Here is a 57,671-nt window from a genome sequence, read left to right as displayed (position 1 = left end):
TCCTAGAGAGTGGCTAGGGAAACAGTTTATATTAGAAGCTGAACATCTTAAGAAAGTAAATCATCTTAAATATGAACATGATTATTTAGGAGCAGTTACTGGAACTGGTGGAGAGGTATTTACTAATGTAACTATACGAAAAATAACTGATGAAGAAATAGCAAGCTTTGATAGAGTACATAGAGGTTTAGACTTTGGTTATGCTAGTGACCCATTACACTATACAGTAAATCATTATGATAAAACTAGAAGAAGATTATATATATTCTATGAAATTCATAAGGCTGGAATGAGTAATAGTTCAGCAGTAGAAACTATAAAACAAGAAAATAAAAGTAATAACAGAATTGTAGCAGATAGTGCTGAACCTAGAACAATAGCAGAATTTAAAAAATTAGGATTAAAGATTATTGGAGCAAAGAAGGGTCCAGATAGTGTAGAGCATGGTGTTAAGTTTTTACAGGACTTAGAAGAGATAATTATTGATAAAGAAAGATGCCCTAATACTGCTAGAGAGTTCTTAGGTTATGAACTAGAAAAAGATAAAGAAGGAAACTTTAAAGCAGAGTTCCCAGATAAAAATAACCATAGTATAGATTCTATTAGGTATTCATTAGAAGATGAAATGAAAGCTAAGAAATGGCTAGTGTAGGAGGTGATAAGCTTGAATGGTTCAGAAATTAAAAAACTAATAGATAGAGATAGAGTATCTCAAAGTAAAGCAAAGGCTAGAGAAGGACTACAATACTATAAAGGACAACATGAGATATTAAATTATAGATTATTTTATTATGATAATAATGGTATTTTAAAAGAAGATAAATATAGGAGCAATATAAAAATACCTCATTTATTTCACACTGAACTTGTGGACCAGAAGGTACAATATTTATTATCTAACCCTATAGAAGTTATAACAGAAGACCAGGAGCTACAAGAGAAATTAAAGGAATACATCAATGAGGACTTTCAAGAGGTGCTACAAAATGCTATTGAAGGAGCATCTAATAAAGGACTTGAATATGTTTATGCTTATGTAGATTCTAGTAATAAAATTAACTTCCAGGTAGCAAATAGCTTAAGTGTTATTCCTGTATATGATGAACTAGATCATTATAAATTAAAATCTATAGTGAGATATTACGATACTAAAATACAAGACCAGGACAAGGAAGTAATAATTACTAAAGCGGAGGTATGGACAGATAAGGATGTAACTTATTATATCCAGGATAAAGATAGCAAAGAATTTAAATTAGACAATGGTATAAAACCAAATCCAAGACCACATATAACTCTTGAAGATGAAAAAGCTTATTATGATGGTGGAAGTTTTGGTTATATACCATTTTTTAAGTTGCAGAATAATAAATATGAAAAGACGGACTTAGAACCTATTAAGGCACTTATAGATGATTATGACCTTATGGCTTGTAGTTTATCTAATAACTTACAAGACTTTCAAGAAGCGATATATGTAGTTAGAGGTTATCCAGGAGATAATTTAGATGAATTAACTACTAATTTAAAAACTAAAAAGACTATAGGAGTAGATGAAAGTGGAGGATTAGATGTTAAGACTATAGATATTCCACATGAAGCTAGAAGGGTTAAACTAGAGTTAGATAAAGATAGTATCTATAAGTTTGGTATGGGGTTTGATAGTAGCCAAATAGGAGATGGAAATGTTACTAATGTAGTTATTAAATCTAGATATGCTTTATTGGATTTAAAATGTAATAAGGCAGAAATAAGACTTAGAAAGCTTATAAGACAGTTATTAAAAGTTATAGTAGAAAACATTAATAAGAGGTTTAATAAAGCTTATAACTATATGGATATTGATATTAACATAGTAAGAGAAACTATGGTTAATGAAAATGATATTGCTAATAATGAAAAAATAGAAGCAGAGAAACAAGGACAATTAATAAATAATGTTCTTACTGCTGCAACAAGACTTGATGATGATACAGTATTAAAATTACTATGTGATATTCTTGAACTCGATTATGAAGAAGTTAAAGAAAAAATAGACATGCAACCTTATGCACCTATTAATTTAGATGCAATAACAGAAAAAGAAATAAATGAGGATCAAGACAATGGAGAAGCTTAGTAAATATTATTTAGAGATATTAAAGCTTCTTGAAGAAGGAGAAAAGGATACAAATAAGTTATTGCTTGCTAATTATAAATCGTCACTTATAGAAATGAAAAAGCTTTTAAACTCTTATTTAAATAGATATGGAGATTTAAGTTTTCAAGAATGGTTAAAAGTAGATAGGTTAAAGTCATTGCTCAATCAAATAAATAATGTATTAGATAATACTTATAAAAATAATGAAACGTTGATAAGCAATCATGCTAAAGAAGCTTATTCTAAAACATATAATGGTTTATTCTATCAATTAGAAGTAGAGAATGGATTAACATTAGATTTTACAATGATTGATACTAAAACAGTAGAAAAAGCTATTCAGATGCCTATAGATGGATTAAGGTTAAGTGAAAGATTATATGATAAGCATTTACATAATCTTAAGCTTAAAACTAAAGGAGCTTTAACAAGAGGTCTTATAAATGGTTCTGGGTATAGAGATATAGCCGTTGATATAAGCAATATAGGGGTAGCTGATTATAAACAAGCTTTAAGGATAGCGATAACAGAAGGAAACAGACTTAGAAGTTTAGCAAGAGAAGATAGTTATCAAGAAGCAAGTAAATTAGGAATAGGATTAAAGAAAAGATGGATTTCAACATTAGATCATAAAACAAGAGATACACATAGAGCATTAGATGGTGTAACTATAGGTATAGATGAAGAATTTGAAATAAGAGGATATAAAGCCTTGCAACCTAGATTGTTTGGTGTAGCAAGTGAAGATATTCATTGTAGATGTGACACTATATCTATAGTTGAAGATATAGCGTCGAATTTAAGGAGAGATAATACTACTGGAGATATTATAGAATATGAGAATTATAATGAATGGTACAGTAAAAGATTTGGAAATGATGTTTATAAAGGTGGATACTGGTACACCAAAGATGGTATAATAAAAATAACAGAGGATCATAAGGGAGAACATTATAGTCCTCCAAGAAAACATAAACCTTATTCAGTAATAGAGAGTGATAAAGTTAGTAAAAATGGCTTTAATCAAGTTGATAGGACTTTATATGATAAATATGGAATGATGGTTAAACAAATTCATTCGGGACATCATAATAGACCTAAACAGCATCCTTATGGTAAGCATGGAGAACATAGCCACATTTATAAGTGGGATAAAGAAGAAAAAATGATTTCAAGAGAAGTTAAAGAACTGACTAAAAAGGAAAGAAGACAGCATAGGGATATATTGAAGGAGTGATACTATGAATCTTAAAGATTTACAATATCAAAGTGAAACTGATGATATTACTTTTTATTATAAAGATAAAGAGTATGTAATATGTTTGCTTAATGATAAATATTACACAGGTGAAGCCGGTAATGATGAAGATGAAAATGAATTTAATTCATTTATGGATATGGCTGATAACTGGATAATACAAGGCGAAAAGTTAAAAGATATTGTCAAATATATAAAGTTAATATAAAAGTACTTACTAAGTTAAATAGTAGGTACTTTTTATTTTGACCTCTAAAAGTGGTATAATGTAATAAATTATGGCATTGGGGGGCGACTATATGGAAATTCAAGTAAAAGGTATACTAAAGAAACTTAGTGTTACAGATGATAAAGTCAATGTAGGAAGACTTGAAATTGCAAATAATAAAATAACAGAGATTAAGTATCAAATGGCAACTACATGGACACAAGGCTTTATAACATTTTGTACTAATAACAGTGGACAAAACGTAGAAAAGTTAGAAGATGCTAGTTTAAATAAAAATAGTATTATGTTTTACAAAGGTAATAATGAAAAGGTTGAAGAAGTTTTAAAATTCTTTTCTGAAAAAGTAACTTTAACAGATGTTACAGGAATTAAAAAAGCAGAGAAGGTAAAACCAAAATCAAAAGATGAAGATGTGGTGTGTTGCCCTAAATGTGGCTCTACACAAATAACAGCTAATAAAAGAGGGTTTAGTATTGGCAAAGCATTACTTTTAGGCGGTGTAGGAGGATTTATAGGAAAAGATAAAATAGAAATAACCTGTTTAAAATGCGGTTACAGATGGAAAGCAGGTAAGAAATAACACTCTAGAAGTAGGGTGTTTTTATTTTGCTCTTTTTTAAGTGTTGCAGAGCATAAAGAACAACGGTACTCCTAACTGGGAGCAACCAGTATAAATATGCTATTGGAGGTAATGAAAATGGAATGGTTAAAAAAATTATTAGAAGGCGCAACAATTAAAGATGGAAAGTTAGATATTGATGGATTAATGAAGTTAATTAATACTGAATTTCCTAAAAATGCAGTACCAAAAGAAAAGTATAATGAGGTTTCAAATGACCTTAAAACTGCAAATAAAACTTTAGATGATTTAAAGAAAAATCATAAAGATATTGAAGAATTGCAAACAGAAATTGAGAATTACAAAAATAAAGCAGCAGAATCAGAAGCGGCTAGAGCAAAAGAACAGAAGGAATTTACTATTAAGAGTAAGTTAAAAGATTTAGGTTGTACAGACGTAGATTATATGCTTTATAAACTAGGTGATATTGATAAGTTAGACTTAGAAAAAGATTGGGAAAATAAAGCTAAGGAATTAAAAGAGAAAAATGCTACATTCTTCCCAGTAGAAGATAAGAAAGAGCCAGGAAAACAAGATCCTAAGATAATAGTAAATAAATTACCTGGAACAGATAATCCACCACAAAGTTTTACTATGAATCAGTTAAGAAATATGACAGCAGATGAAATAAATAAGAATTGGGATACAATAAAAGACTTAAAATTTGATGAATAAGAAAGGAAGATGTTAAATGTCAGTAAAGAATTTTATACCACAAATATGGAGTGCAAGATTACTTGCTAACTTAGATAAGAAACTAGTATATGCTAATGCAGTAAATAGAGATTATGAAGGAGAAATTAAGAAGTATGGTGATACTGTTAAGATAAATCAAATGGGTGATGTAACAGTTAAGGACTATAAAGGAGGAACTATAGAGGATCCAGAAGAATTAAAGTCAAACCAAACTATTTTAACTATAGATCAAGCCAAATATTTCAACTTTAAAGTGGATGATGTGGACAAGGCACAATCAAATATATTACTAGTAGATAAAGGAATGGGTAGGGCATCATATGCAGTACAAGATGTTATAGACAAGTTTATAGCGGCACTTGTTAAAGATGCAAAAATAAAAATTGGTAGCACATCTAAACCAATTGAAATAACAGTAGCAAATGCTTATGATACTTTAGTTGATTTAGGAGTTGAACTAGATAATAAGAATGTACCAAGAGTAGGGAGATTTGCTATTCTACCACCTTTTTATTTAGGATTATTATCTAAAGACCCTCGTTTTACTAAAGACTTTAAAATCTTAGAAAATGGAGTTGTAGAGGGTGCTACAGTTAGTGGATTTAAACTAATGATGTCTAATAATGTTCCTTTTTCAGCTAACAATTATTCTATTATGGCGGGAACTGATATGGCTATTTCATATGCTGGACAAGTAACAGAAATAGAAGCATATAGACCAGAAAAAAGTTTTTCAGATGCAATGAAAGGGTTATATGTATTCGGTGCTAAAGTAGTTCAACCAGATTGTTTAGCATGTTTAACTGTAAAGCAAAAAGTAGCAGAAGTATAGACTAAGGATTAATTTTCTTAGTCTTATTTTATAGGTGGTGATAAATTGATTTTATATTTAGAAGAAGCTAAGAAACTTTTAAAAATCAAAGATGATAGCCAGGACTTTGAATTAGAGCTTAAACTTAAAGCTTTAGAAACTATGATAAGAAATAAAACTAATAATAAGTTTTTAGATACTAGGGTTAGAGCAAGTAAGAAATTACTATTTAATGATGGTAATACAATAACAGGTGCTAATTTTAATGATTTAGGGTTTAGAGTAGGAAATACTATTGATATAGATGATAGTATTCAAAACAATGGAGTATATGAAGTATTAGAAGTATCTGAAACATATATGAAAGTCAAAGAAGATATACAGGAAGAAGAATGTAATTGCCTTATAACTAAAGTTAATTATCCAAGTGATATAAAGCTAGGGGTTATTAAATTATTGCAATATGATAATAAAATGGCAGATAAGATAGGGATTAAAAAAGAAACAATAGCTAGAATGTCAACTGAATACTTTGATATGGGTAATGATGAAAGTGTGGAAGGTTATCCGGCGGCATTATTAAAGTTTTTGGATAAGTATAAAAAACTGAGGTGGTCATAATGGATACTTCAAGAGCACCAAGTTTTTCAGTTATGGGTATTATTAAAAAAGATAATGGTATAGGTGGACATATAGAGAAAGAAGAAGAATTGTTTAAGATACAAGGATATTTAGATTTACTAACTGGAGATGAAACAAATACAAATAATGCTTTTATTCAAGAAAGTTCACATATTCTTATAAGTGATTATAGGGAAGATATATCTAATAAGAATTGGATTATAGATAGTAAAAATAATAGATACAATATAGTCTTAGTAGATGATCCAGTATCAATGCATAACCACTTAGAAATATATTTAAAATTTATAGGTGAGCATAATGTTTAGAGATAATAGTAGAGCGTGTAAAGAAGCTATAAAAAGAGCAGAGTTAAGATGGTTACAAGCTGCCGCATTAGTCATCCAAAGTCAAGCTAAAGCATTAGCTCCAGTTGATACAAGTAATTTAAAAACAAGTATTAACCATAAGATAGTAGTTGATAAATTAGAAGCATATATAGGAACGAATGCTGACTATGCAGTTTATGTTGAATTTGGTACTGGAGAATTTGCAGAGAATGGACAAGGAAGAAAAGGTGGGTGGGTTTATACTAACAGTGAAGGTAAAACTATATTTACTAGAGGTTCTAAACCACAACCATATTTAAGACCAGCTTATACGCAAAATAAACAAGCATTAATTCAACTACTAAACAGATATTTAAGAGAAATAAGGTGATAACATGATACCTTTTTTAATAGAACTAACTAAAGAGTTTAAAAAAGTATGTAAAGAAAGCTACTTAGAAATTAATACATCTGAAAAAGTTATATATCCATATTTGACCTTCTCTTATTCTAGTGAAATTCTAGAGAACAAAAGAGAAGGTTTTTATATTGAAGTAGATATATTTGATAGTTGTGGAGCTGATACATTAAAGCTAGAACAACTTACAGAAGATATAAGACAACACTTTTTAAAATCAAGTATATTAACAGAGAAGGTTCTATTACAGTTTAAAGTTGGAAGTAGAAGAATGATACCTACTACAAATAAGCATATAAAAAGAAGATGGCTGCAACTATATTGTAAAGTAGATTGGAGGGAATAAAATGAGTGTCCAAAGAACAGGATATACAAAATCAACACCACAACATTATTGGGTAGATGCTGGAGCAATATATGATAATCTTACATTCAATAAAGAAACTAAAACATGGGAAGGTGGAAAACCTATAGGTGCTACGGCAGATGGAAACAAAATTACTTTTGAACAAGAATATAGACAGATAGAAGTAGACGGGGTATTTGTACCAGCAGTAGGACAGAAAGTTTTAAAAAGTGCTAGTGCAAAATTAGAAGTAAATGTAAAGGAGATTACACCGGAAAATATAAGAAAATCCATAAATGGTATTATACGAAAAGATGAAAATTATGAAGGGTATTCTATTATAGAATCAAAAGCTCAATTAGAAGATAGTGACTATATACCTCATTTATATTTAGTAGGAACTATAACAGGCTCAAAACAACCTATTATAGTTGAATTTGATAATTGTTTATGTATAAGTGGACTCAATGTAGAAACAAAGGATGATGATGAAGCAGTTATAAAAATGGAATTTGAAGCACATGCAAGTGCAGAACAAGTTGCTAATAGAAAAATACCAGCAAGGTTTTATGCTCCTGACACTGGAGAAGAAATAAGTATTCAAAAACTTACTGGTAAAAAGGAAGAATAATTTAGAACTCATATAGTGGGTTCTTTTCTATTTTTAAGGAGGAACGATTGTGAATAATGAACAATTAAGAGCTGCATTAATACACAAATTTCCTATGAAGCTAGAACATGCAGACATATTAATAAAAGAATATGGCTGCATAGCTTTTACAATAGCTTATCAATTATATAATCAAGGATTTATTTTTACAGATTTAAGTTATATGAATTTAGATAAAGCATTAGATCAAAACAAACGGTTTAAAAAAGTAGTATCAAAAGTTATAAAAACACACCAAAATAATTTGAAAAATTATAAAGATTATTAATAAGGAGGATTATATTATGGAAAATAAATTAGAAATGAGAAAATTAGGTGGACAAGATACTTTTTTAATGTTAAAGATTATGTCTAAAACAGGAGCTAAGAATGCAATAAAAGAGTTCCTAAAGAAGCAAGGAAGCTTTGGAAAGGATAAAAAAACAGAAGAAGATTACAAAGCTATAGGTATAGAAGTAATGCTTGATGTTGCTGATACAGTAATGTGCAATTTAGATAATGCACAATCAGATATTAATAAACTACTAGCTAATTTATGTGATGTTAAAGTAAAAGAAATAGAACAATTAGATTTTATGGAATATAATACTTTGATTATGGATTTCTTTAAGAAGGAAGAATTAAAAGTTTTTTTCAAACTTATATTCTCATCATTCAAATAGGTGAGAATAAGTTTATAGATATTTTATATAAAAGATATGGTAATCCGTTAGAACTCTTATCCAATATGGATTTTGAGGAACTAACGGATTTTATTTTGTACTTAATTAAAGAGCAAAGAGAAGAAGATTTGTGGCAAATATGGCTACACAAAGATATAGATAAAGATTTTGAGGAATGGAAAAAAGAAATTCAATTTAAGCAAAGTACAACTAATAAAAAAATGACTAAGGACCAGGAAAAAGAAAACATTTTAAAAGCTGAAAGAATTTTAGGAAGGATAAAAGATAAGTAAGGGGGTGAATAGATGGAGCTATTTGCCCTAATGGGTAAAATTGCAGTAAACGGAAAGGATGCAAACAAAGAAATAGATAGTGTAACTGGTCACGCCCAAAATGCAGAAGGAAAAATCTCTAGTGCTTTTTCAAAAATAGGCAAGGCAGTGGCTGGTGCTTTTACTGTTGCAGCAGTAGCAGGATTTGAAAAGAAAATAGTAAGTACTTATGCTACATATGACGACCAAATGAGAAAAGTTCAAGCAGTTAGTGGTGCAACAGGTAAGCAATTTGAAATGCTTAGAGGTAAAGCAGAAGAACTTGGGGCAAAAACTAGATTTAGTGCAACAGAAGCAGGACAAGGAATGGAGAACCTTGCTAGAGCTGGTTGGAAAACTGGAGAGATCATGAGTGGTATAGGTCCAGTACTTTCCTTTGCAACTGCAAACGCTATAGATTTAGGAAGTGCTGCTGGAATAGTATCTGATGGACTTTCACAATTTGGACTAAAGGCTAAAGATACTGGAATGTTTACAGATGTTTTAAGTGCTACTGCAGCATCAGCCAATACAGATATTAGTTTATTAGGGGAAACTTTTAAGTATTGTGGGGGACCTGCGGGTGCTTTAGGGTATAAACTTAAAGATGTTGCTGTAGCTATTGGACTTATGGCTAATAAAGGAATAAAGGGTTCGCAAGCTGGAACAACATTAAGAAGTGCTATGACAAGACTTGCAAATCCAACTGGTAAAAGTGCTAAAGCTATGAAAAAACTTGGTATTTCAATTACAGATAGTTCGGGTAAGGTTAAGCCATTTGCTATACTTATGCAAGAATTAAGAGGGAAGTTTAGTAAATTAAATGAAGCTCAAAAAGCTCAGATGGCAAGTACTATATTTGGACAAGAAGCAATGTCTGGTATGCTTGCTGTTGTCAATTCTAGTGATGAAGATTTTAATAAAATGACTAAAGCTATAAGTAATTGTGATGGACAAACACAGAAAATGGCTGATACTATGGATGGTGGCCTTGGTGGAGCGATAGCTGGAGTTAAAAGTGCTTTTGAAGGATTGCTTATAAAGTTAGGTGGAATGCAAGAAGGAATTTTAGTTGATGGTTTTAGAAAGTTAGCAGAAGTACTTCAAAATTTACCTAGTAAAATACAGAGTGCAAGTAACAAAATAAATTCATTTAAAAATTTTTTAAAAGATAATGAAACAACAATAAAATCAGTTACAATTGCGTTAGGGGTCTTAGGTATTGGAATAGGCGTTTACAGTGGAAAACTTACAGTAGCTACACTAGCCACTAAAGCAATTAGTGCAGCTCAAACTATATATATAGCAGGCCTTTACGCAGCAGAATTTGCAACAAAAGCATTTGGAGCAGCTATAGGTTTTATTACAAGTCCAATAGGAATAGTAACTATAGCGGTCGCAGCCTTTGCAGCAGCAGCTTATCTTATTTATAAAAACTGGGATAAGATAGGACCTTGGTTATCTAATCTTTGGAATGGTATTAAAGAGGTTTCGGAAAATGTTTGGAATGGTTTAAAAGATTTTTTTTCAACTACATGGCAAGCTATAGTAGATATATTTATAACCATATGGGAAGGAATTAAATGGCTTTTTGAAATGCTATGGGAAATTATAAAAGCAATTGTATTATCCGCTATGTCAATATTAGAAGCTGTAATAGGAACTGGATTAAATGTAATAAAAGCTATATGGGAGCTTATATGGAATAATATAAAAGATTTCGTACTTCCTGTATGGAATGCTATCAAAACTACAATTCAAACAGTTATAAATGCAATAAAAAATATAGTAACAACCGTTTGGAATGCAATTAAAAGTGTTACTACAACTGTTTGGAATTCTATCAAAAGTGTAATAATTACAGTATGGAGTGGCATAAAAAGTGTAGTTACTTCTGCTATAAATGTAGTTAAGTCAGTAATAACAACAGTATGGAATGCTATTAAATCAGTTACTAGTTCCGTATGGAATGGAATAAAAGGTGTGATAAGCGGTGTATGGAATGGAATAAAAAGCGTAGTTACTGGAGCAGTAAATGGAGTTAAAAGTGTAATTACTAGTGTATGGAATAGTATTAAAAGTGTTACAAGTAGTGTATGGAATTCTATCAAAGGAATTATACAAAAACCTATTCAAGATGCAGCAGATTTTGTAGGTAAACAAGTGGAAAGAATCAAAGGGTTCTTTTCTAGACTTAGTATTAAATTTCCACATATTAAATTACCTCATTTTAAATTAGATGGAGAATTTTCTTTAATGCCACCTAAAGTACCACATATAGGTGTTGACTGGTATGCAGAAGGTGGTATTCTTACAAAACCAACTGTATTTGGCATGATGAATGGTAGACCACAAGTAGGTGGTGAAGCTGGACCCGAAGCGGTACTGCCTATAGAAAAGCTATCGGATATATTAATAGATACTTTTAAAAATATGGGTATGGAAAAGCCTATAATAATACAACTAGATGGAAGAACTATCGCAAGAGTTACAGCACCATACATGAGTGAAGAATTAAGTTTTAGGAATAAAAGGGGGTTTTAAATTTGTATGGATTTGAGTTTAATAATAAGTACTCTAAGGCTTTAGGAATATATATAGGTAAAAGACCTCCTATTCCTAAAGCTGAAAAAGTAATTAAGCATATTGAAGTACCAGGCAGAAGTGGAACTTTAACAGAAGATACAGGAGCTTATAAAGACATAGAGCTACCTTTTGAATGTACTATAAAAGACATTGATGTAGAAGAAAAGACAGTACTATTAAACAATTGGTTAGATGGTTCTGGAATTTTAAAACTAGACTATTTAGCCAACTTCTTTTTTAAGGTTAAAGAGGTTAAGTTTGATGGAACAGATGTTGATTATATAACAGGAGATTTTATAGTTACTTTTGTATGTGATCCATTTAAATATTATATAGATAATTCTGCTATAGAAACAAAAAAGCCTACCATTATATATGGTCCTGAGTTTACTTATAAATCCGAACCAGTAATTAAAGTTTATGGTAGTGGAGATATAAAGTTAAACATAAATAAGTATTCTATAAAATTATTAAATGTACAAGATTACGTTACTGTAAATTCTGTACTACAAGAGTGCTACAAAGATAATCATAATAACAAAATGCAAGGAGAATTTCCAATGTTTTTACAAGAAGAAAATAAAATAAGCTGGAATGGTGATGTACAAAAGATAGAAATTATACCGAATTGGAGGTGTTTATAATAGATAAGATATTTAATTTAAAGATAGATACTAAGAATAAAAGTATAACTACAGTTACAGGATTAAAGCAGTTTGATAATAATTCTATATTAAACATTACTTTACTACAAAATAGTTTAGCATTAGACTTATCTAACTGTACTGTAAGACTTAATTTTATTAGAGAAGATAAGAGGGTACTACTTTACATGACTGATATAGTTAGTGCTAGAGAAGGAAAAGTAAGTATCAAATTAAGTCCAGAAGTATTAGAAAAGCCAGGAAATATTCAAGCTGATATAAGTGTATTCGATAGTAATTTATTAAAAATAACTAGTGCTACATTTAATTTAAAAGTAGATAAAAGTATATATAGCAATGACTATTATTTTAATATGAAAGATTTTGATATAGTACAGAGAATGCATATAGAAGAAGAGGCAAGAATTAAAAATGAGAAAACTAGAATAGAAGCTGAAAGTAATAGAATTACAGATGAAAAGAAGAGAAGTGATGCTGAAGCTCTAAGAAATGAAAAGGAAACTGAAAGAATTAGTAATGAAGAAAAAAGAGTTCAAGCTGAAAATAAAAGAAATGAAGATGAACATATTAGAATAGAAGCTGAAAATAAAAGAAAAGAATATGAAAGTAATAGAATAGATCAAGAAAAAATAAGAGTTGAAAATGAAAAAGCCAGGAGTAAATCAGAGGATCAAAGAAAAATAGCAGATAATACTATGGCTGAAAATGAGTTAGCTAGAATAACATATGAGCAACAAAGACAAGCTAACGAAAAAGCTAGAACAGAAAAAGAAACTAAAAGAATTACAAATGAAAAATTAAGAACTGAAGCAGAAGAAAAAAGAGTAGAAGATGAAAAGCTTAGAGTAGAAAAAGAAATAGAAAGAGCTAATAGTGAAAATACTAGAGTTACAGCTGAACAGAAAAGAGAAACAAATGAAACTAATAGGGTTGAAGCAGAAAAAACAAGGGTAGAAGAATGGGATAAGATAAAGAATACTTTCAAAGATAATGCTCCAGGAGATATGAAGGCAGTTGTTTATGATAAAAACAATAATGGCAAAGTTGATATTGCTGAAGTAGCTGAAAGTATTGATTGGGGTAATGTAAAAAATAAACCTGACTTTTCGGAGATTGGAAAAGTTAAAAGTGTTAACTCTAAAACTGGAGAAGTTGTATTAAAAGCAGCAGATATCAAAGGAGAAGATGGTACTAATTTAGAAGAGCTTATTTCTAAAACAAAAGTAGTTCCATTAGAAGACAACGTAATTTATGTAAATGCCCTTAAAGGGAATGACAAAACCGGAGATGGTTCTTTTGATAATCCATTTGCTTCTTTAACAAGTGCAGTAGTTGAATCAAATAGACGCAATTTATTAACTAATTTAACACCTATTGTAATAAAATTACAATCAAATTTAAATGATGCTCAATTTATAAATAATTTTCATGGATGCTTAAACTTAAATAACCATGAAATCAATGGCACATTAACTATGCGTAATTGTACTGGAAATATAATTAATGGAGTGATTGAAGGTTTTAGAATAAGGCATTGTAATCTTATAATTCAACAAGTTATAATGAAAGATCTTAGCGACATTGAAGTTTCACATTGCAATATAACTGAGTGTTTGTTTAATCCAGAACAAAAACAAAATATAACTGCGATTAACTCGTTTGCAAGTTTATGTATTATTTTTGGTTGTAAAATATATAATTACACTAATCCGATTAAAAATGTTGGAGGACTTGTTATAAGTGATGGTACAAAATTTGAAAATTGTGCTTCAAAAGTTACAGATGTATATAATGCTAAATCATATGGTTTTTAGAGGTGATAGAATGTACTTATTAATAGAAAAAAAAAGGCTCAAAGATACATTAACAAAGAAAGATTTTCAATTTGATAAAATAGTTAAATATAAAAATAAAATAGAGTGTTATAAAGATAATAAAATCAATGTGAAAATACAAGGTATATCAAATATGGATATATTTGAAGTTGAAGGTGGGGATTTTACTAATGATAAACTAACAGAAGAAGAACAACAGTTAGAAATAAACTCAAAATTGTTAAAAGATAGTGCAAACTTACAAATACATCTTAAAAAGCAACAAGAATTAAATGCAAATTTATTAATTAAGCTTGCACAATTAGGAGGGAATATTAATGATTAAATTTATAAAAGAATATTTTTTAATGGGATTATATGTAGAAAAAGACTTAGACATTTTCGTAACAGCTAAGTGGATTACAAAACAAGAAAAGGAAGAAATAATTAAAAGTAAAGTTGATGCATACTAGAAAAATATGTAAGGTAAAATTAAATATTCAAAGGCAATAGATCATGACTTTTATAAGTCTTTTTTTATTGTCTTTTTTAGGTGGTGATAAAAATAATAAATATATATGATGCAAAGGAAACAGACTTTAACCATAACGGACTTGCAGTATTTAACAATGCTATAAGATGTGAAGTAGAAGAAGAACTTAATGGTTTTTACGGATTAGAACTAGAATATCCTATATTCGATAAAAAATCTAATTATTTAATTAAGGATAATATTGTGAAAGCTAACACTCCTAATGGTTATCAATTATTTCGTATATACAGACCAGTTAAAAATATGGGAGTTGTATGCGTATATGCAAAACATATTTTTTATGATCTAATAGATAATTTTATAGAAAGTTATAGAACTGGAAGTGTCAAAGGTGATACTGCTATAAAAGGAATTTTAAACAGTACACAATACCCTCATAATTTTAAAGGAAACAGTAATCTAAATGAGAAGTCAGATGCATTCTATGTTAGAAAAAATCCAATACAAGCTTTAATAGGAGATAATGAAAATAGCTTTTTAAGCAGATGGGGTGGAGAGATATTAAGAGATAAATTTAATATTTCTATATTAAATAGTATTGGAACTGATAAAGATGTGACTATAAGCTATGGGAAGAACCTTTTAGGACTAGAAGAAGATTTAGATAACAGTGAAGTCGTTACAAGGATTATGCCAACAGGATTAACAGAAAATGATTCAGTAATTATGTTAGAAGAAAAATATATAGATTCTCCTAATTTAGAAAAATATCCGTTTCCTAAAATCCGACATATGCATTTTGGAGATATAAAAGTAGATTCCGAAAAAGGTATAACAGAATCAGATGTAAAAAGAATGCTTAGAGAAAAAGTTCAAGAGTTATATCAAATTCAACATATAGACATTCCTAAAACTAATTATAAGGTAGATTTTATAGAGCTTAGTAAAACAGAAGAATATAAAAACTATAGTTGCTTAGAAGAAGTAGGATTGGGAGATATAGTAACTGTTAAACACTTAAAGATGGGTATAGATATAAGACAAAAAGTAATCAAGTATAAGTGGGATTCTATTTTAAATAAATATTTAGAAATAGAGCTTGGCAGTTTTAAAGAAAATTTATCTACAGATTTAAGTAATCTAAGTAATTCTATAGATGAAGTAAAAGAAAGTTTAGAAAATACTAAGAAACAATTTAATAGTAAGATAGAGCAACAAGATGACAGAATTACTCTTACTGTAGAAGAAATAAATAAGACCAATACAAAGATAGAGCAAACTGCAAACTCTATTACATTAGAAGTAAATAACAAAATAGATAAGTGCAATAGTAAAATAGAGCAGACAGAAAAAGGTATTATAGCAACCGTAAATGGACAAATAAGAGACGTTGATGGCAAGATTAAAGATTGCAATACTAAAATCGAACAAAACGCTGATAATATTGCATTAGTAGTTTATGGAGGAGAAATTAATGGCAATGCTTTGGTTAGTGCTATAAATATGAGTGATAAAAAAATAGGAATGAGGGCATTAAATATTGATTTAGATGGCTACGTAACTTTTAGAAATTTAGAAAGAGGAGAAACCAGAATTGATGGAAGTTGTATAAAGACTGGTACAATAGATGCGGATGAAATAGGTTCTAGGATGAGTAAAGTAAGTGACTATGTTGTAATAGATGGTGGAAGAACCAACTCTGTAAATGGTATCGGCACAAAGCAACGTGGCGATGGTAAGGGATACTTACAATTAATATCTAGTACAGGAATTATATTAGACGCCCACAATGTAGTAGATCAAGACATGAATGCTTTTGTAACAGAAGATTGGGTAAGACAATATGTTAGAGAGCAATTAGAAAACTGGAGATAAGCGTACAGTTATGAAGATTGTACGCTATTTTTATATTAAAAAACAGGAAGAAGGTAATTAAAAATGGCAGAATTAATACAAAGTTTTGGGTTTCCAGTAGCGTGTGTTATTGGATTAGGACTTTATCTTAAGCAACTTACAGAGCAACAACGACAAGATGCTAAAGAAGATAAAGAAAGACTTTATACAAACTTAGAAAAGTTAAATCAATCAAATACAGAAGTTGTAACTACAAACCGTATGCTTGTGGAACATATGCAAGGAGATATTAAAAACATAGAAGTCAAAGTAGATAGCATTGCAAATAAGATAGAGCAGCAGTAATTGTTGCTCTTTTATTTTATAAAAAAGGAGATTGCTATATGGATAAGCAAACAGAATTTATTCAAAAAATTAAGGATGCAGCAATAGAAACGCAAAAGAAATACGGAATTTTTGCTAGTGTAACAATAAGTCAGGCTATCCTGGAATCTGGTTGGGGTACAAGTACTCTTGCACAACAATACAACAATTTATTTGGTATTAAAGCTTTAAGAGATTGGACAGGGGAAACTGTTAATTTAGACACTAAAGAATACACAAATGATGGAATTATAACAGTTAAGCAGCCTTTTAGGATTTATAAAAGTTGGAGAGAAAGTATACTGGACCATGCTAAATTTTTAAAAGCTAAATGGTATACAGAATCTGGTGTTTTTAAAGCTACAAATTATCTAGAACAAATAAAAGCAATAGTAGTTGGAGGTTACTGCTCTGCTCCAGACTATATAGAAAAGGTTGAAAATATTATTAAAAAATACAATTTAAATGAGGTGGATAATAACATGGAGATTACAAGAAAAATATCAAACTATAATCATTCTAGTGGAAATAATATAAAATTTATTGTAATGCACGATACTGGAAATTATAAAGATACAGCTTTAGCAAACGCTAATTATTTTGGAGGAGGAAATAGAAATGCATCTGCACATTACTTTGTAGATGAAAATAATATTGTACAAGTTGTGGAAGATTCTAATGCGGCATGGCACTGTGGAGATGGACATGGTAATTATGGAATAACTAATCATAATTCTATAGGAATTGAAATGTGCAATAGTGGTGGATATATAGCAGATGCTACTATAAATAATGCTCTATGGTTAGTTAAAAAACTACAAGCTAAATACAACATTGATAATGACAATGTAGTCAGGCATTATGATGCTTCAAGAAAGAACTGTCCAGCTAATATGTCAACAAATAACTGGGCTAAGTGGTGGGTGTTTAAATCAAGACTAACAGATAATAAAGGAGTAACTTTACCTAGTATTTCTAATGTACCTCTATGGAAATTATGTATAAATGGAAAGATTGTTGAAAGATTACAGCATGAATTAAATACTCAATTTCACGCTAGAATAAAAGAAGATGGTTGGTTTGGAGATACAACATTGAATAAATGTTGCATAGTTACGCAAGGGGCAAAAGGAAACATAACTAAGATTATTCAAGAAAGATTAATAGATAAAGGTTATAGTGTAGGAAAATGGGGGGCAGATGGTAGCTTTGGAAGTGGAACCTATGATGCAGTAGTAAAACTACAAAAGGATAATAGTTTAAGTGCAGATGGTATTGTTGGTAAAGATACATGGAGGGCTTTATTTAAGAAGTAATTTTAAAGGGATGCTATTTTATATAGTGTCCCTTATTTGGGGGTTGGTGTATTTACATATTATATTAATTTATCACATTCGATTATTTTGATTAAATTATAATTGACCGTAGATTAGTATTTGTTATAGTATTAAAATAACAAAAATGAATACTAAAATAACAAAAACAATAAATTAAATAACAAAACATTGACTAAAAAAACATAAAGGAGTAATATATATTACAAGGAGAGATGAACTATGTATACGGAATTAATTAAGATAATTGAGGGTGGACTTAAGGGGGATAAGGAGAAAGTTTTAAACTATTCAAAAGTATTAGTTGAGAATTTAAAAAAAGAGGGCCAAGAGAATTTATCTAAAAGGATATTAAATATTATAGAACATAATAATACAAGAATGATATCACTTGACTCATTTGCTACTAAACCTGTAGATCAAGAAAGTAGGATGGATATAGTTGATATAAAGATGCCAACTTCTATAGGTGAAAATCTTATATTTGATAGGTTTATAGAAGAAGAGGTCAGAGATTTTATTGAAACTTTTGAATATAGAGATGTACTAAAAAGTAAGGGCATTGATGTAAGTAATACTTTATTACTTTATGGACCACCTGGGTGCGGTAAAACTTCATTAGCAAAGCATATAAGCAATAAAACACAGTTACCATTAGTAACAGCACGGTTTGATTCATTATTATCTTCACTTTTAGGGAACACAGCTAAAAATATAAGAAAAATATTTGATTACGCATCTAAAAGACCATGTATATTATTTTTAGATGAATTTGATGTAATTGCAAAAGTAAGAGATGATAAAAATGAGTTAGGAGAATTAAAAAGGGTAGTAAATAGTTTGCTTCAAAATATTGATGAATTTAATGAAGAAAGTATTTTGATAGCTGCTACAAATCATCATGAATTGCTAGATTCGGCTATTTGGAGAAGATTTTATAAAATTGTAGAGTTAGGTAAGCCATCAAAAAAGCAAATTGAGAAATTAGTTATTGGTTATTGTAAAAATTATCCGGTTGATTTTATTGAAAATGATAAGAAGATGGATAATGTAATAGATGCAGTAACCGAACTAAGTCCAGCGGATATAAAAAACATTATATATACATCAATTAAAAAATCAATAATTAGAAAAAATACTAGTTTAGAATTTATTCAAGTTATATATGAAACCTATTTATTTAAAAATCATAATGTTACAAATGAAGAAAATTTAATTAAATATTTAAATTCATATGGTGTAACACAAAAAGAAATTGTAGAATATTTTGATTTTTCTATAAGAAAAGTTAGAGAGATATTAAGTAAATAAGGAGGAATAATTATGGGGGATAATATACCAATAAAATTCTTTGCAAAAAGAGAAATTGATAATAGTAGAACAGAAGGTGGTGGAAACGGAAAGCTTCCAAGTTGGGTTTTAGAAGGTGAGGATCTAAGACTAAAAAGTAAACAACTTGAATATAGTTTAAATTTAATTAAAGATGTTTTAGATAAGAGACCTTCGGAGGAAGATTTTATACCTACTGTTGTAAAAACAAAGATAAATGACTTTGCAAAGGCTAAGAGTCATAGAAGTGAAGTAAGTGGTTTATTTAAAGTTAATTCTCAAAATAGTGTTATTGGTCTTAGTGGAGAAGATGAGTTATTAATCAAAATAGCGACTAAAGAGGATTTGAATAGAATAAGAGAAAAGATTTCTAATTATGATGAAAATGCATATGCGATTTCTTGTATCAATAAAATAGAAAAACTAGAACCAGAAGTTGTAAAGAAGGATAAAGAAAAAAATTATAAAGTTAAATTAATAAAATATCATGATTATGAAATAGATAGGTTAGTTAACGAGGTGTTTCAAAAAAAATGTGAAGAACTAAATATAGAGTTTAGTAAGACTATATATACAGATGAAATGATTGTATATAATATAAAAAATGTTACAACTGATGAAATAGATATTTTAGAAGATTACACAGCTCTTTTATTAATCGAACCTATGCCAAAGTACTCTATAGATTTAGATTTTTTCAATATAAATGAAAATCCAATAATAAAAATGCCTAAAGAAGGTAAAAACTATGTTACAGTAGGAGTTTTAGATAGTGGGATAAGTAAAATAAAAAGTCTTAAACCTTGGCTGGTAGGAGAAAGACAAACATTTTATCCTGAAAGTGTAATAGATCCATCACATGGTACATTTGTCGCAGGAGTAATTTTATATGGAGATGAATTAGAAAATAAGGAATATACAGGGTTAAAGGGATGTAAATTATTTGACGGCAACGTATTTCCTGATTTAAAAAAGGAGTCTATTTACGAAGATGAGTTAATTAATAATATTAGAGAAATAATAAAAAATCATTGTGAAGAAATTAAAATATGGAATCTTTCAGGGGGGTTAACAACAGAAATAGATGAAAATGAATTTTCTGATTTTGCTAAAGCGCTTGATGATATTCAAGATACTTATGGGGTAATAATATGTAAGTCAGCGGGTAATTGCAGTAATTTTATTCATGGAAAACCTAAAGGCCGTATAGTAAAATCAGCAGATTCAGTTAGATCAGTAGTAGTAGGATCTATTGCACAGGAAAAAAATTTAGAAAGTGGAGTGGATGTTGATTTCCCATCACCGTTTACAAGAGTAGGTAGAGGTCCAGCAAGTATAATTAAACCTGATGTTGTTCATTATGGAGGAAATGCAGGAATAGATAGTACAGGAAAACTTATCATAAATGGAGTTAAGTCTTTTGATTTGAATGGAAATATAAGTAGAAACATTGGTACAAGCTTTTCTACACCAAGAATAACATCTATATTGGCTGGACTGCAGGAGGAAATAACTGAAGAGTTTGATCCATTACTATTAAAAGCGTTATTAATTCATTCTGCTAATTATGGAAGCAATATTATGATGTCACCAAGTGAAAAATTAAATCAAATGGGATTTGGAAAGCCTAAAAGAATAAATGAAATATTATATAACAATCCTAATGAGATAACTTTGATTATGAGAGATACAATAAGAAAGGGACAGTACATAGACATTCTAGATTTCCCATATCCACAAGGATTAAAAAGAGATGACTTATATACTGGACAAGTCGTTGTAACTTTAGTTTATGATCCTATTCTTGAACCATCTCAAGGTTCTGAATATTGTCAATCAAATATTGACATTTATTTTGGAAGTTATGATAATAAAAAACAAAGAGATATAACAAAAAATAATATATTAAATCCTATAGGCAGAGAAAATTCAAAAAATATTTTATTGCCAAGTAACTATAGTAAAGCCGCTATAAAATCTTCTCAGGAGAAATTTGCACTCACTGAAAGAATGCTTATAAAATATGGTGATAAATTCTATCCAATAAAGAAGTATGCTGTAGACTTAGCGGAAATGACACCGTCAAATAAAGAAAAATATTTAAAAGGTGATAAGTTATGGTTTCTAAAAATAGATGGTCTTTATAGAGATTTTATAGAAAAAAAAGCATTAACTCAATCACTTGAATTAAGTCAAGAATTTTGTGTTATTATAACCATAAAGGATCCACTGAAACAATGTCAAGTTTATGATGAAGTAACAAGATTGTTGGATGCTAATAACTTTTGGCATAATAATATTAAGCTTCGTCAGGATGTAGATATTAGAATTAATGAAATGTTTAATCAATAAATAATAAAGAGTTTTAGTCATTATAAAAAACCCCTACATTATTGTATATATTTATATACAATAATGTAGGGGTTTCGTGGGTGAACACGTATAATTATTGAGGTGTAAACTATAAATACATTGAAAAACAGAATGGTGTCGAATCCATTCTGTTTTTGTTTTGTGAAATAGTTTCTACATTATTATATAGGTAAATATTTTAATGTGAATTTAAAATTCAAAAAGTTTCTTCATATTATATAGGCTTATTTTTTTATCAATATTTCTAAAAAAGTTTCAAGTTTTTTCAAATTTGAAACATTAGGCTTATTCTTATCTTTTTCCCAATCTATTAGTGTAGATTCTTGAACACTTAAAACATTCGCAAACTCTTTTTGTGTGTACCCATGCATAAGCCTACATTTAGTTATTTTTTCCCCAAGTGTTTTTTGTGGTAGTTTATCATATCCGCCTAACCACCAAAATGGTTTTTCTAAAACATCTCCTAATTTCTTTAAAGTACTAGGACTAGGATCATGTTTACCTAATTCTATTGCACTAATATGTGCTCTAGTAATGTTGTAACGTTTAGAAAATTCATTAATGGATATACTCTTTTCTAAACGTGTTTTTCTTATACGTTCACCGCATAGTGTTTTTGGATGAGGTTGTTTAGTGTTTAAATATTTGTGGTGAATGATCTCAAAGTTATTATGTTCATGGTTGTCCTTGTGGTTTTCATGGATATGAAACTATTAATAATCAGTGTACTTGTACTTCATATGAAATAAAAAGATATTTAAATAAATTATCAAAACCAATATTAGATAGAATAGATATGTTTATTGGATTAAATCCTGTATCTTATAATAAATTAAATCATAATAGTAATAATGAAAATTCAAAAACTATAAGAAAAAGAGTAGAAAAAGCACGCATTATACAAAGAGAAAGATTTAAAAATGAAGGAATATATTGTAATGCTCAAATGAATATAAAATTATTAAAAAAGTATTGTAAGTTAGATAAAGATACTAGTAGTATTATGGAAAAAATATATATGAAATTTAATTTAAGTACAAGAAGTTACAGCAGAATTATAAAAGTTTCAAGAAGTATTGCTGACTTAAAAGGAAACAAAAAAATTCTAAAGGAAGATTTAATTGAGGCTCTTCAATATAGAAGATTTATTGAAGAAAAGATTATATAAAATTAAGGAGAAAATATAATGAACGATTATGAAATATGGTTTGCTTGTGCTAAGTTATCTTGTAATATAAAAAATAAATTAATAAACAAATTTAAAAATGTGCAAAATATATGGTATTATAGTACACATGATGAAAAATGTACTTATATTAATGAAAAAATAAAAAATGCTTTATTATATGCATGGAATAAAGAAAATATAAAATCTATAAAAGATAATATAGAAAAAAATAATATAAATGTTGTTACAATAACAGATGAGTTATATCCAAAAGCACTTAAAGAATATGATGATTCACCGTATATGCTATTTTATAAAGGGGACATAGATAGACTAAACAAAAACAAGTCTGTTTCAATAGTAGGCTCTCGAGATTGTAGTAGCTATGGTGTAAATATTACTAATATAATATGTAATGATCTTTCGAGAAATAATATAAATATAATAAGTGGAATGGCACGAGGGATAGATTCAATAGCTCATAAAAAATGTATAGAAAACAATTCCTATACATGTGCTATTTTAGGCTCTGGAATAGATGTAATATATCCTCGGGAAAATAAAAATATATATGATGAAATAATAAAAAATGGATGTGTTATATCACAGTTTCCACCTGGTACAAAACCATATGCTTATAACTTTCCAATAAGAAATAAAATTATAAGTGGACTAAGTGAGGTTGTAGTAGTTATTGAAGGAAGTGAAAAAAGTGGTACGCTTATAACTGCATCATCAGCATTAGAACAAGGCAAAGATGTTATTGCAGTGCCAGGCAATGTATTTTCAAAACAAAGCAAGGGAACAAATAAACTAATAAAAGATGGAGCTTATATTTTTACTGAAATGAAAGATATTTATGAAATCTTAAATATGAATTATATAAAAAATTCATTTAATAATAACAGTAAAATGACTAGTATAGAAGATAAAGTCTATAACAAAATTAATACTACTCCGATACATTTTGATGAAGTTTTGAGATTAACTAATATTGACATAAAACAATTATATGAGGTATTATTTGAATTGCAACTGAAAGATGAAATAATGTGTTTAAGTGGAAATTATTACGTTAGAAATAATAAAACTGTTTAAAAACAACATAATAATTTAATAATAGTAATAAATAATATAATAAATAACTTGAATTAATGGAGGGGATAGTATGGGTCAGAAACTAGTTATAGTAGAATCTCCAGCAAAAGCTAAAACTATAGGAAAATATTTAGGCAAGAATTATATCGTTACGGCCTCCATGGGTCATGTAAGAGATTTACCTAAGAGTCAATTAGGCGTTGATATAGAAAATAATTATAATCCTAAATATATAACTATAAGAGGCAAAGGGGAATTATTAAGTTCTTTAAGAAAACAAGCAAAGAAAAGTGATAAAGTCTTTCTTGCAACCGACCCTGATAGAGAAGGGGAAGCTATATCTTGGCATCTTGCAGAAGCTTTGAAAATAGATGAAAATGAAGAGTGCAGAATAGAATTTAATGAAATAACAAAAAATGCTATAAAATCAGCTATAAAAAATCCTAGAAGGTTAAATTTAAATTTAGTAGATGCACAACAAGCAAGAAGAGTTTTAGATAGATTAGTTGGATATAAGATAAGTCCTATACTTTGGAGAAAAGTTAAATGGGGATTAAGCGCAGGAAGAGTTCAATCAGTTGCATTAAAGATGATATGTGATAGAGAAAACGAAATAAAAGAATTTAATCCTAAAGAATATTGGACAATAGAATGCGAATTAAAAAATGAAAAATCTAAAAAATCATTTACAGTAAAATTAGTATCTAAAAATAATGAAAAAATTGAGATCAACAATGAAGAAGAAAGTAATTCAATAATAAAAGAATTAAAACAAAACAAATACATTGTTAAAAGTATAAAAAAATCAGAAAAGCATAAAAAACCATTGCCACCATTTACAACAAGTACTTTTCAACAAGATTCATATAAAAAGCTAAATTTTTCAACAAAAAAATCTATGTCTGTTGCTCAGCAATTATATGAAGGAATAGACATAAAAGGAAAAGGAACTATAGGTCTTATAACATATATGAGAACAGATTCTGTACGTATATCTGATGAAGCACAAAAAAATGCTAGACAGTTTATTACAGAAAATTTTGGACAAAATTATGTACCAGAAAGTATTAGAAATTTCAAGGGAAAGAAAAATATTCAAGATGCCCATGAAGCTATTAGACCTACATATATAGAACTTGCACCAGATGAAATAAAAGATAATTTAAAACCAGATCAATTTAAAATATATAATTTGATTTGGAAAAGATTCATGGCAAGTCAAATGGCAGATTGCATAATGGATACTATGTCCATAAATATAAATAATGGACAATATACATTAAGAGTTAGTGGTTCAAATATAAAATTTGATGGTTTTAAAAAAGTATATAAGTACGAAGAAGATGAAGAAAGTTTAAAATTCCCTGTATTAGAGGAAAATGAAATACTTCAGGATAAAAAAGTAGAAGGTAAACAACACTTTACTCAACCACCTGCAAGATTTTCAGAAGCAACTTTAGTAAAAACATTAGAAGAGAATGGTATAGGAAGACCTAGTACTTATGCACCTATAGTATCTACATTACTAGATAGAAAGTATATTGAAAGAGAAAAAAAGACGTTAACTCCAACAGAACTTGGATTTATAGTAAACAATATTGTAAGTGAATATTTTAAACAGATAGTCGATGTTGAATTCACAGCTGAAATGGAAAGTAAGCTAGATAATATAGAAGAAGGAAAAGAAAAATGGAAAGATGTTGTTAATGAATTCTACTCTCCGTTAATTGAATGTATAAATATAGCAGAAAAAGAAATAGCAAAGATAAAAATTGAGGATGAAGTTACAGATATAAAATGTGACAAATGCGGAAGAAATATGGTTATAAAACATGGTAGATTCGGAGATTTTCTAGCGTGTCCAGGATATCCTGATTGTAAAAACACAAAACCAATAGTTAAAGAACTAGATGTACCATGCCCTGTGTGTGGTGGAAAGATACTACTTAGAAAAAGTAGAAAAGGAAGAAAATTTTATGGTTGTAGCAATTATCCAGAATGTAATTTTGTAAGTTGGTCAGAACCAGTAAAAGATAAGTGTCCTAATTGTGGAAGCTATATGGTTAAAAAACAAAGCAAATCAAAAGGAAATTATATAGAATGTTCAAACAAAGAATGTAAAACAAAAATACAACAAGAAAATCAAAATGTTGAAAAATAATATAGATATTTAATGTTTTATAATAAAATTAAAATTTATGTCGAAAAAATAAAAATATAATATTGAAATGTAATTAACACTATGATATTATAATTTAAAGTAAAAGAAACAATTCGGAATATTTTAAAAAATATGAAAATAATGCGTAAATGATTTTAAATGCTAAAAATGATTTGAAAAGGAGATGTACAAATGGCTTCAGAATTATTAACTAAAATACGAAGACTTAATAAAATAATACAAAAAACAGGAGCTGAACCAGTTGTATTCGATGATATATGCCATTCATTAAGTGAAGTATTAGAATGCAATGTATATATAATAAGTAGAAAAGGGAAAATACTGGGACATAGATTCTTTAATGGAGTTGAATGTGAGAGTATAAAAGAAAAAGTTGTTTCAGAAAGAAAGTTTCCAGAAAAATTTAATTCTAAGTTACTAAGTATAAATGAAACTATATCAAATATTGAAAATAATGGAAAATCATCTTTTGATGAAAAGAAACCAGCTGAAATGGAAGGAAAACTTTCAACTATAGTACCTATAGTTGGAAACAGAGAAAGACTTGGAACATTATTCCTTACAAGATTTGAAGGATTATTTTCTGATGAAGATTTAATATTATCTGAGTATAGTGCAACTATAGTAGGACTTGAAATTTTAAGAGCCAAAAATGATGCACTTGAAGATGAAGCTAGAAAAAAGGCAGTTGTACAACTTGCAATAGGTACTTTATCATATTCTGAACTTGAAGCTGTAGAACATGTATTTAATGAATTAGATGGTAATGAAGGATTGCTTGTAGCATCAAAGATAGCTGATAAAGTAGGTATTACAAGATCAGTAATAGTAAATGCATTAAGAAAGTTTGAAAGTGCCGGAGTAATAGAATCTAGATCATTAGGTATGAAAGGTACTCACATCAAAATTTTAAATGATAAATTATTAGATGAATTAAAAAAGATAAAATAAGGTATAATTATAAGGAATAGATTTTGTAAGTCTATTCCTTGTTTATATAAAATATTCTATAAAAAGTGAAGTTTTTTATTATTTATGTTGAATGCTCATAATTCATATGATATACTACATAAGGAAGAAAAACACACATTGCTTGATTTATGAATTGGTGCCTAAAATAGGTTTTCATGACAAAGCAATGGAGGTAAAAACCAATGGGAGGTAATATTAATGTCAATTATTTCAATGAAACAATTATTAGAAGCTGGTGTACATTTTGGTCACCAAACAAGAAGATGGAATCCTAAAATGGCTCCATACATATTTACAGAAAGAAACGGTATCTATATAATAGACCTTCAAAAAACTGTAAAAAAAGTTGAAGAAGCATATGAATTCGTTAAAAGTGTAGTTGCTGATGGAAAAGAAGTTCTATTTGTAGGAACTAAAAAACAAGCACAAGAAGCTATAGAAGAAGAAAGCTTAAGATCAGGAATGCACTTTGTAAACAATAGATGGTTAGGTGGAATGCTTACAAACTTCAAAACTATCAAAACAAGAATTAACAAATTAGAACAATTAGAAAAAATGGAAGAAGACGGAACTTTTGAAGTTCTACCTAAAAAAGAAGTAATAAAATTAAGAAATGAAAAAGAAAAATTAGAAAAAAATCTTGGCGGAATAAAGAACTTAGATGCATCTAACTTAGGAGCTATATTCATAGTAGATCCAAGAAAAGAAAAAAATGCTATAGATGAAGCAAAAAATCTTGGAATCCCTGTAGTTGCAATAGTTGATACAAACTGTGATCCAGATGAAATAGATTATGTAATACCAGGAAATGATGATGCAATAAGAGCCGTAAGATTAATAACTTCTAAAATAGCAGATGCTATAATCGAAGGAAATCAAGGTGAACAATTAGCTGAATAATTTAAAATTAACTTGTTAGGAGTGTGTGATATACATGGTTACTGCAAAGATGGTTAAGGAATTAAGAGAAAGAACTGGCGCAGGAATGATGGATTGTAAGAAAGCTTTAACTGAAACTGATGGTGATATGGAAAAAGCTGTAGAATTCTTAAGAGAAAAAGGATTAGCTGCTGCCGCTAAAAAAGCTGGAAGAGTTGCTGCTGAAGGATTAGTAACTACTTACTTAAGCGAAGACAATAAAACAGCTGTTGCTTTAGAAGTTAACTGCGAAACTGACTTCGTTTCAATTAACGAATCATTCGTTGAATTCACAAATTCAATAGCAAAACAAATCGCTACTTCAGATGTTAAAGATGTTGAAGAATTATTAGAATCAAAATACATTGCAGATGAAAATGTTACTGTAAAAGAAGCTTTAACAGCATTAATAGCTAAAATCGGTGAAAACATGAACATAAGAAGATTTGAAAAGCTTACAATTGATAACGGAGTAATCAACGGATATGTTCATGGTGAAGGAAGAATCGGTGTATTAGTTGAATTAGGTTGTGAAAAAGAAAGTGATATATTAATGCCACTTGCTAAAGACATAGCTATGCAAGTTGCTGCTGCAAATCCACTATTCTTAGATGAAACTAGTGTAGATGAAGAAGCTCTTGATAAAGAAAGAGAAATCTACAGAGCACAAGCTTTAAATGAAGGAAAACCAGAAAAAATCGTTGAAAAAATGGTTGAAGGTAGAGTTAAAAAATACCTTAAAGAAGTATGCTTAATTGATCAAGTATGGGTTAAAAACTCAGATTACACAATTAAAAAATTACTTGAAGAAAAATCAAAAGAAGTTGGCTCACCTATAACTCTTTGCAAATTCGTTAGATTTGAAAGAGGAGAAGGTTTAGAAAAGAAAGAAGAAAACTTTGCTGAAGAAGTTCAAAGACAAATGAACCAAAAATAGTGAATAACTAAAAATAAATAAAGAGGACACTAAGTGTTCTCTTTTTTTAAAGCTATTTAAAAAATTTATATATGAATTTTATATAGTATTTTAAAGTGTGGAGGTATAATAGTAATATGAGTTCATCTAAGTATAAAAGAGTAATGCTAAAAATATCTGGAGAAGCTTTAAGTGGAAAAAAAGGATTTGGATTTGATTTTGACGTTACTCAAAGAATTGCTAAAGAAATAAAAGAAATAGTAGATATGGGAATTGAAGTTGGTGCTGTAGTTGGTGGCGGAAACATATGGAGAGGCAGAAACGGAGAAGAGATGGACAGAACTACTGCTGATTATATGGGAATGTTAGCTACATGTATTAATGCTTTAGCGTTACAAGATTCTTTAGAAAATATAGGCGTAAAAACTAGAGTTCAAACAGCTATTGAAATGAAAGAAGTAGCTGAACCATTTATTAGAAGAAGAGCAATGAGACATCTTGAAAAGAAAAGAGTTGTTATATTTGCGGCTGGAACTGGAAATCCATATTTTTCTACAGATACAACAGCTGCATTAAGAGCTGCTGAAATAGAAGCAGATGCAATATTATTAGCTAAAAAAGTAGATGGAGTATATGATAAGGATCCAAACAAGTATGATGATGCAAAGAAATTTGATAAACTTACATACATTGAAGTTTTAGAAAAGGGATTACAAGTTATGGATTCTACAGCCACATCTTTATGTATGGACAACAATATTCCTATATTAGTTTTTGGACTTGATAAGCCAAACAATATCAAAAAAGTAATAATGGGTGAACAAATAGGAACAATAGTTTCTAAATAAAAAAGGAGGAAGTGCTATGATAAAAGACATTTTAAATAAATCTGAAGAAAAAATGTTAAAAAGTATATCTGTATTAAAGAAAGATCTTGGATCAATGAAAGCAGGAAAAGCTAATCCAGCTATGCTAGATAGAGTTAATGTTGAATATTATGGAAGTGAAACACCTATCAATCAATTAGCTAATGTATCTTCTCCTGAACCTAGAGTTTTATTAATTCAACCTTGGGATAAAAATTCATTAAAAGATATTGAAAAAGCAATATTACAATCAGATTTAGGATTAAATCCTTCAAATGATGGATCAGTTATAAGACTTATCATTCCTGAATTAACAGAAGAAACAAGAAAAGATATAGTTAAAAAAGTTAAAAAAATAGGTGAAGAAAGCAAAATAGCTATAAGATCTATAAGAAGAGAAGGAAACGACAAAATAAAAAATCTAAAGAAAAATAATGATATAACAGAAGATGAAGCAAAAGAAGGAGAAAGTTCAGTTCAAAAAATTACTGATAAATATATAACTGAAATTGATAATATAGTAAGCGCAAAAGAAAAAGAAGTAATGTCTGTTTAATTATTACAATAATTGCATAGTTCAAATTTTTAAAATACCTGCTTTAAAAGGCAGGTATTTTAAAAATTTTATAAAATTTGAGGGGAAATTAATTATGAAGAATATATTGAATTTTTCTAAGGATAATAAGGAAATAATAAGTATTGATATGGATAGAATTCCAGAACATATAGCTATAATAATGGATGGAAATGGAAGGTGGGCAAAAAAAAGAAAGCTTCCTAGAACTGTTGGACATAAAGCAGGGGTAGAGACTATAAGAGAAATAGTAAAAGAATGTAGTAAGTTAAATGTAAAAGCACTTACTTTATATGCGTTTTCAACAGAAAACTGGAAAAGACCAAAAGATGAAGTTAGTGCATTAATGAAACTTTTAGTAGAATATTTGAAAAAAGAATTAAAAGAACTACATGAAGAAAATGTAGTTATAAGATATATTGGAGATATATCAAAATTACCAAAGATATGTCAAGATGAGCTTATAAATGCCTCAAATAGAACACAAAATAACACAGGATTAATATTAAATCTTGCTCTTAACTATGGAGGAAGAAACGAAATTGTAAATGCTATTAAGTCTATAGCTGAGAAGGTTAAAAATAATACATTACAAATACATGAAATAGATGAAAGCACAATAGAAGAATTTTTGTATACTAAAAATTTAAAAGATCCAGATATCATAATAAGAACAGCTGGAGAACAAAGATTAAGTAATTTCTTATTGTGGCAATGTGCATATTCAGAATTTTGGTATACAGATATAAAATGGCCTGATTTTAAAAAGCAAGATTTATTAAGAGCAATTTATGATTATCAAAATAGAGATAGACGCTTTGGCGGTTTAAAGTAGAGGTGAAGATATGAATAAACGATATTTAGGAGCTGCTATTTTATCACCCCTAATTATAGTTTTATTTTTAGGTGGAATATACTTAAAGGTTCTTGTAGCATTACTTTCCTTAATGGGAATATATGAGTTTTATAATGTTTCAAGAAAAAAAGGTATTAATCCATTAAGTATTGTATCTTATATTTTAACTATTATTTATTATATACTGATTATAAATAATTCATTTAGTTTTCAAAAATTATTTTTAATGATACTATTTGCACTATTTATTATGCTTTGTATACCTGTAATATCTGATAAGTATAATTTTATAGATGTAGCTGTAACATTAATGGGATTTTTATACGTTACTATGTTCTTTAGCTTTATTGCATTAATAAATGATAAACCAAATGGAAAATATCTTATTTGGATTATTTTTATATCAGCTTGGTTATGTGATACATCTGCGTATTATGTAGGAAAGTATTTTGGAAAAAATAAATTATGTCCTAGAGTTAGTCCTAAAAAAACAATTGAAGGTTCAATTGGTGGACTTATAGGAAGTACTTTATTTTGTGGAATTTATGGATTAGTGATTAATTCCTTTGGAGTACAAGTGCCTGTATACCATTTTATATTTATGGGAATTGTATGTGGAGTATTTTGTCAATTTGGTGATTTAGTAGCCTCATCCATAAAAAGATATGTTGATGTTAAAGACTATAGTAATCTAATACCAGGCCATGGAGGAATATTAGATAGATTTGATAGTATACTTTTTACATCAGTTATAGTATATTATTATGTTACAATGATAATGAAAATATAATAATATGCTGACAAAATTCATATAATATAAGTATATTATGGTTTTGGTTTTGAAATATAAAAATAGTATTATTTACTTTATTTATAGATAGTAATATAGTATATTGTAGATAAAATAATTTTTAGATTATGATGGGAGTTTAGCAATGAAAAATATATGCATATTAGGAGCTACTGGTTCTATAGGAACACAAACTCTAGATGTAATAGAAAAGGAAAGTAATAAATTCAAATTAGTAGCTTTTTCTGCAAATAAAAGCTATGAAAAGATTATAACTATAATAGAAAAGTTTAATCCAGTATATGGTGCTATTAATGATAAAGAGACTTTTTTAAAGGTAAAAGATCATTGTAATATAAATAATATAAAAATAAACTTATTATATGGAATGGATGGATTAATTAAAATATCTACTTTAGAAGAAGTTGAATTAGTAGTAACATCTATTGTAGGAATGATTGGACTTGTTCCAACATTAGAGGCTATTAATGCAGGAAAAGATATTGCCTTAGCAAATAAGGAGACTTTAGTTACAGGTGGAGAACTTGTAATGAAGGCAGCAAAACAAAACAATGTTAAAATTCTTCCAGTAGATTCTGAACATGGAGCTATATTTCAGTGTCTTCAAGGAAATTCCTATAAGGATATAGAAACAATCTATGTTACTGCATCAGGAGGACCTTTTAGACAAAGTAAATTAGAAGAGCTAATAAATATCACACCAGAGCAGGCCTTAAAACACCCTAAATGGAATATGGGTAAAAAAATATCAATTGATTCTTCTACCATGATAAATAAAGGATTAGAAGTAATTGAAGCTCATTGGTTATTTAATGTAGGTTATGATAAAATTAAAGTTCTTGTCCATCCACAAAGTATAGTCCATTCAATGGTAGAATACATAGATGGAAGTATAATTGCACAACTAGCTAGTACGGATATGAGGCTTCCTATACAATACGCTTTAAATTATCCTGTTAGAAATAAAAAAGTAGTGGAAAAACTAGATGTTTATAATATGGGAAATTTAACTTTTGAAAAACCTGATTTTGAAAAATTTAGAGGATTAAAACTTGCATATGAAGCAGGAAAATTAGGGGGAATAATGCCTACTATTTTTAATGCTTCAAATGAAGTTGCAGTAAATATGTTTTTAAATAACCATATTAAATATTTAGAAATAGTTGATATTGTTGAAGAGTGCATGAATAAGTTTGAAAACAAAAGTATAAAAGATGTAGAAGATATTTTAAATGCAGAAGCTAAAGTTAGGTCATTTATAAAAAATAAATATAATTTTTAAGTGTAGTTTGTATAAGGAGGGAAAAATTTTTGAATGTATTGTTAAATATTATTTTTGTAATATTAGCCTTTAGTGCATTAGTTATTATTCATGAATTTGGCCATTTTGCACTAGCAAAACTTAATGGGGTTAAAGTAGAAGAATTTGCAATAGGAATGGGTCCTAAGTTATTTGGAATAAAGGGTAAAGAAACTCTTTATGCATTTAGAATAATTCCTATTGGAGGATATGTAAAAATGCTTGGAGAAGGTGAAGAGGAAGAAGTTCCTATAGATGATGAAAGATCTTTTTCAAATAAATCACCATTAAGAAGACTTAGCATTGTAGCAGCTGGTCCAATAATGAATTTTGTATTGGCAATTGTGTTATTTGCTATAATAGGGCATATGAGAGGATTTTCAGTTCCAATTGTAAGTGAAGTAATTCCAAATAGTCCTGCCATAAAGGCTGGAATAAAACCAGGAGATACAATAACGAAGGTTAATAATAATAAGATTAATACTTGGGAGGATGTTATAGGACAAATAAATATGTCAAAGGGTTCTCCAATTGATGTACAATTGCTTACAAAAAACAATGAACAAAAATCTGTAAGTATAGTGCCTATAAAAAATTCTAAAGATGGAACTTATATGTTAGGAATATGTTCTTCTATAGTGGAAAAACCTAATTTCTTTCAATCTGTAAAATATGGACTTCAAGAAACAAGTTCAACAATAAAGCAAACATTTCAATCTTTGGGCATGATTTTTAAAGGAAAAGCATCCAAAAATGATTTTGGTGGACCTGTAACAATTTTAAGAGTTACTTGGGCAGTATCTAAGGCTGGACTTATGAATTTGGTTTTATTTTCAGCATTCATAAGTATTCAATTAGGTATATTTAACTTACTTCCTTTCCCAGCACTAGATGGATTTTGGATATTTGTTTCTTTATATCAAATAATTACAAAGAGAGAAATAAATAAAGATAGGATAGGGGTTATAAATACCATTGGATTTGCTTTGTTATTATTACTTATGGTTGTAGTTACAATAAAAGATGTACTTTACCCTATTAAACTTTAATATTTAGGGGATGGATGTATGAATAGAAAAGAAACTAAAAAGATAAAAGTTGGAAATATATATTTAGGTGGAGATTCACCTATTAGTATTCAATCTATGAATAACACTGACACTAGAGATGTTAAGGCAACTATAAATCAAATAAAAGCATTACAAATGGCTGGTTGTGATATAACAAGATGTGCAGTTTTAGATATGGATGCGGCTGATGCATTAAAAGAAATAACAAGTAGTGTAGAAATTCCTGTAGTAGCTGATATACATTTTGATTATAAATTAGCTCTTAGATCTATAGAAAATGGAGTAGCTGCTTTAAGAATAAATCCAGGAAATATAGGAAGTCGTGAAAGAGTAAAATTAGTTGCAAAAGCAGCTAAGGAAAAAGGTATTCCTATAAGAATTGGTGTTAATTCGGGTTCATTAGAAAAAGAGTTATTAGAAAAATATAATGGAGTTTGTCCAGAAGCATTAGTTGAAAGTGCTCTAAAACATGTTAATATTTTAGAAGATATTAATTTTGATGATATAGTAATATCAATTAAATCTTCAAATGTAAATCAGATGATAGAAAGTTATAGAATGATATCTTCTAAAGTAAATTATCCACTACATATAGGGGTTACTGAATCAGGTACTATATGGAGAGGTACTATAAAATCAAGTGTAGGAATAGGAACTCTTATTTCAGAGGGAATAGGAGATACTATTAGAGTTTCTTTAACCGGAGATCCAATTGAAGAAATAAAAGTTGGAAGAGAAATATTAAAAGCTACTGGACATATAAAGGAAGGAATAGAGTTTGTATCCTGTCCTACATGTGGTAGAACTAAAATAAACCTAATAAAGTTAGCCAATGATGTAGAAAAGAGACTTGGAAATATAAATAAAAATATAAAAGTTGCTATAATGGGTTGTGTTGTAAATGGACCAGGAGAAGCTAAAGAAGCTGATGTTGGAATTGCAGGTGGCAATGGAGAAGGCTTAATATTTAAAAAAGGCAAAATAGTTAAGAAAGTAAAAGAAGAAAATTTAATAGATGAACTTATAAAAGAAGTAGAGAATATTTAAGGCTATGATTTTTCATAGCCTTAAATAATTTAAACTATTAAAGAAAGCTAATTAGAATGGAGGAAACATTGATGAATGCTAGTTTAGTTCAAATATTAAAAACTGAATTAGATTCCAATAATGTATATGACGAAAATATAAGAATACTTAAAGTTAAATATTTAAGTAAAAGTAATAAACTAAAAATAGTTTTAAAGTCAACCAATGAACTAGAAGAAAGTACAAAACATTTAATAAAATCAGTTATATCTAAAAAATTAATTGGATTTGAAAATATAGATTTATTGTGTTACAAAGATATATCAAATGTATCTTTAGAGGATATTACAAATAAATATTGGGTAGACATTGTTGAGAATGTGTCTAAAATTATACCTGTGTGTAAACAAGTGCTTATGTCATGTAATAAAGTAGTTGAAGAAAATTTATTAGTTATTCATATAGGCGATAAGTTTATGTGCAATTTATTGCAAAATAAAAATTTAAATAAAATCATTCAGAATGTAATAAGTGATATATTTGGAGTTAAAACAATTGTTACAATAAAATATAATTCACAATTAAAGGAAACTAACTACATTGCAGTTAAGGAACAGGAAGAAAAAGAAATAATAGTAAGTACATTAAAGGAAAATAAAGCAAATATATCAAGTGGAGCTAGTAAAGAAAGTTCACATAATAAAAATGAAAATAATAAAAATTCAAATAAAAATACTTATTATAAAAAGAACCATGGTCCTAAGAACCCAAATGCTATATTTGGAAGAGATGTTCAAGGAGAAATTGAGGATATGGTTAATATAAATGAAACATCCGGAGTAGTTAATATATGTGGTGATATTTTTAAAGTAAATATAATTGAAACTAAGTCTGGTAGAAAAATAATAACATTCTTTATAACTGATTATACAAGTTCTATAACAGTAAAGTGTTTTCCAAAACCAAAGGAAACTGATGAATTACTAGAAGAAATAAAAGCTGGATTACATTGTAAAGTTAGAGGAGAAGCGGTACATGATTCATTTGCAAGAGAAGTAGTTATTATGGCAAGAGACATAGTTAAAACATCTAAACTTGAAAAGATGGATACTTGTGAAGAAAAAAGAGTAGAATTACATATGCATACTCAAATGAGTGCTATGGATGGTCTATCTTCTGCTACTTCTTTAATAGAAAGGGCAGCAAAGTGGGGTCACCCAGCTGTTGCAATAACAGATCATGGAGTAGTTCAAGCGTTTCCAGAAGCTATGGATGCAGCTAAAAAATTTAATATTAAAGTTATATATGGTGTTGAGGCTTATCTTGTAAATGATGGAGTTCCTATTGCTACTAATGTAAAAAATCAAAATATAGATGATACATTTGTAGTATTTGATTTAGAAACTACAGGATTTTCAAGTCAATATGATAAAATAATTGAATTTGGAGCTGTAAAAATTAAAAATGGAAATATAATAGATTCTTTTAGTGCTTTTGTAAATCCTGAAATTAAAATACCATATAAAATTACGGAACTTACAAGTATAACTAATGATGATGTGAAAGATGCTGAAACTATAGATAAAGTATTGCCTAAATTCATAAAATTTGCAGAGGGTACTGTTCTTGTTGCGCATAATTCTAATTTTGATATGTCTTTTATAAGAAAGAATTGTAAGGATTTAAATATTGAGTGTAACTATACAGTAATGGATACTATACCTTTAGCTAAATTTTTATTTCCAGAATTAAAAAGATATAAATTAAATACCATTGCAAAGCATTTAGGAGTTTCACTTGAAAATCATCATAGAGCTGTAGATGATGCTAAAGCTACGGGAGATATATTAGTACATTGTTTTAAATTATTAAAAGAAATGAATATAACATATTTAGATGATTTAAATAATAAATTTTTAGGAAATATTGATGTTAAAAAGCTTCCAACATACCACTTAATTATTCTTGCTAAAAATCAAGTGGGACTAAAAAACTTATATAAGCTTATTTCATTTTCTAATTTAGATTATTTTTATAAAAAACCTAGAATGCCTAAAAGTTTAATTGAACAATACAAAGAAGGATTAATAATAGGTTCTGCATGTGAAGCTGGAGAAGTATATAAGGCTGTTTTAGAGGGAAAAAGTAACGAGGATTTAAAAGAAATCATTAAATTCTATGATTATCTAGAAATACAGCCAATTATGAACAATGAATTTATGCTTAGAAAAGGTATTGTAAAGAACCAAGATCAACTTAAAGAAATAAATAGAAAAATATATGAATTAGGAATAAATAATAATATGCCTGTAGTTGCTACAGGAGATGTACATTTTTTAGATCCTAAAGACGGTAAGTTTAGAGAAATATTAATGGCTGGTCAAGGGTTTTCAGATGCTGAAAATCAACCTCCATTATATTTAAAAACTACAAATGAAATGCTTAAAGAATTTGAATATTTAGGAGAAGATATAGCAAAAGAGGTAGTAATAAACAACCCTCAAAAAATTGCAAATGCAGTGGAGTTTGTAAAACCTATACCAGATGAAACATTTCCACCTAAAATAGATGGAGCAGAAGAAGATATAAGAAATATGACACTAGAAAAGGCTTATTCTATATATGGAAATCCACTTCCTAAGGTTGTACATGATAGACTGGAAAAAGAATTAAATTCTATTATAAATAATGGATATGCGGTTTTATATTTAATAGCACATAAACTAGTTGCTAAATCTCTTGAAGATGGATACTTAGTTGGTTCAAGAGGATCTGTTGGATCTTCACTTGTTGCAACTATGTCTGATATTACAGAAGTTAATGGACTTCCACCACATTATGTATGTCCTAATTGCAAAAATAGTGAGTTCTTTACGGATGGGTCAGTTTCATCTGGAGCAGATTTACCTCCTAAAAAATGTCCTAAATGTGGAGCTGATTATAATAGAGATGGACACGATATACCATTTGAAACCTTCCTTGGATTCAATGGTGATAAAGAACCAGATATTGACCTTAACTTCTCTGGAGATAACCAAGGAGATATTCATAAATATACTGAAGTGCTTTTCGGAAAAGGTCATACTTTTAAAGCAGGAACTATAGGTACAATAGCTGATAAGACAGCTTATGGATTTGTAAAAAAGTATTTAGATGAAAAAAACATGGTAGTATCACAGGCTGAAATTGAAAGATTAACTCAAGGATGTACTGGAGTTAAAAGAACATCAGGTCAACATCCAGGTGGAATTATGGTTGTACCTAGTGATAATGAAATATATAATTTTTGCCCAATACAACATCCAGCAGATGATGCTAATTCAGATATTATAACTACTCACTTTGATTATCATTCAATAAGCGGAAGACTTCTAAAGCTAGATATACTAGGACACGATGATCCTACTGTACTTAGAATGTTAAAAGATATAACTGGACTTGATCCTATAAAAATACCTATAGGAGATGAAAAAGTATTAAGTCTTTTTACTTCTCCTGAAGCTTTAGGAGTAACAGCAGAGGAACTTGAATGTCCTGTAGGATGTTATGGTATACCTGAATTTGGTACTAAATTTGTAAGGCAGATGTTAGTTGATACAAAGCCAAAAACATTTTCTGATTTAGTGAGAATATCTGGACTTTCTCACGGTACTGATGTATGGCTTAACAATGCTCAATATTTTATAAAAGAAGGATATACTACTCTTAAAGATTGTATAGCAACGAGAGATGACATAATGGTATATCTACTTCATAAAGGGTTACCACCTAAAGATGCATTTACAATTATGGAAAAGGTAAGAAAAGGTAAGGGACTTTCAGAAGAACATGAAGCTTTAATGAGAGAACATAAAGTACCAGATTGGTATATAGAATCTTGTAAAAAAATAAAATACATGTTCCCTAAAGGTCACGCTGTGGCTTATGTAATGATGGCTGTTAGAATAGCATACTATAAAGTTTATTATCCCGAAGCTTATTATGCAACTTACTTTACAGTAAGAGGTATTGATGACTTTGATGCTGATTTAATAGTAAAAGGTGAAGAGGTTATAAAAAGAAAAATGGATGAGATAAATGCTCTTGGAAATAGTGCTACCCAAAAAGATAAAGGTCTTTTAACTAATTTAGAATTAGCATTTGAAATGTATAAGAGAAATATAAAATTTTTAAAGGTTGATATATATAAATCTCATCCAACTAAATTTTTAATAGAAGGAAATTATATAAGACTTCCAATAGGTTCTCTTTCAGGTGTAGGACTTAATGCTGCAAAAAGTATTGCCGACGCTAGAGAAGGAGGAGAATTTATTTCTAAAGAAGATTTAAGAAAAAGATCTAAAGTATCAAAAACTGTTATTGAAGCTTTAAGTGAACATGGATGTTTAGAAGGATTACCAGATACAAACCAATTATCTCTTTTCTAATAAAATGATGTATAACTTTGAATAAGTGGATAAATTATATATAATGTAATTTCATTTACTTTATCCCTTGAAATAGGGTTTTTAGTGTGTTAAAATGAAGTAGAAATACTTAGCAGATAAATTTTAGCATAGGAGTGGGCAAAAACCCACTCTTTATATTTGTAAAAACGCAACTATTTTGTTGCGTTTTTCATTAATATTTGTTTATTTATCAGCAAATTGTTTAAACTAGAGTTAAGGAGGGTTGTCGATGAAGAACAATTTAATAAATATGGATGAAATTAACAAGTTAATAAAACCTATAGTAGAAGAATTAAACTATGAATTGTATTACATAGAATATGTGAGAGAACAAAATGAAAATTACCTTAGGATATATATAGATAGTTCAAAAGGAATAAATTTAGAAGATTGCGAAAAAGTTAGTAGAAAAGTAAGCGATATTTTAGATGAAAAAGATCCTATTTCAGATAGTTATTATTTAGAAGTATCTTCACCAGGAATTGAGAGGGTGCTTTATACTGAAGAGCACCTACATAAATACACTAATAATCAAATAATTGTAAAGCTTGCTAAGTTATTTGAGGGAAGTAGGGAACATCAAGGGAATTTAATAAGTTTTAATGATGATACAGTAACAATCGAAAAAGAAAATGAAAGTATTAACATTCCAAGAGAAAGAATAAAGAAGATTATTTTAAAAGGGGAGTTTTAGGAGGTTCGAAAAATGAATGCTGAATTTATTGAGGCCCTAAGAGAAATCGTAAAAGAAAAGGGAATCGGAGAACAATTATTATTTGATACTGTGGAGGATGCTTTAGTATCAGCATACAAAAAAAACTATGCTAAAGTAGGGGGAAATTCACAAAATGTAAAGGTAACTATTGATAGAGAAAATGGGGAAATACATGTATATGCCCAAAAGAAGATCGAAGAAGAACCTTCAGGTGTTAATGAAATTTCTCTAGAAGATGCTCGTGAAATTGATAGCAGATATCAAATGGGAGATATAGTAGATTTAGAAGTTACTCCAAAAAGTTTTGGAAGAATTGCTGCACAAACAGCTAAACAAGTAGTAATTCAAAGAATAAAAGAAGCTGAAAGAAAAGTAGTATATGATGAATTTATAGCTAAAGAATTTGATATAATTACAGGAACAGTTATAAGAAAAGATAAGGGCAATGTTTTTGTTGACTTAGAAAAAACAGAAGCAGTTCTTGGACCAAACGAACAAATGCCAGGAGAAGAGTATAATTTTAATCAAAAGTTAAAACTATACATAGTAGAAGTTAAAAATACTACTAAAGGACCTCAAGTTGTAGTTTCAAGAACACATCCAGGACTAGTAAAAAGACTTTTTGAATTAGAAGTTCCTGAAATATATGCTGGTGTAGTAGAAGTTAAAAGCATAGCAAGAGAAGCAGGATCAAGAACAAAAATAGCTGTTTATTCTAATGATGAAAATGTAGATGCAACTGGTGCATGTGTTGGACCAAAGGGAATGAGAGTTCAAAACATAGTGACAGAGCTTAAAAATGAAAAGATAGATATAATTAAGTGGGATAAAGAACCTGAAAAATATATCGCCAATGCATTAAGTCCAGCTAGAGTATTAAGCGTAGACATTGATGATGAAAATAAATCTGCTAAAATAGTAGTAGAAGATAGTCAGTTATCTTTAGCTATTGGTAAAGAAGGCCAAAATGTTAGACTTGCAGCGAAACTAACAGGATGGAAAATAGATATAAAAAGCGAATCTCAAGTAGAAGAATAATTTCTTGAGAAAGGTGGTAGAGCTTTATCATGAAAATAAAAAAAATTCCTACTAGAATGTGCACTGGGTGTTCAGAAATGAAGCCTAAAAAAGAACTAATTAGAGTTGTAAAAAATAAAAAAAATGAAGTATCTATAGATCTAACAGGTAAAAAGCCTGGTAGAGGTGCTTACATTTGTAAAAACATTGAATGTTTAGAAAAAGCATTCAAGACTAAAAGATTAGAGAGAAACTTAGAAGTTAAAATAGATGATGAAATCTATAAAAAATTGAAAAACGAAATTATGGAATAAGATAATTTTAATACACTAACTGGGGGTGAATGTTTTGGCTAAAACAAGGGTTTATGAATTAGCGAAAGAACTGGATATAACAAGTAGAGAATTAATAGATATACTTGCAAGTGAATTTAACATAACAGTTAAAAATCATATGAGTGTACTAGATGAAGAAGATGCGGAACTGATAAAGGAAATCTTTGACGATGAAGAAAATTCAGATGAGAAAGCTAATAGAAGTGTTGTTGCAGATGAAGAAATAGATGCTTCTAATAAAAAAGTCAAAAACAAGAAGAAAGAAGTTAAAAAAGGAAATAAAAATGCAGATAATGAGTCTTCTGAAGAAGAAATAGTTATAGAAATGGAAGATACTATAACTGTTAAAGCATTAGCTGATAAATTAAAAAAACCTACAACAGAAGTAATAAAACAATTAATGTTTATGGGGGTTATGGCAGCTATAAACCAAGAATTAGATTTTAATACTGCTGAAAAATTAGCAGAAAAATTCAATGCTGTTATAATGCAAAAGGAAGACGATACAATAACAAAAGAAATAGAAGATGAAGATGAAGGTACTGAAAAAAGACCACCAGTTGTAACAGTAATGGGACACGTTGACCATGGTAAAACATCTATACTAGATGCTATAAGAAAAGCAAAAGTTACATCAACAGAAGCAGGTGGAATAACTCAGCATATAGGTGCTTATACTGTAAATGTTAATGGAGAAAAAATAACATTCTTAGATACTCCAGGACACGAAGCATTTACAACTATGAGAGCAAGAGGAGCTCAAGTTACAGATATAGTTATACTTGTTGTTGCTGCTGATGATGGTATAATGCCACAAACTATAGAAGCTATAAATCACTGTAAAGCAGCAGAGGTTCCTATGATAGTTGCTATTAATAAAATTGATAAACCAGCAGCTAATTTAGATAGAGTTAAACAAGAATTAACTGAACACAACTTAATTCCAGAAGACTGGGGTGGAGATGTTATAACAGTACCAGTATCAGCTCATACAAAAGAAGGACTTGATACTTTACTTGAAATGATTATTTTAACTGCTGAAATGGAAGAATTAAAAGCAGATCCTGAAAGAAAAGCAAAAGGTACTGTAATCGAAGCTAAATTAGACAAAGGTAGAGGACCTGTAGCTTCTCTATTAGTTCAAAATGGAACACTTAAAGTTGGTGATTCTATAATTGTTGGTAATACATACGGTAGAATCAGAGCAATGTTTGATGATAAAGGTAAAAACATTAAAGTTGCAGGACCATCAATTCCAGTAGAGATATTAGGACTTTCAGAAGTACCAGATGCAGGAGATAGATTCAATGTAGTTAAAGATGAAAAAACTGCAAGAAACATGGCTGATAAGAGAAAAGAAAAATTAAGAGAAAAACGCATGCAATCAACTAACAAAGTTTCTCTTGAAGATTTATATAATCAAATTCAAGAAGGAAAAGTTAAAGAACTTGACGTAATAGTTAAAGCCGATGTTCAAGGTTCAGTTGAAGCTGTTATACAATCTCTTGAAAAATTATCAACAGATTCTGTTAAAGTAAGAGTTATACATGGTGCAGTTGGAGCAATAAGTGAAACAGATGTTACATTAGCAGCTGCTTCTAATGCAGTAATTATCGGATTTAACGTTAGACCTTCTAATAATGCAACTGTTCTTGCTGAAAAAGAAGGAGTTAATGTAAGAACTTACAGAGTAATATATGATGCTCTAGATGATATAAAAGCAGCTATGGTAGGTATGTTAGAACCTGAATATAAAGAAGTTGTCTTAGGTTCTGCAGAAGTAAGAGTTGTATATAAAATATCAAGTGTTGGAACTATTGCAGGTTGCTATGTTCTAAATGGAAAAATTACAAGAGATAGTAGCGTAAGAGTAATAAGAGATGGAATAGTTATATTTGAGTCAGAAATATCATCATTAAAGAGATTCAAAGATGATGCAAAAGAAGTTGCAAAAGGATATGAATGTGGATTATCTGTTGAGAAATTTAATGATATAAAAGAAGGAGATATAATAGAGGCCTTTACTATGGAAGAAATAAAACCTAAAAACTTATAAAGGAGAATATTATATGGCTAGATATAGACTTGGTAGAATAAATGAAGAAGTAAAAAAAGAAATCAGCAATATAATTAGAGATGATATACACGATCCAAGACTTACTGGAATGGTTAGTGTAACAAGAGTTGAAGTTACAAATGACCTAAGATATGCTAAAGTATTTATAAGTATTTTTGGAAGTGATGAATCTAAAACAGAAACTTTAGAAGCATTAAAAAGTTCAGCTGGATTTATCCGTCGTGAAGTAGGTCATAGAGTTAAATTAAGATATACTCCAGAAATACTATTAGAGTTAGATGAGAGTATAGAGCATGGTATGCATATAAATGATCTTTTAAGCAATTTAAAGGAGAAGAAAAGAAATGATAATAGATAGTATTATCAATAGAATAAAAGATAGCCAAAAAATAGGAATTACTTGTCATATATCACCTGACGGGGATTCAATAGGAAGTTCCCTTGCACTAGTGCAAGGGCTTCTTAAATTAAACAAAAATGCTTATATAATTTCAAAGGAAGATTTACCTGATACATTTAAGTATTTACCTTATTCATATATGATAAATGAAAGTGAAGGGGAAGTGCTTCCAAGTACAGATACTGTAATAGTTTTAGATTGTGGTAATGTTGAAAGAATAAATTTTAATGATGATATACAAGAGAGGGATTATACATTAATTAATATAGATCATCACTTAAGCAATGACAAATATGGTGATTTAAATTATGTGGACCCTAAAGCAGCAGCTGTTGCTGAAATTGTTTATGAAATTCTAAAATTATTAAACGTACAATTAGATGAAGGAATAAGTAAATGCTTATATACTTCATTAATAACAGATACAGGTTCTTTTAGACATTTAAATACCACTAAACTTACACATGAAATTGCTGGAGAATTAATTAATCAAGGCATAGACTTTTCTGAAATTCATAGAATTATATTTGAAAATATGAAATTTTCTAATTTAAAATTGCATGGTAAAGTTATAGAAGATATGTATTTAAAATTAAATAATAAAGTATGTATAATGAATTTAACTAAGAACATGTTACAAGATTTCAATGTTGATAAAGGGGATACATCTGATGTTATAAATATAGGTACTAGAATTGGTAGTGTAGAAGTAGCTATACTATTTAAAGAAGCAGATGATGGAACTAAAGTTAGCATGAGATCTAAAAATATAGTTGATGTTAGAAGAATAGCTGAGATATTCAATGGTGGAGGTCATATAAGAGCCGCTGGATTCTTTAGTGATAAAGATGTACATGAAATTGAAAGCATTTTACTTAAAGAAATAGAAAAAGAGTTGATTTAATGAACGGAATATTAAATGTATATAAACCTATAGGAATAACTTCTTTTGATGTTGTATGCCAAATAAAGAAAATAACAGGTATAAAAAAAATAGGACACACTGGTACTTTAGATCCTTTAGCCTGTGGAGTACTTCCAGTGTGTATTGGTAAAGGAACAAAAGTAGTTGATTATTTAATGAAGGACTTTAAAGTTTATGATGCTACTTTCAAGTTAGGAATTATTACAGATACATATGACAGAGAAGGAAAAGAATTATCTATAAGTGAAGTCAATGTATCATTAGATGAAATTGAATGTGCAGTTAATTCATTTTTAGGAGACAGTTTTCAAGTGCCTCCTATGTATTCTGCATTAAAAGTAAATGGTAAGAGATTATACGAGCTAGCAAGAGAAGGTAAGAGTATAGAAAGAGAAGCAAGACCTATTACTATATATGATATTAACATACTACATATTGATATACCTTATGTTAAATTTAGAGTAAAATGTTCAAAAGGAACATACATAAGAAGTTTATGTTATGATATTGGGAGCAATTTAAAATGTGGTGCTACTATGTGGGATCTTGAAAGAGTCCAAAGTGGAGCTTTTACTAAAGAAAATTCCATAGAACTAAATAAACTAACAACAGATAATATTAATGATTATATTATTTCAATAGATGAATCATTAAATCAATATGATAAGGCGTTTGTAAGTAGTAAATGTGAAAAATTATTAGTAAACGGTGTTAGAATAGGAGATAAAAGACTTTTACCTAACCTAGACATTAATAAAATGTATCGTATATATAGTGAAGATAATAAATTCTTAGGTCTTGGAATGAGAAATAGTAAAGGATTAAAAATTGAGAAACTATTGCTTTAGGGGTTGGGACAATGCTAATATATGAAGATAATTTCAAAACTACACTAAAGGAAAAAACTTATATAGCACTAGGAAGTTTCGATGGATTACATGTAGGACACATGAGTCTTATAAATAAAACTATTGAACTTGCAAAAGAAAATAATGCTAAAAGTATGGTATTTACATTTAAAAATCATCCTTTAACTATTATAAACAAAGATATGGCACCAAAACTTATAATAGATAATAAAGTTAAAAGTGAACTACTAGAAAAGTGCGGCATAGATATTGTTAACTATGTTAATTTTGATAATGAGTTCATGAAGATATCTCCAGAAGATTTTATAAAAAATATGGTGGAATGTTATAATGCAAAAGGTATTATTGTTGGATTCAATTATAGATTTGGATATAAAAATTTAGGAGATATAGAATTATTAAAAAAATTAAGCATTAAATTTGGCTTTGAATTAAATATAATAGAACCAGTTAAAATCGATGGTGACGTTGTTAGTAGTTCAAAAATAAGACAATTGGTTTCGGAAGGTAATATAACAAAAGCAAATAAATTTTTAAATAGACCGTTTATGATGCAAGGAACGGTAGTTCACGGTAAACAATTAGGAAGAAAAATAAATTTTCCTACTACAAATTTAAATTATAATAAAAAGTTTGTATTACCAAAGGGTGGTGTTTATTATACTTGTGTTAAGTATAATGGAGAAGTTTATAGAGGAATAACCAATATAGGTTATAATCCAACAGTAAGTGACAAAAAATTAAGCATAGAAACTCATATATTGGGTTTTGAAAAAGATATATATGATGAAAATTTAAAATTATATTTTTGCGAAAGAATAAGAAGTGAAAAAAAGTTCAACTCAATTGAAGAACTTGCAAGTCAATTATCTAAAGATAAGAATTTTGCATTAAAGCAAAATATATGTTTATGCTAGAAAGTATAATTATATGTTATATATTTAAAAAATAATTTACAATTTAATGATTATCTGGTATAATACTTGTGAACCTTATGCTATGAAGACTGACTGGCCGGCGGTATTCATGGAATAAGGGGATTATAATTTTGGAGGTGCACGAAATGGAAAAGGCTAGAAAAGAGCAATTAATTAGAGAATACGCAACACACGAAGGAGATACTGGTTCTCCAGAAGTTCAAGTTGCATTATTAACAGAAAGAATTAATCACTTAAACGAACACTTAAAAGAACACAAAAAAGATCACCACTCAAGAAGAGGACTTCTTATGATGGTTGGTAAAAGAAGAGGACTTTTAAACTACTTAAAAGAACATGATATTGAAAGATATCGTTCTTTAATTAAAAGATTAGGATTAAGAAAATAATTTAGAGCGGGCTAGTTCCGCTCTATTATTTTAGAAAAATATTTGTTAAATTATTTTTTAATGGCAATAATAACTAATAGAATATGTATAAATTTTGAAAGGAGGTTATTTTATGAACCATATTTTTGAAACTACTGTAGCAGGTAGAACGTTAAAAGGCGAATTTGGTAAGCTTGGAATGTTATCAGATTGTGCTTTAAATATAAGCTATGGAGACACTGTGGTGCTTGTTAATGTAAATGCATCACCAGAACCTAAGGAGGGAATAGATTTCTTCCCTTTAAGTATAGAATACCAAGAAAGACTTTATGCTGTAGGTAAAATACCAGGAGGTTTTATAAAAAGAGAAGGAAGACCTTCTGATAAAGCTATCCTTAATGCAAGAGCTATAGATAGACCACTAAGACCATTATTTCCAAAGGGATATAGAAATGATGTGCAAGTTGTTTGTACTGTAGTATCTGTAGACCAAGATAACTTACCTAATATATTAGCTATGAATGGAGCATCACTTGCATTATGTTTATCAAGTATACCATTTACAATACCTGTGGGAACGGTATCAGTTGGTTTAATTGATGGAGAATTTATAATAAATCCTACATCAAAACAAAGAGAAGAAAGCATACTTGATCTAACAGTTTGTGCAACTAAAGATAGAGTAATGATGATAGAAGCAGGTGGAGAAGAAATACCAGAAGATGTAATGTATGATGCTATAATGTTTGGATTTGAAGAATGTAAAAAAATTGCTGACTTCCAACAAAAAGTTATGGAACAATACGGAAAACAAAAGGCTGAGCTTATTTTACATGAAATAGATGCAGATATAGAAAAAGAAGTTAGAGAATTTGCTTTTGATATGGTAAAAGAAGCTATGTATATAACTGATAAAGATTCAAGAAATAAAGCTATGGATGAAGTTAAAGAAAAAGTTAGCGAAGAATTTGATGAAAAATATCCTGACAATTTAGGGGATATAGGTGAAGCTATATACAAAATGCAAAAAGAAGTAGTTAGAAATATGATATTAAATGAAAAAAGAAGACCAGATGGTAGATATTTTGATGAAATAAGACCACTTTCATCTGAAGTATCACTTCTTCCAAGAACTCATGGTAGTGGACTATTTACAAGAGGATTAACTCAAGTTATGAGTGTAGCTACACTTGGATCTATAAGTGAAGGTCAAGTTCTTGATGGAATTGAAGAAGAAACTTCAAAAAGATATATGCATCATTATAATTTCCCATCTTATAGTGTTGGAGAAGTTAGACCATTAAGAGGACCTAATAGAAGAGAAATAGGTCATGGTGCTTTAGCTGAAAAAGCAATAGAACCATTAATTCCAAGTGAACAGGAATTCCCATATGCAATAAGAGTTGTATCTGAAGTTCTAAGCTCTAATGGTTCAACATCTCAAGCAAGTGTTTGCGGAAGTACCCTTGCACTACTTGATGCAGGTGTACCTATGAAAAGACCAGCAGCTGGAATAGCTATGGGATTAGTTACTAGCGAAGATCTAGAAAAAGAAGAAATTCTTACTGATATTCAAGGTCTTGAAGATTTCTTTGGAGATATGGACTTTAAAGTAGCAGGAACAGAAAAAGGTATTACAGCAATACAAGTAGATACTAAAATAAAAGGATTATCTAATGATTGTATTAAAAAAGCAATAACTAATGCTAGAAAAGCTAGATTAACTATCTTAGAAGTTATAAATAATTGTATAGATAAACCAAGAGAAGAAGTATCTAAGTATGCACCAAAAGTATTTACAATGAGTATTAATCCTTCTAAGATTAAGGACGTAATAGGTGCTGGTGGTAAAACTATTAATAAAATAATAGATGAAACTGGAGTTAAGATAGATATAAAAGAAGATGGTTCTGTATTTGTAACTGCTGAAGATTATGAATCAGGAAAGAAAGCTTTAGCTATGATTGATGGTTATAGCAGAGAAGTAAAAGAAGGAGAAGTTTATCTGGGAAAAGTTACTAAAATAGCTAATTTTGGTGCATTTGTAGAAATTCTACCTGGCAAAGAAGGCTTAGTTCACATATCTAAACTAGATGTTAAGAGAGTTAATAAAGTTGAAGATGTTGTGTCAGTTGGCGATGAGATATTAGTTAAAGTAACAGAAATAGATTCTATGGGAAGAGTAAACTTATCTAGAAAAGATGCTATAAAAGATTCAGAAAACAACCAAGATAAAGATACAGAAAAGTAGAAGGGCAGAGATGCCTTTTTATTTTATTAAAATGAACTATGTACATATGTAAATTTAATTAAATAAGGTTACTAAGTAAGAATAAATCCTTATTTTATATCATATATATAATCTGATGTAAAGTAAGGAGGTATCTTTTATGAATGAAAACATTAAACTTTATAGTGATGTAGAAAATTGTGAAATAATTAATATTAATAATGGTGAAAAATATAATTATGTATATAATAATGATGTAATTATTGATAAGGAAGGAAACTTTAAGTTTTTAATAATAAATGATAATAGAACAGGATTTAGACTTTTTAAATCTGAAAGTTTTTTAGAAGTACCTTGGGAATATATAAATAAAATTGGTGCTAAAACAATAATTATGGATGTAGAAGAAACTGAACTTAAAAAATTATATAAATAATTAATGATTTATTGGAGGCTATTATGAAGATTTTGGTACAAAAATTTGGTGGCACATCAGTGTCAACTAGCGAAAAAAGAAAGTTAGTAGTAAAAAAAGTTTCTAATGCTATAAAAGCTGGATTTAAGCCTGTAGTTGTTGTATCGGCCATGGGAAGAAAAGGAGATCCATATGCAACAGATTCATTATTAGGATTACTAACAGATGAATTTAAAGAGAATAATTCTTTGGCTACAGATCTTTTAATGAGTTGTGGAGAAATTATAAGTTCGGTTGTAATGTCAAATGAATTAAATAAAAACAATATAAATGCAATACCATTAATGGGTGGTCAAGCAGGCATACATACAGATGAAAACTTTTCAGATGCATCAGTAAAAAGTGTAGATAACGCTAACATTATGAAAATATTAGAAGAAGGAAAAATACCTGTAGTTTGTGGTTTCCAAGGAGTTAGTGAAAAAGGATTTATAACTACACTTGGAAGAGGAGGCAGTGATGTTACTGCATCTTTGCTTGGAGTAGCATTAAATGCAGAACAAGTAGAAATATACACAGATGTTGATGGTATAATGACTGCAGATCCTAGAATAGTAAAAGGTGCCTCTCTAATAAAAGAAATAAGTTATAATGAAGTATTCCAATTTGCAGAGCAAGGTGCTAAAGTTATTCATCCTAGAGCTGTTGAAATAGCAATGAAAGGTAGTATACCTTTAGTAATAAAAAATACAATGAGTGATTGCACTGGTACTACAATAGATAATATTGGTGATTTAAATGCATCAAATATTATAACTGGAATAACTCATATGGCAAATAGAGTTCAAATAAGAATTAAATTAGAAGATAATTCTGGAAATGAAAACTATTATGATTTATTACCTATACTTGCTGAAAATTCAATAAGTATAGACTTAATAAATGTATTTCCAAATGAAAAGATCTTTACAATAGATAAAAAAGACTTTTTTAAATTTGATGGTATAATGAATTCTATAAACGTAAAATATTCTCACATAGATGATTGTAGTAAAATTGCTATAATTGGATCTAGAATGAGAGGAATTCCTGGTGTTATGGCTAAAATTCTAAAATCTCTTGTAAAAGAAAAAATAGAAGTGCTACAAACTGCGGATTCACATACAACAATATGGTGTTTAGTAGAATCAAAATATACTGAAACTGCAATTAATTTATTACATGAAGAATTTAATTTAGAAAGATTATAAAATGAATAGTAATCACTTCCTATGTAAAAACTATTACCAGAATAGGAGGTATTACTATGTGTAATAATGATCCCAATAGAGAACAAGAACAAAATAGTATTGATTCAATTAAAGAATTAGGAGTTCAAGATCCAAGCAAAATAATAGGAAAACAAAGATTTCAAGTATTACCTATTATCGGTCAAATTGAAGGACATTCTGCTTTACCACCTCAGTCTAAGGCTACAAAATACGAGCATTTAATTCCTCAATTAGTAGATATAGAAACTAATGATTCAATAGAAGGAGTTCTTATTATTTTAAATACTGTAGGCGGAGATGTAGAAGCAGGTCTTGCTATAGCAGAAATGATAAATAGTTTAAGTAAACCAAGTGTATCATTAGTTATAGGTGGAGGTCATTCAATTGGTGTGCCCCTTGCAACTTCTGCGGATTATTCATTTATATCCCCATCTGCTACAATGATAATTCATCCAATTAGAATGAATGGACTTGTATTAGGTGTTCCTCAAACTTTTGAGTATTTTAATAAAATGCAAGAGAGAATAATTGATTTTATAACACGTACATCTAAAATGAAAAACGAAACTTTTAGAAAGTTAATGCTTCAGACAGATGATTTATTAAATGATATGGGAACAATATTAATTGGAAAACAAGCAGTTGATTATGGATTAATAGATGAAGTTGGCGGTTTAAGTAGTGCTATAAATAAATTAGAAGATATAATTGATAATGGGGATAAAAGAACTAGCTGAGAATTTCTCTAGCTAGTTTTAATTTATTATATAATATAATAAGAGGAGAATTTAACTTTATGTAGAAAGAAGAAAAAGAGGTGATGCTAATGACAAAGAAAAAAAACAAGCATTCGAAGAAAACTTCAAATGTAGGACAACCTTCTCAAATACCTGATGATATAAGAGGTGTAGCCTTTATTACACTAGGTATATTGATGATACTTAGTGTTTTTGCTACAGATTCTTCGGGGATTTTAGGTAGAAGTATTAAGAAAATATTAATTGGACTATTTGGAATTGGTTCATATATACTTCCTTTATTAATTATATTTATAGGAATAAGTTATATAAATAAAAATAGCAAACTGAACTTCAATAATAGATTCTATGGAATAGTTATCTTAATTATAAATACTCTTTTATTTATACAAATGGTACATATAAATGAGTATTATTTAGAAAATGATTTTATGCATGGAATAACAAAAATATTTAGTGAAGAAAATGCTTTTCATGGCGGAGTTATAAGCTACATGATTGATGTACCATTATATAAACTTTTAGGAACTGTGGGTTCGTATATAATATTTGTTGCAGCTTATATAATTTCTTCTCTTTTTATAATGCAAATTTCATTGAGAGAGCTTATACAAATTATTAAGGGAAGTTCTGTGAAAAATGCAAATGTTAAAGTCAATTCAAATGATACAGATATAATATGTGATGACAGTGAAAATAAAACTAATGTTGGAGACTCATTTGTAAAAGGAATAAATAATAAGATAAAACTTGTTAACTTTTTAAAACCCAAAGAAAAGCAAGAAAACGATGATATTAAAATTAATACTATTGATGATAATGAACTCACAAGAAATATTAAAATAAATGAACCTAAGGTAATACATAATGAACCGTTACAAAATACTCAAATGTTTAATAAAAGTAAAAATGATGAAAATACTTATAAAGAAGATACGTCAAGTGAATCCATAAATAATGAAATACAAAAAAAATCACATGAGACTTCAAGAGAATATGTTTTTCCATCAACCGAATTGTTAAATTACAATACAAGTAATGCATATGATAAAAATAGTAAAAAAGAATTAATTAACTATGCATCTAAATTAGAAGATACATTAAATAGTTTTGGGGTTAATGCTAAGGTTATTCAAGTAACAAAAGGACCTTCTGTTACTAGATTTGAACTTCAACCTAGTGCAGGAGTTAAAGTAAGCAAAATTACACATCTATCTGATGATATAGCCCTGAATTTAGCGGCTTCTTCTGTAAGAATAGAAGCTCCTATTCCAGGGAAAAGTGCTATAGGAATAGAAGTTCCAAATAAAATTGTTTCTCCTGTATATTTAAGAGAAGTTATAGAATCAAGTGAATTTGTAAACTTTGATAAAAATATAGCTTTTGCAATAGGAAAAGATATTAGTGGAAATTGTGTTGTTGCAGATTTATCAAAAATGCCTCATTTATTAATAGCAGGGGCAACTGGTTCTGGTAAAAGTGTATGTATTAATACCCTTATAATTAGTTTGATTTATAAGTATTCTCCTGAGGATGTTAAATTATTATTAGTAGACCCTAAAGTCGTAGAACTTAATATATACAATAATATACCTCATTTATTAATTCCTGTTGTTACAAATCCTAAAAAAGCAGCTGGAGCTTTAAACTGGGCAGTAACAGAAATGTCTAGAAGATACAATTTGTTTGCAGAGAACAATGTTAGAAATATAGAAGGATATAATGAGCTTGTAAATAAGGGAAGAGCTGAAAATAAATTACCGTGGATTGTAATTATAATAGATGAACTTGCAGATCTTATGATGGTATCTCCAGGAGAAGTAGAAGAATATATAGCAAGACTTGCTCAAATGGCAAGGGCAGCTGGAATGCATCTTGTAATAGCAACTCAAAGACCTTCTGTAGATGTTATTACCGGAGTAATAAAGGCTAATATACCTTCAAGAATATCTTTTGCTGTATCAAGCCAAATAGATTCTAGAACAATTATAGATTCAGCCGGTGCAGAAAAACTATTAGGTAAAGGTGATATGTTATTTTATCCTGTTGGAGAATCAAAACCTGTTAGAGTACAAGGAGCATTTATTTCTGAAACAGAAGTCGAAAACATAGTTACCTTTATAAAAGATAAAAAAGGACCAGCAAATTATGAACAGAATATAATAAATGAAATAAATACTAAGGTAGAAAAACAAGATTCTGATAGTGATGAATTAATGGATGAAGCTATAAAAATTGCTTTAGAAAATGGACAAATATCTACATCCTTATTACAGAGAAGACTAAAAATTGGATATAATAGAGCAGCTAGAATAATAGACGATATGGAAGATAAGGGAATAATTTCGGGCAAAAATGGAAGTAAACCAAGACAAATATTAGTAGATGATGAAGAATTAAAAAATAATGAGTAAATATTTAATAATACTACTTGTTAAAATCATATATTACATTTAAAATAAATTTTATGACAAATACATAGTGGAAACATTAAGGAGGAAATTTAGTGAATAGATACAAAATTGGTCTTATAAGTTTAGGGTGCGATAAAAATAGGATAGATTCAGAGTTACTTTTAGGAAAGTTAAATGAAAAAAACGATATAGTCAATGACCCTAATAAAGCAGATATAATAATTGTTAATACATGTGGTTTTATAGAAAGTTCAAAACAAGAATCTATAGATACTATATTAGAAATGGCTAAATACAAAGAAGAGAACTGTAAAATGATAATAGCAACAGGATGTCTTACTCAAAGATACTCAAAGGAATTACTAGAGCTTATACCAGAGATCGATATAATGCTTGGAGTAAATGATTATGCTAATATACAAAATTATATAGATGACTTTTTTAATGAACATAATAAGATATGCCAATGTAAGTACAGCGATATTTCTATAAATGAAGGTAAAAGAATTTTAACAACGGCAAAACATATGGCTTATATAAGAATTTCAGAAGGATGTAACAACTTATGTACGTATTGTATTATACCTAAAATAAGAGGAAAATATAGAAGTAGAAGTATAGAAAGCATAATAAACGAAGCAAAAGAACTTGCAAATATGGGAGTTAAAGAATTGATTTTAGTAGGTCAAGATACTGCTATATACGGAAGTGATTTATATAAAGAAAATAGATTATCTCAATTATTAAGAGAGTTATCTAATATAGAAGATATAGAGTGGATTAGAATCCTTTACACTTATCCTGAAGAAATAACTGACGAACTTATAGAAGAAATAAAAAATAATGATAAAGTGTGCAAGTATTTAGATATACCTATACAACATATTAGTAATACAGTACTAAAAAGAATGAATAGAAAAAGTAGCAAAGAATTAATAACTGATAATATTAAAAAGATGAGAAAAGAAATTGATGGATTATGTCTTAGAACTTCTATTATAGTTGGCTTCCCAGGAGAAACAGAAGATGAGTTTAATGAACTAAAGGAATTTGTAGAAGAGATTAAGTTTGATAACTTAGGAGTATTTAAGTATTCTCAAGAAGAAGATACAGCTGCAGCTAGAATGAAAGATCAAGTAAGTGAAGATCTTAAAGAAGAAAGATTAGCAACTATTATGTCTATACAACAAAATGTTTCTAGTAAAATAAATAAAAATAAATTAGAAAAAGTGTATAAAGTATTGGTAGAAGGACAGAATGATAAATACTATATAGGAAGAAATTATCAAATGGTACCTGAAATTGATGGTGCAATTTTCTTTAAATGTGATAAAATATTAAATGTAGGTGAGTTTGTTTATGTAAAAATAACTGACACATTAGAATATGATTTAATAGGAGTTGTGTGTGATGAATCTGGCCAATAAGCTTACATTACTTAGAATTATTTTAGTACCTGTGTTTCTTATATTTATTTCTATTAATAAGCCAATCTTTATAGCTGTGGCTACAGGTGTATTTATAATTGCTGCAATAACAGATAAGTTAGATGGATATATTGCTAGAAGCAGAAATCAAATCACTAATTTTGGGAAATTCATGGATCCTTTGGCGGATAAATTACTTGTAACATCAGCTTTAGTAGCGCTAGTTCAGTATGGTGTTATTCCAGCTTGGATGGTTATGATAATTATAGGAAGAGAATTTGCTGTAACAGGATTAAGAGCTATTGCCGCATCAGAAGGTATAGTAATTGCTGCAAGTTGGTGGGGAAAGATTAAAACTGTTATTCAAATAATTGCTATAATATTAGGATTGGTTAGTTTAATATATATACAAAATTACTTAAAATACATTACTATTATTGCTATATATTGTGCTGTATTAATAACACTTATATCTGGAATTGATTATTTTGTGAAAAATCGTAAAGTAATCAGTACAAACAATTAATAAAAATCGATCTAATAATTTTGATAATAAGTTCCTACTAATAGTATAGGAACTTATTATTATATACTTGACTATAAAAAATTAATAAGGTATAATTCAATTAGAACAAACGTTCGGAATGAGAGGAGAGTGAGCCCTTAGGGGATTAATATGAACAATGAAAAGATGAAAGCATTACAAGCTGCTATAACTCAAATAGAAAAACAATTTGGTAAAGGTTCAGTAATGAAGCTAGGAGAAGAACATGTTCTTAATGTAGAGGCAATATCTACTGGAAGTCTTTCTTTAGATATAGCACTAGGAATTGGTGGTATTCCTAGAGGAAGAATTATTGAAATATTCGGACCTGAATCATCAGGTAAAACAACTGTAGCACTTCATATAATCGCAGAAGCACAAAAATCAGGTGGAACTGCAGCATTTATAGATGCAGAACATGCCCTTGACCCTGTATATGCAAAAGCATTAGGAGTAGATATAGATAACTTAATAGTTTCTCAACCAGATACCGGGGAACAAGCTCTTGAAATATGTGAAGCATTAGTAAGATCTGGTGCTATAGATGTCATAGTTGTTGACTCTGTAGCAGCTTTAGTTCCAAAAGCTGAAATTGAAGGTGAAATGGGAGACTCACATGTAGGTCTTCAAGCAAGACTTATGTCTCAAGCTCTAAGAAAGTTAACAGGTTCAATTAATAAATCAAAATGTGCTACTATATTCATAAATCAATTGAGAGAAAAAGTTGGAATAATGTTTGGAAATCCTGAAACAACACCAGGAGGAAGAGCGTTAAAATTCTATTCATCTGTTAGATTAGATGTAAGAAAAATAGAAACAATAAAACAAGGTGATGAATTCTT

Annotated in this window: 57 protein-coding genes and 2 pseudogenes (2 of these 59 cut by a window edge); 57 read left to right on the top strand and 2 right to left on the bottom strand. The window is 28.9% G+C overall.

The genetic code is table 11. The features are described from left to right. The 25 genes from NT01CX_RS06445 to NT01CX_RS06325 form a co-directional block, all read left to right on the top strand. Positions 1 to 652, top strand: the 3' portion of a protein-coding gene (locus NT01CX_RS06445) for a PBSX family phage terminase large subunit (RefSeq protein WP_011722252.1). It extends 608 nt beyond the left edge of the window; only the last 652 of its 1,260 coding nucleotides appear in the window; its start codon lies off the left edge, out of view; the stop codon is at positions 650 to 652. Between the two features lie 3 nt (positions 653 to 655). Beyond that, the gene (locus tag NT01CX_RS06440; protein ID WP_011722251.1) at positions 656 to 2,119 is read left to right on the top strand and encodes a phage portal protein; all 1,464 of its coding nucleotides are present in this window, start codon (positions 656 to 658) and stop codon (positions 2,117 to 2,119) included. After that, positions 2,106 to 3,377, top strand: coding sequence for a phage minor head protein (locus NT01CX_RS06435; protein WP_011722250.1), 1,272 nt, complete (start codon positions 2,106 to 2,108; stop codon positions 3,375 to 3,377). Before NT01CX_RS06440 ends, NT01CX_RS06435 begins: the two co-directional genes overlap by 14 nt. Before the next feature lie 4 nt (positions 3,378 to 3,381). Next, complete coding sequence (locus NT01CX_RS06430) at positions 3,382 to 3,606, top strand: hypothetical protein (protein ID WP_011722249.1); 225 nt, start codon at positions 3,382 to 3,384, stop codon at positions 3,604 to 3,606. 91 nt (positions 3,607 to 3,697) lie between these two features. Next, the gene (locus NT01CX_RS11955; RefSeq protein ID WP_011722248.1) at positions 3,698 to 4,207 is read left to right on the top strand and encodes a hypothetical protein; all 510 of its coding nucleotides are present in this window, start codon (positions 3,698 to 3,700) and stop codon (positions 4,205 to 4,207) included. Positions 4,208 to 4,324: 117 nt separating this feature from the next. Then, the gene (locus NT01CX_RS06420; protein ID WP_011722247.1) at positions 4,325 to 4,921 is read left to right on the top strand and encodes a phage scaffolding protein; all 597 of its coding nucleotides are present in this window, start codon (positions 4,325 to 4,327) and stop codon (positions 4,919 to 4,921) included. 16 nt (positions 4,922 to 4,937) lie between these two features. After that, positions 4,938 to 5,774 carry a P22 phage major capsid protein family protein gene (locus tag NT01CX_RS06415; protein ID WP_039229835.1) on the top strand — a complete coding sequence of 279 codons (837 nt, stop codon included), beginning with the start codon at positions 4,938 to 4,940 and terminating at the stop codon, positions 5,772 to 5,774. 45 nt (positions 5,775 to 5,819) lie between these two features. Beyond that, positions 5,820 to 6,374 carry a phage head-tail connector protein gene (locus NT01CX_RS06410; RefSeq protein ID WP_011722245.1) on the top strand — a complete coding sequence of 185 codons (555 nt, stop codon included), beginning with the start codon at positions 5,820 to 5,822 and terminating at the stop codon, positions 6,372 to 6,374. Further along, positions 6,374 to 6,703, top strand: coding sequence for a phage head completion protein (locus NT01CX_RS06405; protein WP_011722244.1), 330 nt, complete (start codon positions 6,374 to 6,376; stop codon positions 6,701 to 6,703). The genes NT01CX_RS06410 and NT01CX_RS06405 overlap by 1 nt, the downstream gene beginning before the upstream one ends. Then, positions 6,696 to 7,094: an HK97-gp10 family putative phage morphogenesis protein gene (locus NT01CX_RS06400; protein WP_011722243.1), complete on the top strand. Its 399-nt coding sequence runs from the start codon at positions 6,696 to 6,698 to the stop codon at positions 7,092 to 7,094. Before NT01CX_RS06405 ends, NT01CX_RS06400 begins: the two co-directional genes overlap by 8 nt. Positions 7,095 to 7,098: 4 nt before the next feature. Further along, positions 7,099 to 7,467, top strand: a complete 369-nt coding sequence (locus NT01CX_RS06395) for a hypothetical protein (RefSeq protein ID WP_011722242.1) — start codon at positions 7,099 to 7,101, stop codon at positions 7,465 to 7,467. A gap of 1 nt (position 7,468) precedes the next feature. After that, positions 7,469 to 8,098: a hypothetical protein gene (locus NT01CX_RS06390; protein WP_011722241.1), complete on the top strand. Its 630-nt coding sequence runs from the start codon at positions 7,469 to 7,471 to the stop codon at positions 8,096 to 8,098. A gap of 49 nt (positions 8,099 to 8,147) precedes the next feature. After that, positions 8,148 to 8,405, top strand: a complete 258-nt coding sequence (locus NT01CX_RS06385; protein WP_011722240.1) for a hypothetical protein — start codon at positions 8,148 to 8,150, stop codon at positions 8,403 to 8,405. A 16-nt stretch (positions 8,406 to 8,421) separates the two neighbouring features. Next, positions 8,422 to 8,799, top strand: a complete 378-nt coding sequence (locus NT01CX_RS06380; RefSeq protein ID WP_011722239.1) for a hypothetical protein — start codon at positions 8,422 to 8,424, stop codon at positions 8,797 to 8,799. Between the two features lie 65 nt (positions 8,800 to 8,864). Then, positions 8,865 to 9,092 carry a hypothetical protein gene (locus tag NT01CX_RS06375; protein ID WP_011722238.1) on the top strand — a complete coding sequence of 76 codons (228 nt, stop codon included), beginning with the start codon at positions 8,865 to 8,867 and terminating at the stop codon, positions 9,090 to 9,092. 12 nt (positions 9,093 to 9,104) lie between these two features. After that, entirely contained in the window at positions 9,105 to 11,654 is a 2,550-nt protein-coding gene (locus tag NT01CX_RS06370) for a phage tail tape measure protein (protein WP_011722237.1), read from the top strand. Between the two features lie 2 nt (positions 11,655 to 11,656). Next, the gene (locus NT01CX_RS06365; protein ID WP_011722236.1) at positions 11,657 to 12,340 is read left to right on the top strand and encodes a distal tail protein Dit; all 684 of its coding nucleotides are present in this window, start codon (positions 11,657 to 11,659) and stop codon (positions 12,338 to 12,340) included. Continuing rightward, on the top strand, positions 12,331 to 14,175 hold the full coding sequence (locus NT01CX_RS12455) for a BppU family phage baseplate upper protein (RefSeq protein ID WP_011722235.1): 1,845 nt from the start codon (positions 12,331 to 12,333) through the stop codon (positions 14,173 to 14,175). The genes NT01CX_RS06365 and NT01CX_RS12455 overlap by 10 nt, the downstream gene beginning before the upstream one ends. Positions 14,176 to 14,185: 10 nt before the next feature. Continuing rightward, positions 14,186 to 14,521, top strand: a complete 336-nt coding sequence (locus tag NT01CX_RS06355) for a hypothetical protein (protein WP_011722234.1) — start codon at positions 14,186 to 14,188, stop codon at positions 14,519 to 14,521. Continuing rightward, positions 14,514 to 14,648, top strand: coding sequence for an XkdX family protein (locus NT01CX_RS12075; RefSeq protein WP_011722233.1), 135 nt, complete (start codon positions 14,514 to 14,516; stop codon positions 14,646 to 14,648). The genes NT01CX_RS06355 and NT01CX_RS12075 overlap by 8 nt, the downstream gene beginning before the upstream one ends. 92 nt (positions 14,649 to 14,740) lie before the next feature. Further along, positions 14,741 to 16,543 (top strand): phage tail spike protein, encoded by a 1,803-nt coding sequence (locus NT01CX_RS06350; protein ID WP_039242949.1) that lies wholly within the window; start codon positions 14,741 to 14,743, stop codon positions 16,541 to 16,543. 63 nt (positions 16,544 to 16,606) lie between these two features. After that, positions 16,607 to 16,867, top strand: coding sequence for a hypothetical protein (locus NT01CX_RS06345; protein ID WP_011722231.1), 261 nt, complete (start codon positions 16,607 to 16,609; stop codon positions 16,865 to 16,867). A 38-nt stretch (positions 16,868 to 16,905) separates the two neighbouring features. Beyond that, entirely contained in the window at positions 16,906 to 18,201 is a 1,296-nt protein-coding gene (locus tag NT01CX_RS12370; RefSeq protein ID WP_011722230.1) for a glucosaminidase domain-containing protein, read from the top strand. Between the two features lie 240 nt (positions 18,202 to 18,441). Continuing rightward, complete coding sequence (locus NT01CX_RS06330; protein ID WP_011722229.1) at positions 18,442 to 19,530, top strand: AAA family ATPase; 1,089 nt, start codon at positions 18,442 to 18,444, stop codon at positions 19,528 to 19,530. A 12-nt stretch (positions 19,531 to 19,542) separates the two neighbouring features. Then, on the top strand, positions 19,543 to 21,900 hold the full coding sequence (locus NT01CX_RS06325; RefSeq protein ID WP_011722228.1) for a S8 family peptidase: 2,358 nt from the start codon (positions 19,543 to 19,545) through the stop codon (positions 21,898 to 21,900). A 245-nt stretch (positions 21,901 to 22,145) separates the two neighbouring features. On the opposite strand, the gene NT01CX_RS12065 is transcribed toward NT01CX_RS06325, so the two are convergent. Continuing rightward, the gene (locus NT01CX_RS12065) at positions 22,146 to 22,292 is read right to left on the bottom strand and encodes a helix-turn-helix domain-containing protein (protein WP_011722227.1); all 147 of its coding nucleotides are present in this window, start codon (positions 22,290 to 22,292) and stop codon (positions 22,146 to 22,148) included. 81 nt (positions 22,293 to 22,373) lie between these two features. After that, positions 22,374 to 22,517 (bottom strand): annotated as a pseudogene (locus NT01CX_RS12585) (helix-turn-helix domain-containing protein); the annotation flags it as partial. Positions 22,518 to 22,612: 95 nt separating this feature from the next. On the opposite strand from NT01CX_RS12585, the pseudogene NT01CX_RS12525 reads away from it, so the two are divergent. The 32 genes and pseudogenes from NT01CX_RS12525 to recA all read left to right on the top strand — a co-directional run. Further along, positions 22,613 to 22,741, top strand: a pseudogene (locus NT01CX_RS12525) (ATP-binding protein); the annotation flags it as partial. Then, the gene (locus NT01CX_RS06315) at positions 22,718 to 23,089 is read left to right on the top strand and encodes an Mg chelatase-like protein (protein WP_011722226.1); all 372 of its coding nucleotides are present in this window, start codon (positions 22,718 to 22,720) and stop codon (positions 23,087 to 23,089) included. The pseudogene NT01CX_RS12525 and the gene NT01CX_RS06315, both read left to right, overlap by 24 nt. 18 nt (positions 23,090 to 23,107) lie before the next feature. Beyond that, complete coding sequence (gene dprA, locus NT01CX_RS06310) at positions 23,108 to 24,187, top strand: DNA-processing protein DprA (protein WP_011722225.1); 1,080 nt, start codon at positions 23,108 to 23,110, stop codon at positions 24,185 to 24,187. Positions 24,188 to 24,257: 70 nt separating this feature from the next. Beyond that, entirely contained in the window at positions 24,258 to 26,348 is a 2,091-nt protein-coding gene (topA, locus tag NT01CX_RS06305) for a type I DNA topoisomerase (protein WP_011722224.1), read from the top strand. A 192-nt stretch (positions 26,349 to 26,540) separates the two neighbouring features. Next, positions 26,541 to 27,320 (top strand): GTP-sensing pleiotropic transcriptional regulator CodY, encoded by a 780-nt coding sequence (gene codY, locus NT01CX_RS06300; protein WP_011722223.1) that lies wholly within the window; start codon positions 26,541 to 26,543, stop codon positions 27,318 to 27,320. Positions 27,321 to 27,539: 219 nt separating this feature from the next. Continuing rightward, positions 27,540 to 28,241 carry a 30S ribosomal protein S2 gene (gene rpsB / locus NT01CX_RS06295; RefSeq protein ID WP_011722222.1) on the top strand — a complete coding sequence of 234 codons (702 nt, stop codon included), beginning with the start codon at positions 27,540 to 27,542 and terminating at the stop codon, positions 28,239 to 28,241. 34 nt (positions 28,242 to 28,275) lie between these two features. Then, positions 28,276 to 29,196, top strand: coding sequence for a translation elongation factor Ts (tsf, locus tag NT01CX_RS06290; RefSeq protein WP_011722221.1), 921 nt, complete (start codon positions 28,276 to 28,278; stop codon positions 29,194 to 29,196). 116 nt (positions 29,197 to 29,312) lie between these two features. Then, complete coding sequence (pyrH, locus tag NT01CX_RS06285) at positions 29,313 to 30,023, top strand: UMP kinase (protein WP_011722220.1); 711 nt, start codon at positions 29,313 to 29,315, stop codon at positions 30,021 to 30,023. Positions 30,024 to 30,039: 16 nt separating this feature from the next. Next, the gene (gene frr / locus NT01CX_RS06280) at positions 30,040 to 30,597 is read left to right on the top strand and encodes a ribosome recycling factor (RefSeq protein ID WP_011722219.1); all 558 of its coding nucleotides are present in this window, start codon (positions 30,040 to 30,042) and stop codon (positions 30,595 to 30,597) included. A gap of 94 nt (positions 30,598 to 30,691) precedes the next feature. Further along, positions 30,692 to 31,450, top strand: coding sequence for an isoprenyl transferase (locus tag NT01CX_RS06275; RefSeq protein WP_011722218.1), 759 nt, complete (start codon positions 30,692 to 30,694; stop codon positions 31,448 to 31,450). A gap of 10 nt (positions 31,451 to 31,460) precedes the next feature. Next, on the top strand, positions 31,461 to 32,261 hold the full coding sequence (locus tag NT01CX_RS06270; RefSeq protein ID WP_011722217.1) for a phosphatidate cytidylyltransferase: 801 nt from the start codon (positions 31,461 to 31,463) through the stop codon (positions 32,259 to 32,261). A gap of 145 nt (positions 32,262 to 32,406) precedes the next feature. Then, on the top strand, positions 32,407 to 33,564 hold the full coding sequence (gene dxr / locus NT01CX_RS06265; protein WP_011722216.1) for a 1-deoxy-D-xylulose-5-phosphate reductoisomerase: 1,158 nt from the start codon (positions 32,407 to 32,409) through the stop codon (positions 33,562 to 33,564). A 29-nt stretch (positions 33,565 to 33,593) separates the two neighbouring features. Further along, positions 33,594 to 34,631, top strand: a complete 1,038-nt coding sequence (rseP, locus tag NT01CX_RS06260) for an RIP metalloprotease RseP (RefSeq protein ID WP_011722215.1) — start codon at positions 33,594 to 33,596, stop codon at positions 34,629 to 34,631. 18 nt (positions 34,632 to 34,649) lie between these two features. After that, a complete protein-coding gene (gene ispG, locus NT01CX_RS06255; RefSeq protein WP_011722214.1) occupies positions 34,650 to 35,699 on the top strand; it encodes a flavodoxin-dependent (E)-4-hydroxy-3-methylbut-2-enyl-diphosphate synthase in 1,050 nt (349 codons plus the stop codon). 56 nt (positions 35,700 to 35,755) lie between these two features. Continuing rightward, positions 35,756 to 40,105 carry a PolC-type DNA polymerase III gene (locus NT01CX_RS06250; RefSeq protein WP_420834409.1) on the top strand — a complete coding sequence of 1,450 codons (4,350 nt, stop codon included), beginning with the start codon at positions 35,756 to 35,758 and terminating at the stop codon, positions 40,103 to 40,105. 250 nt (positions 40,106 to 40,355) lie between these two features. Beyond that, a complete protein-coding gene (gene rimP, locus NT01CX_RS06245) occupies positions 40,356 to 40,820 on the top strand; it encodes a ribosome maturation factor RimP (RefSeq protein WP_011722212.1) in 465 nt (154 codons plus the stop codon). 12 nt (positions 40,821 to 40,832) lie between these two features. Beyond that, complete coding sequence (gene nusA, locus NT01CX_RS06240; RefSeq protein WP_011722211.1) at positions 40,833 to 41,879, top strand: transcription termination factor NusA; 1,047 nt, start codon at positions 40,833 to 40,835, stop codon at positions 41,877 to 41,879. 29 nt (positions 41,880 to 41,908) lie between these two features. Further along, positions 41,909 to 42,172: an RNase P modulator RnpM gene (rnpM, locus tag NT01CX_RS06235; RefSeq protein ID WP_011722210.1), complete on the top strand. Its 264-nt coding sequence runs from the start codon at positions 41,909 to 41,911 to the stop codon at positions 42,170 to 42,172. Between the two features lie 34 nt (positions 42,173 to 42,206). Further along, positions 42,207 to 44,249, top strand: coding sequence for a translation initiation factor IF-2 (gene infB, locus NT01CX_RS06230; protein ID WP_039242930.1), 2,043 nt, complete (start codon positions 42,207 to 42,209; stop codon positions 44,247 to 44,249). A 13-nt stretch (positions 44,250 to 44,262) separates the two neighbouring features. Next, positions 44,263 to 44,628, top strand: coding sequence for a 30S ribosome-binding factor RbfA (gene rbfA / locus NT01CX_RS06225; protein WP_011722208.1), 366 nt, complete (start codon positions 44,263 to 44,265; stop codon positions 44,626 to 44,628). Beyond that, positions 44,615 to 45,574, top strand: coding sequence for a DHH family phosphoesterase (locus NT01CX_RS06220; RefSeq protein WP_011722207.1), 960 nt, complete (start codon positions 44,615 to 44,617; stop codon positions 45,572 to 45,574). Before rbfA ends, NT01CX_RS06220 begins: the two co-directional genes overlap by 14 nt. Beyond that, on the top strand, positions 45,574 to 46,443 hold the full coding sequence (gene truB, locus NT01CX_RS06215) for a tRNA pseudouridine(55) synthase TruB (protein WP_011722206.1): 870 nt from the start codon (positions 45,574 to 45,576) through the stop codon (positions 46,441 to 46,443). Before NT01CX_RS06220 ends, truB begins: the two co-directional genes overlap by 1 nt. An 11-nt stretch (positions 46,444 to 46,454) precedes the next feature. Continuing rightward, positions 46,455 to 47,381: a bifunctional riboflavin kinase/FAD synthetase gene (locus NT01CX_RS06210; RefSeq protein ID WP_011722205.1), complete on the top strand. Its 927-nt coding sequence runs from the start codon at positions 46,455 to 46,457 to the stop codon at positions 47,379 to 47,381. A 146-nt stretch (positions 47,382 to 47,527) separates the two neighbouring features. Next, complete coding sequence (gene rpsO / locus NT01CX_RS06205; RefSeq protein WP_011722204.1) at positions 47,528 to 47,791, top strand: 30S ribosomal protein S15; 264 nt, start codon at positions 47,528 to 47,530, stop codon at positions 47,789 to 47,791. A gap of 112 nt (positions 47,792 to 47,903) precedes the next feature. Further along, positions 47,904 to 50,021, top strand: coding sequence for a polyribonucleotide nucleotidyltransferase (locus tag NT01CX_RS06200; RefSeq protein WP_011722203.1), 2,118 nt, complete (start codon positions 47,904 to 47,906; stop codon positions 50,019 to 50,021). Between the two features lie 139 nt (positions 50,022 to 50,160). Beyond that, positions 50,161 to 50,436 (top strand): YlmC/YmxH family sporulation protein, encoded by a 276-nt coding sequence (locus NT01CX_RS06195; protein WP_011722202.1) that lies wholly within the window; start codon positions 50,161 to 50,163, stop codon positions 50,434 to 50,436. A 23-nt stretch (positions 50,437 to 50,459) separates the two neighbouring features. Continuing rightward, positions 50,460 to 51,665, top strand: coding sequence for an aspartate kinase (gene dapG, locus NT01CX_RS06190; RefSeq protein ID WP_011722201.1), 1,206 nt, complete (start codon positions 50,460 to 50,462; stop codon positions 51,663 to 51,665). A 56-nt stretch (positions 51,666 to 51,721) separates the two neighbouring features. After that, entirely contained in the window at positions 51,722 to 52,423 is a 702-nt protein-coding gene (locus NT01CX_RS06185) for a ClpP family protease (RefSeq protein ID WP_011722200.1), read from the top strand. An 89-nt stretch (positions 52,424 to 52,512) separates the two neighbouring features. Next, entirely contained in the window at positions 52,513 to 54,858 is a 2,346-nt protein-coding gene (locus NT01CX_RS06180; protein ID WP_011722199.1) for an FtsK/SpoIIIE family DNA translocase, read from the top strand. A 92-nt stretch (positions 54,859 to 54,950) separates the two neighbouring features. Beyond that, positions 54,951 to 56,285 (top strand): 30S ribosomal protein S12 methylthiotransferase RimO, encoded by a 1,335-nt coding sequence (rimO, locus tag NT01CX_RS06175; protein ID WP_011722198.1) that lies wholly within the window; start codon positions 54,951 to 54,953, stop codon positions 56,283 to 56,285. After that, positions 56,269 to 56,811 (top strand): CDP-diacylglycerol--glycerol-3-phosphate 3-phosphatidyltransferase, encoded by a 543-nt coding sequence (gene pgsA, locus NT01CX_RS06170; protein WP_011722197.1) that lies wholly within the window; start codon positions 56,269 to 56,271, stop codon positions 56,809 to 56,811. The genes rimO and pgsA overlap by 17 nt, the downstream gene beginning before the upstream one ends. Positions 56,812 to 56,961: 150 nt before the next feature. Continuing rightward, positions 56,962 to 57,671 carry the 5' portion of a recombinase RecA gene (gene recA, locus NT01CX_RS06165; protein WP_011722196.1) on the top strand. The gene runs 343 nt beyond the window's last position, so only the first 710 of its 1,053 coding nucleotides appear in the window; it begins with the start codon at positions 56,962 to 56,964; its stop codon lies off the right edge, out of view.

Source organism: Clostridium novyi NT, from assembly GCF_000014125.1.
GTDB lineage: Bacteria > Bacillota > Clostridia > Clostridiales > Clostridiaceae > Clostridium_H > Clostridium_H novyi.
The sequence above is the reverse complement of the archived record's forward strand: the minus strand, read 5'-3'. Positions and strand labels throughout refer to the sequence as shown.

Excerpts from the sequence above, each read along its gene's own strand:
- NT01CX_RS06435 (WP_011722250.1), top strand. The coding sequence starts at position 2,106 with ATGGAGAAGCTTAGTAAATATTATTTAGAGATATTAAAGCTTCTTGAA.
- NT01CX_RS06430 (WP_011722249.1), top strand. The coding sequence starts at position 3,382 with ATGAATCTTAAAGATTTACAATATCAAAGTGAAACTGATGATATTACT.
- NT01CX_RS11955 (WP_011722248.1), top strand. The coding sequence starts at position 3,698 with ATGGAAATTCAAGTAAAAGGTATACTAAAGAAACTTAGTGTTACAGAT.
- NT01CX_RS06420 (WP_011722247.1), top strand. The coding sequence starts at position 4,325 with ATGGAATGGTTAAAAAAATTATTAGAAGGCGCAACAATTAAAGATGGA.
- NT01CX_RS06415 (WP_039229835.1), top strand. The coding sequence starts at position 4,938 with ATGTCAGTAAAGAATTTTATACCACAAATATGGAGTGCAAGATTACTT.
- NT01CX_RS06405 (WP_011722244.1), top strand. The coding sequence starts at position 6,374 with ATGGATACTTCAAGAGCACCAAGTTTTTCAGTTATGGGTATTATTAAA.
- NT01CX_RS06400 (WP_011722243.1), top strand. The coding sequence starts at position 6,696 with ATGTTTAGAGATAATAGTAGAGCGTGTAAAGAAGCTATAAAAAGAGCA.
- NT01CX_RS06395 (WP_011722242.1), top strand. The coding sequence starts at position 7,099 with ATGATACCTTTTTTAATAGAACTAACTAAAGAGTTTAAAAAAGTATGT.
- NT01CX_RS06390 (WP_011722241.1), top strand. The coding sequence starts at position 7,469 with ATGAGTGTCCAAAGAACAGGATATACAAAATCAACACCACAACATTAT.
- NT01CX_RS06380 (WP_011722239.1), top strand. The coding sequence starts at position 8,422 with ATGGAAAATAAATTAGAAATGAGAAAATTAGGTGGACAAGATACTTTT.
- NT01CX_RS06375 (WP_011722238.1), top strand. The coding sequence starts at position 8,865 with ATGGATTTTGAGGAACTAACGGATTTTATTTTGTACTTAATTAAAGAG.
- NT01CX_RS06370 (WP_011722237.1), top strand. The coding sequence starts at position 9,105 with ATGGAGCTATTTGCCCTAATGGGTAAAATTGCAGTAAACGGAAAGGAT.
- NT01CX_RS06355 (WP_011722234.1), top strand. The coding sequence starts at position 14,186 with ATGTACTTATTAATAGAAAAAAAAAGGCTCAAAGATACATTAACAAAG.
- NT01CX_RS12075 (WP_011722233.1), top strand. The coding sequence starts at position 14,514 with ATGATTAAATTTATAAAAGAATATTTTTTAATGGGATTATATGTAGAA.
- NT01CX_RS06345 (WP_011722231.1), top strand. The coding sequence starts at position 16,607 with ATGGCAGAATTAATACAAAGTTTTGGGTTTCCAGTAGCGTGTGTTATT.
- NT01CX_RS12370 (WP_011722230.1), top strand. The coding sequence starts at position 16,906 with ATGGATAAGCAAACAGAATTTATTCAAAAAATTAAGGATGCAGCAATA.
- NT01CX_RS06330 (WP_011722229.1), top strand. The coding sequence starts at position 18,442 with ATGTATACGGAATTAATTAAGATAATTGAGGGTGGACTTAAGGGGGAT.
- NT01CX_RS06325 (WP_011722228.1), top strand. The coding sequence starts at position 19,543 with ATGGGGGATAATATACCAATAAAATTCTTTGCAAAAAGAGAAATTGAT.
- NT01CX_RS12065 (WP_011722227.1), bottom strand. The coding sequence starts at position 22,292 with ATGCATGGGTACACACAAAAAGAGTTTGCGAATGTTTTAAGTGTTCAA.
- NT01CX_RS06315 (WP_011722226.1), top strand. The coding sequence starts at position 22,718 with ATGTTTATTGGATTAAATCCTGTATCTTATAATAAATTAAATCATAAT.
- dprA (WP_011722225.1), top strand. The coding sequence starts at position 23,108 with ATGAACGATTATGAAATATGGTTTGCTTGTGCTAAGTTATCTTGTAAT.
- topA (WP_011722224.1), top strand. The coding sequence starts at position 24,258 with ATGGGTCAGAAACTAGTTATAGTAGAATCTCCAGCAAAAGCTAAAACT.
- codY (WP_011722223.1), top strand. The coding sequence starts at position 26,541 with ATGGCTTCAGAATTATTAACTAAAATACGAAGACTTAATAAAATAATA.
- rpsB (WP_011722222.1), top strand. The coding sequence starts at position 27,540 with ATGTCAATTATTTCAATGAAACAATTATTAGAAGCTGGTGTACATTTT.
- tsf (WP_011722221.1), top strand. The coding sequence starts at position 28,276 with ATGGTTACTGCAAAGATGGTTAAGGAATTAAGAGAAAGAACTGGCGCA.
- pyrH (WP_011722220.1), top strand. The coding sequence starts at position 29,313 with ATGAGTTCATCTAAGTATAAAAGAGTAATGCTAAAAATATCTGGAGAA.
- frr (WP_011722219.1), top strand. The coding sequence starts at position 30,040 with ATGATAAAAGACATTTTAAATAAATCTGAAGAAAAAATGTTAAAAAGT.
- NT01CX_RS06275 (WP_011722218.1), top strand. The coding sequence starts at position 30,692 with ATGAAGAATATATTGAATTTTTCTAAGGATAATAAGGAAATAATAAGT.
- NT01CX_RS06270 (WP_011722217.1), top strand. The coding sequence starts at position 31,461 with ATGAATAAACGATATTTAGGAGCTGCTATTTTATCACCCCTAATTATA.
- dxr (WP_011722216.1), top strand. The coding sequence starts at position 32,407 with ATGAAAAATATATGCATATTAGGAGCTACTGGTTCTATAGGAACACAA.
- ispG (WP_011722214.1), top strand. The coding sequence starts at position 34,650 with ATGAATAGAAAAGAAACTAAAAAGATAAAAGTTGGAAATATATATTTA.
- NT01CX_RS06250 (WP_420834409.1), top strand. The coding sequence starts at position 35,756 with ATGGAGGAAACATTGATGAATGCTAGTTTAGTTCAAATATTAAAAACT.
- rimP (WP_011722212.1), top strand. The coding sequence starts at position 40,356 with ATGAAGAACAATTTAATAAATATGGATGAAATTAACAAGTTAATAAAA.
- nusA (WP_011722211.1), top strand. The coding sequence starts at position 40,833 with ATGAATGCTGAATTTATTGAGGCCCTAAGAGAAATCGTAAAAGAAAAG.
- rnpM (WP_011722210.1), top strand. The coding sequence starts at position 41,909 with ATGAAAATAAAAAAAATTCCTACTAGAATGTGCACTGGGTGTTCAGAA.
- rbfA (WP_011722208.1), top strand. The coding sequence starts at position 44,263 with ATGGCTAGATATAGACTTGGTAGAATAAATGAAGAAGTAAAAAAAGAA.
- NT01CX_RS06220 (WP_011722207.1), top strand. The coding sequence starts at position 44,615 with ATGATAATAGATAGTATTATCAATAGAATAAAAGATAGCCAAAAAATA.
- truB (WP_011722206.1), top strand. The coding sequence starts at position 45,574 with ATGAACGGAATATTAAATGTATATAAACCTATAGGAATAACTTCTTTT.
- NT01CX_RS06210 (WP_011722205.1), top strand. The coding sequence starts at position 46,455 with ATGCTAATATATGAAGATAATTTCAAAACTACACTAAAGGAAAAAACT.
- rpsO (WP_011722204.1), top strand. The coding sequence starts at position 47,528 with ATGGAAAAGGCTAGAAAAGAGCAATTAATTAGAGAATACGCAACACAC.
- NT01CX_RS06200 (WP_011722203.1), top strand. The coding sequence starts at position 47,904 with ATGAACCATATTTTTGAAACTACTGTAGCAGGTAGAACGTTAAAAGGC.
- NT01CX_RS06195 (WP_011722202.1), top strand. The coding sequence starts at position 50,161 with ATGAATGAAAACATTAAACTTTATAGTGATGTAGAAAATTGTGAAATA.
- dapG (WP_011722201.1), top strand. The coding sequence starts at position 50,460 with ATGAAGATTTTGGTACAAAAATTTGGTGGCACATCAGTGTCAACTAGC.
- NT01CX_RS06185 (WP_011722200.1), top strand. The coding sequence starts at position 51,722 with ATGTGTAATAATGATCCCAATAGAGAACAAGAACAAAATAGTATTGAT.
- NT01CX_RS06180 (WP_011722199.1), top strand. The coding sequence starts at position 52,513 with ATGACAAAGAAAAAAAACAAGCATTCGAAGAAAACTTCAAATGTAGGA.
- pgsA (WP_011722197.1), top strand. The coding sequence starts at position 56,269 with ATGAATCTGGCCAATAAGCTTACATTACTTAGAATTATTTTAGTACCT.